Origin of the sequence: Sinisalibacter lacisalsi (assembly GCF_014640115.1) — a bacterium.
GTDB lineage: Bacteria > Pseudomonadota > Alphaproteobacteria > Rhodobacterales > Rhodobacteraceae > Sinisalibacter > Sinisalibacter lacisalsi.
Genome location: NZ_BMGI01000001.1, coordinates 78,660 through 132,929 on the forward strand (window position 1 = coordinate 78,660; position 54,270 = coordinate 132,929).

Sequence of the window (54,270 nt, forward strand, 5' to 3'; positions counted from 1 at the left end):
CGGCCAGAACACGCGTTCGGGTGGCCTCGCTCACGTCGCCCCGGTTGCGCAAAACCCGGCTCACGGTCATCTCCGACACGCCGGAGGCTTCGGAAACATCACGCAAGGTCAGGGGGCGTTTGGGCGCGGCAGGCTTGTCGTCGGTCACGGCGGTCATCCATCAGTTCACGCGTTTGATTTCAGCGATGTTAGCGGCAATACCCGGTCATGTCCAAGCATTGAAACACGCGCGGATACCGCTAACGACACCGTCTTGCCCGGCCCATCAGGCAAGCCGCGAGGCGATCTCTTCCTGCAGCCCCGGTCCGGCCGCGATGACGCCGTCGACTTGAGGCATCGGCGCGTTGAAACGTGGCTGCGCGCCCTGCCTGTCGGTCACGCGGCCCCCCGCCTCGGTCACGATCAGCGCGCCGGCGGCCACGTCCCATTCCCATGTCGGGCGCAGGGTGAGCATGGCATCGAAGCGGCCTTCGGCGACAAGGCTCATGCGGTAGGCGAGCGAGGAGCGGAACTGGCGGTTCACCCGGGGCACTTCCGCCCCGCGCCAGAACCACGGCTCCAGGTTGGAGCGCGTCACCAGCACGGTGGCGCCGTCCAGCGTATCGCCCGTCGCGACGGTGATGCGCGCGCCGTTCAGCGTGGCGCCATGGCCTTTCGCGGCGGCATAGAGCTTGTCCGCCATCGGCAGGTAGACCACCGCCGCCACCGCCTCGCCGTTGTCGACCACCGCGAGCGAATGCGCCCAGTTGTGATCGCCCTCGATGAAGGCGCGGGTGCCATCGAGCGGGTCGATCACGAAGGCGCGGGCGGCATCGAGCCGCTCGGGCGTGTCGGGCGTTTCTTCCGAGAGCCAGCCATAGCCGGGGCGCGCGCCACGCAACCGCTCGGCCAGCATGTCGTTCACGGCGATATCCGCCTCGGTCACCGGCCCGGCCCCGGGCTTGTCCCATATGCGCGGGCCTTGCCGGAAATACCGCCGCGCGATCTCACCCGCCGCCTGCGCGGCCTCGATGAGCAGCGCGAGGTCGTCATGCGCCGGCAAGGGTCAGCCCTTCTACCAGCAGCGACGGCACCATGCGCGATTTGTGCGGCTCGGCATCGTTCGCCGGGATCAGTTTGAGCAGCATGTCGATCAGGTTGCCGGCGATGGTGCATTCGTTGACGGGATAGGTGATCACGCCGTTCTCCACCCAGAACCCTGATGCGCCGCGCGAGTAATCGCCGGTGTTGGGGTTGACCGTCGAGCCGATCAGCGAGGTGACGAGAAGCCCCGTGCCCATGTCGCGCAGAAGATCGTCGCGGCTCGCGGTGCCTTGCGTGAGCGCCACGTTGGAGACGCTGGGCGAGGGCGGCGCAGAGGTGCCGCGCGCCGCGTTGGCCGTGCTCTCCATCCCCAGCTTGCGCGCGGTGGCAAGATCAAGCGTCCAGCCGGTGAGAATGCCGTTTTCCACGATCGCGCGGCGGGAGGTGGGCAGGCCCTCGCCGTCGAAGGGGCGCGAGCCCGAGATGCGGGGGCGGTGCGGGTCTTCGATCAGCGAAAGCGCCTCGGGCAGCACCTGCTTGCCGAGGCGGTCGCGCAGGAAGGATGAGCCGCGCACGATGGAGGAGCCATTGATCGCCACCAGCAGGTGGCCGATCAGCGAGGCGGAAACCCGCTCGTCGAACAGCACCGGGAAGCTGCCGGAGGGCGGTTTTTTCGCCCCCGCCCGCGCCGCCGCGCGCTCGCCGGCGATGCGGCCGATCTTTTCCGGGCTGGGCAGATCGGCCTGAAACAGGCGGCTCTCGCCGTTGTAATCGCGCTCCATGTCAGGGCCGGTGCCGGAGATCGCGGCGAGCGACAGCGCGCGGTCGGTGCGGCCGTAGCCTCCCGAAAAGCCGTTGCTGGCAGCGAGGTGGATCTGCCGCCGCCCGTAACCGGCGGACGTGGACTGCACCTGGCTCACCCCGGTCACGGCCAGGGCCGCCGCCTCGGCGCGGCGGGCGTGGTCTTCAAGTTCGGCCGGGGCGGGCTCGGGCGACGGGTCTTCAAGCTGCAGCGCCGCCACGTCCCAATCGCGGGCGAGCTGCGAGGGATCGGCGAGCCCCGCCGTCGGATCTTCCGGCGCCTCGCGGGCCATGGCCACGGCGCGCTCGGCCATCGTGGCGATGGTGGCCGCGGAAGTATCGGACGCCGAAACACTGGCCTGCCGCCGCCCGATCAGCACCCGCAGCCCGATATCGACGCCCTCGGAGCGTTCGGCATGTTCGAGCTTGCCCTTGAGCACGTCGATGGAGAGCGACGTACCGGAAACGGCGATGGCATCGGCGGCATCGGCGCCGGCTTTTTTCGCGGCGTCGAGCAGGTGCTGGGTGAGGCGTTCGAGCGAGTTCGTCATGCGGCATCCTTTGCGTATTCAGGTGGAGGTAAACGCCCCGGGGCCATCCCGCAAGTCACCGGCACTGGAATGGCCCCGCGCCTTGCGGTAGCCATGGGCAAAAGCGGAGGGTTCGCAATGGACATGACAGGCAAGACGGTGGTGATCACGGGCGCGAGCCGCGGGATCGGGGAAGCGGCGGCGCGCGCCTTCGCCGAAGCGGGCGCGAACGTGGTGCTGCTCGCCCGGAGCGGTGACGCGATCGGGCGGATCGCCCGCGAGATCGGCGACAACGCGCTCGCCATCACCTGCGACGTGAAGTCTTGGAGCCAGGTCAAATCCGCGATCGAGCAGGCCGCGTGGCGCTTTGGCGGGATCGACGTGCTGATCAACAACGCGGGCGTGATCGAACCGATCGCGATGCTGCGCGCCTCCGATCCGGCGGCCTGGTCGAAGGCCTTCGATATCAATCTTAAGGGCGTCTACCACGGCATGCGCGCGGTGGTGCCGATGATGCGCGAGAAGGGCGGCGGCTCGGTGCTCACGGTCAGTTCCGGCGCGGCCCACAATGCGCTCGAAGGTTGGAGCCATTACTGCGCCTCCAAGGCCGCGGCGCACATGATGACGATGGCTCTGCACAAGGAAGAGGCGCGCGCCGGCATCCGCGCCATCGGGCTTTCGCCCGGCACCGTGGCCACCGAGATGCAGCGCGAGATCAAGGCCTCTGGCGTCGGCCCGGTGGCGGCGCTCGACTGGTCCGACCACATCCCGCCGGAATGGCCCGCGCAGGCACTGTTGTGGATGTGCACCGCGGATGCCGACGAGTTCCTCGGCGGTGAGATTTCGTTGCGCGATCCGGACATCCGCAAGCGCATGGGGCTGGGCGGATGATCCGCCTCGAGCGGGGCGACGGGCTCTGGACCGCGACGATTGCCCGGCCCGACAAGGCCAATTCGCTCACCGCCGGAATGCTGGAAACGCTTGCGGACTTCGCCGAGCAGGCGGCGCGGGAAGCGCGGGCGCTGGTGATTACCGGCGAGGGCAAGGTGTTTTCCGCCGGGGCCGACCTTGACGAAGCCCGCGCGGGGCTCGCCACCAGCCCGCTGTGGGAGCGGCTTTCGGGCACGATCACCTCCGCCCCCTGCCTCAACATTGCCGCGCTCAACGGCACGCTCGCGGGCGGTGCTTTCGGCATGGCGCTCGCCTGCGATCTGCGCATCGCCGTGCCGGAGGCGAAGTTTTTCTACCCGGTGATGAAGCTCGGCTTCCTGCCGCAACCCTCCGATCCGGGCCGCCTCACGGCGCTGGTTGGTCCGGCACGGGCGAAGATGATCCTGATGGCCGGCCAGAAGATCAGCGCCGAAGAGGCCCTGGCCTGGGGGCTGGTGGATCGCGTGGTGCCGGGGGAGGGCCTGCGCGAGGCGGTATCGGACCTCTGCGCCGACGCTTTGGGCGCACGTCCGGAGCACGTGGCCGGGATCAAGGCGATGATCCGCTAACGCCCGCGCCGGTTGCCCTTGGCGCGCGAGATGAAGTCCGGCGGGCGCTTCGCCACCCAGCGGATGAAGCGCGCAAGCCGGGGATGGGTGCGCAGCGCGGCGATGGTGTTGTAGCTCTGCGCAAGGTCCGCCTCGCTGAGACTGGCGTGAATTTCCTTGTGGCAGATGTGATGCAACAGAACCGTTTCGCCGCTCTTGCCGCCCTTCAGCCGGGGCACGAGGTGATGGCGGCTTTGCGGCACCCCAAGCGGGATCGGGCGGCCGCAAAGCGGGCAGATCGGATCGCCGTCGGCCATGCCTTCCCCTTGCCTAACCTGTGCTTCGGTGCCACAGGGTAGGCGAGTTGAGATCGGGTTCAAGGTTCGGCGAGGGCAACATGACCAATCTGGCAGACACCGCGCGCCGCTGGGCTTTGCAGGGCCGGGAGAGCACGCAAGCCCGGCTCACCTCGCCCGCCGCATGAGCCGCGCGCTGGTCATCGGGGCGGGTCCGGCAGGGCTGATGGCCGCGGGCGCGCTCGCCCGTGCCGGGCTGCCGGTGGTCGTAGCCGAGGCCAAGCCCTCGGTCGGGCGCAAGTTCCTGATGGCGGGAAAGTCCGGCCTCAATCTTACCAAGGATGAACCGATCGAGCAATTCGCCGCGGCCTACACCGGCAGCACGGCGGGCCTTTTGCGCAGCGCGGTGCGGCGCTTCGGCCCGGATGCGGTGGCAGACTGGGCGCGCGGGCTGGGGCAGGAAGTGTTTACCGGCTCGTCGGGCCGGATGTTTCCTCGCTCGATGAAGGCTTCACCGCTGTTGCGGGCATGGCTGGCGGAGCTTGCGGGCCTCGGCGTCGAGTTCCGCACCCGCTGGCGCTGGACGGGGTTCGATGGCGCGGGATTGGCTTTCGACACCCCGGAGGGGCGGCAGGTTCTGCACCCATCGGTGACCGTGCTCGCGCTGGGCGGCGCAAGCTGGCCCAGGCTTGGGTCCGATGCGGCCTGGGTGACCTGGCTCGCGGAAAAGGGTGTTGCCATCACGCCGCTGCGCCCGGCCAACGCCGGGCTTGCGGTGGATTGGACCCCGCACATGGGCAAGCATTACGGCACCCCGGTCAAGGCGGTGCGGCTCACGGCCGGCGGAGCTTCCCTGCGCGGAGAATTCGTTATCTCGGAACGGGGGCTTGAGGGCAGCGCGATCTATGCCGTGACTAAGGCGGTGCGTGAAGGCGCGCCGCTCACGCTGGATCTTTGCCCCGACTGGTCGGTGGGCGAGGTCGCCGAGCGGCTTTCGCGCCCACGCGGCAAGGCCACCGTTGCCGCACACCTGCGCAAGACGCTGCGCCTCGATCCGGCCCGGCTCGCGCTTCTGATGGAATTCGGCCGCCCGCTGCCGGAAGGGGCGCCGCTGGCCGCGCTCGTCAAGGCCCTGCCGGTGCGCCACGCCGGGCTCCGCCCGATCGCCGAGGCGATCTCGACAGCCGGGGGCATCGCCGACGAGTCGCTCGATGGTTACGAAATCAAGGCGCTGCCCAGCGTCTTCGCCGCGGGGGAAATGCTGGACTGGGAGGCACCCACGGGGGGCTACCTGCTCACCGGCTGCTTTGCCACCGGGCGCGAGGCCGGCGAGGCGGCCGCCGCGCGGGCCAAGCGCAGCGCACAATAGCCGGGCCGGGCGGAAAGCGCCTTCAGAGGCCCAGCACGTCCATCATATCGTAGCTGCCCGGCTTGCGCCCGATGCCCCAGAGCGCGGCCTTGAGCGCGCCCCGGGCAAAGATCGCGCGGTCGGTGGCGACATGACGCAGGATCACCCGTTCGCCGGTGCCGGCAAAGATCACGTCATGCTCGCCGACGACATCGCCGCCGCGAATCGCGGAAAAGCCGATATGGCCCTCCGTGCGCGCGCCGGTGATGCCGTCGCGGCCACGGTCGGCGACGCGATCAAGCTCAACCCCGCGCCCCTCGGCGGCCGCCTCACCCAGCATGAGCGCGGTTCCCGAGGGGGCATCGACCTTGTGCTTGTGGTGTGTTTCGACGATCTCGATATCGAAGGCCTCGTCGAGCGCCTCGGCCACTTTCCGGGTGAGTTGCACCAGCAGGTTCACGCCAAGGCTCATGTTGCCCGCGCGGATGATCGTGGCATGCCGGGCCGCGGCCGCCAGCCGGGTGATGTCATCATCGGTCAGCCCCGTGGTGCCGATCACATGCACCGCGCGCGCCTGCGCGGCGAGATCGGCAAGGGCCACGGTGGCGGCCGGCGCGGTGAAATCAATGACCGCCTGCGCCTTGGCCATGGCTTCGAGCGGATCGTCCGACACCGGCACACCGAGCGCGGCCCCGCCCATCGCCTCGCCGACATCCTGCCCGACCCAGTCGTGCCCGGGCCGCTCCAGCGCGCCAACAAGCCGCGCCGCCGGGCTTTCGCTCACCAGCTTGACGAGCATCCGGCCCATCCGGCCCGATGCCCCGTTCACCACGATCCCCGGAAGTTCACTCATCATCGCCTCCTGTTTGCCCCGTCCTAAGCCCTGTTGCGCGGGCAATCAATCAGGCATACATGGGCGCTCATGGCAAAGAACCGCTCTCATACAGGCGACGGCCCGTCGCAACGCCAGCTTCGCGTCGGCGAGTTGATCCGTCGCAGGCTGTCGGACGTGCTCATGCATGGCGACGTGCATGATCCCGATCTCAACCGCCTTTCGATCACCGTGGGCGAAGTGCGCACTTCGCCCGATCTCCGCATCGCCACGGTCTACGTGATGCCGCTTGGCGGCGAACATCGTGAAGAAGCGATCGCCGCGCTCGCGCGCAACAAGGGCGAGCTCAAGCACCAGATCGCCAAGGCGACGAAGCTCAAGTTCACCCCCGATCTGCGCTTCGTGATCGACGAAACCTTCGACCAGATGGACGAAACACGCCGGCTGTTCTCCGACGAGACGGTGCGGCGTGACGTGGAACACGACGAGGACGACTGATGGCGCGCAGGAAGACAGGGCGCGACGTCCACGGCTGGCTGGTCGTGGACAAGCCAGCCGGCATCACCTCGAACGCCGTGGTCAACAAGGTGCGCTGGGCCTTCGGCGCGAAGAAGGCGGGCCACGCCGGCACGCTCGACCCGGAAGCCACCGGCGTGCTCGCCGTGGCGCTGGGCGAAGCCACCAAGACGGTTCCCTACATCACCGATGCCCTCAAGGCCTACCGCTTCACCGTGAAGCTGGGCGAGGCGACCAACACCGACGACGCCGAGGGCGAGGTGATCGCCACCTCCGATGCCCGCCCCACGGACACCGAGATTGCCGAGGCGCTACACGCGTTCACCGGCGAGATCATGCAGGTGCCGCCGAAGTTTTCCGCCGTGAAGATCGACGGCGAGCGCGCCTACAAGCTCGCCCGCGACGATGAGGATTTCGAGATCGCCGCCCGGCCGCTCTGGGTGGACAGCCTGGAGATGGTGGCACGGCCCGACGCCGACCACGTCACGCTCGAGATGGTCTGTGGCAAGGGCGGCTACGTGCGCGCGATCGCCCGCGATCTGGGCGAGGCGCTGGGCTGCCTTGGTCACGTGATCGAGTTGCGCCGCACATGGTCGGGGCCCTTCGATGCCGAGGACGGGGTGAGCATGGATCTCGTCGAGGAACTGGCGAAATCCCCGGACCTTGACGACTACCTGCGCCCGCTCGAAGACGGGCTGGACGATCTTCCCGAACTGAAGGCCACCGCCGAGGGCGCAACCCGGCTGCGCCACGGCAACCCGGGGATGGTGATCGCCTCCGATGTCGACTACGGCGACGAGGCATGGGCCAGCTTCGAGGGCAAGGCCGTGGCCGTGGGCACCTACAGGGCGGGCGAGTTGCACCCGAGCCGGGTGTTCAACCAGTAGCGCCGGGCCAAGGGTTTTCGAAACACCTTGGGAAGATCCATTGAAGGATCTTTGCCGCGCTCAGTCGATGATCTTCAGAACCGGCGTTGGCACATCCGGGGCTTGCCCGATCCGGTAGGCCGCGAGAACCTGCCGCTCTGCGTCAACTGCCTGCGCCTCGCTGTCGGCATGGATGCGGCAGAGCGGGGAGCCGCGTTCAACCTGTTCGCCGAGATCCACGAGCCCGGTCAGCCCCACCGCGGGGTTGATCGCATCATCGGCCCGCCGCCGCCCGCCGCCGAGTTCCACCACCGCAAGGCCGATCGCGCGGGTGTCGATCGCGGCGACGTGGCCGGACTCCGGCGCTGCAACCTCGCGCACGAGTTTTGCCGCGGCGAGGTGTTTGCCCGGCCTGTCCACGAAATCCGCGGGCCCGCCCAGCGCAGAAACCATGCGCCCGAACACCTCGGCCGCCTTGCCGCTGTCGAGCGCCGCGCGGGCCTTGGCCTCGCCCGCGCCTCGATTTTCGGCAAGCCCGGTCAGCGCAAGCATTTCGCCGGCGAGGGCGAGCGTCACCGCTTCGAGACGGGCATCGCGATGCGCGCCGGTGAGGAAATCGACGGCATTGGCCACTTCGAGCGCGTTGCCTGCGGCGGAGGCAAGCGGCTGGTTCATATCGGTGATCAGCGCGTGGCAGGGCAGGCCCGCCTCGCGCGCCACGCCGGTGATGCTCTGGGCGAGCTCCAGCGCGCCCTCGTAACTGCTCATGAAGGCGCCGTTGCCGGATTTGACGTCCATCACCAGCCCGCCGAGCCCGGCGGCCAGCTTTTTCGACAGGATCGAGGCGGTGATCAGCGGCACGCTCTCCACCGTCGCGGTCACGTCGCGGGTGGCATAGAAGCGCTTGTCGGCGGGGGCGAGGGCCGAGGTCTGGCCGATGATCGCGCAGCCGACCTCGCTCACCACCCGGCGCAGGAGCGCGTTGTCGGGCTGGCTGGTGTAGCCGGGAATGGCATCCATCTTGTCGAGCGTGCCACCGGTGTGGCCGAGGCCGCGGCCCGAGATCATCGGGACGTAACCACCACAGGCGGCGACGATCGGCGCGAGCATGAGCGAGACGTTGTCGCCCACCCCGCCGGTGGAGTGCTTGTCGACCACGGGACCGGGCAGATCCCAATCAAATACCTCGCCCGAATCGCGCATCGCCAGCGTGAGGGCCGCCGCTTCGGCATGGGTCATCCCCTGGAAGAAAACCGCCATGGCGAAGGCCGCCACCTGCCCCTCGCTCGCCTCGCCAGACGCGATCCCCGCCACCATCGCGGCGATTTCTTCGGCAGCGAGTTCCGCGCCGTCGCGCTTGTGGCGGATGATTTCCTGAAACAGCATGTTCGGCCTCCTGTTGCCGGCAGTTTGACCCTTCGGACAATTTTCGCAAGGGGGCGCGCGCTTGCCATCTGCGCCGCGACCGGCCACAAACCGCCCATGATCACCCGCGAGCATATCAAGGCCGATGCGCCCTCCGTCGCCGTCTATTCCGACTGCGAACGCTACCGCTACCAGCTCACCCGCACATGGGAGCCGCGCGGCCGCAAGGCTTTGTTCGTGATGCTCAACCCCTCCACCGCCACCGAGGTGCAGAACGATCCCACCGTCGAGCGTTGCGAGCGACGGGCGCGGGCGCTGGGCTTCGGCGCGTTCCGGGTGACCAATATCTTCGCCTGGCGCGACACCGATCCGCGCAAGATGCGCGCCGCCATCGACCCGGTTGGCCCGGAGAATGACGAAGCCATCCGCGAAAGCGCGGCCTGGGCCGACCGGATCATCTGCGCCTGGGGCACCCATGGCGACCACCTCGCGCGCGGCCCGGCCGTCGAGGCGATGCTGAGGCAAACCGGCTTGCCGCTGTTTCACCTCGGGTTGACCAAGGCGGGGCATCCCAAGCACCCGCTTTACATCGCCTATGAGAAGCAGCCCGAACCCTGGGTTTGATCGTCAGGGCACGAAGATGTTGTCAACCACCTCGACGTAGACATCCGCCGGGCTCGCCCCCGGTGTGCCCTGAAGAATCGCCACCGTCTCGCCGTTCACCCGCACGACACCGTCGAGCCCATCGTCGGAGGGGCTCACGTCGAGTGCCATGTCGCCATGGTCGATCATCGGGTTGAGCGTGACCCGAAGGAAATCCTGGCCGATGGCGAAGTCGGTGATCTGCGCCGCACCCGCGCCCGAAGCTCCGTCGAAGTAGACCCAGAACACGTCCGACCCAGCCCCGCCGGTTGCGGTATCGGCCCGATCCATGATCAGCGTGTCGTGGCCGTCGCCGCCATCGAGCGTGTCGGCATCGTTGTCGATGTGCCACGAGAAATCATGCCTCTCCCAGTGAATCTCCTCCTCAAGCCGCCCGAGGTGGTTGATCACGTCGTCGCCAACACCGCCGTTGAGCGTGTCGGCACCGTATCCGCCGGCGATCCGGTCGTCGCCCGCGCCGCCGTCGATCACATCGTCGTCGCGCACCCCTGCCCCATTGGCGTTATGCACACCGCCAAAGAGCGTGTCATCCGCTGCGCCGCCGGTGATGGTATCACTGCCCTCGCCACCATCGGCCCAGAGGCCGAGGCCGGTCTCATGGCCCTCGATCACGTCGCCCCCGTCCCCGCCGAACAGCGCGGCCATGCCCTCGCCGGCCCTCAGCGTATCGTCGCCCTCGCCGCCGAAGGCGTAGCCCGCATCGTCGCCAAGGGCGATCTCGTCGTTGCCCGCCCCACCGTCGATCACCGCGATGGGCGCATCGTCGGACAGGATCGGGGTGCCGTCCCAATCGGAAAGCCCTCCTCCACCCGTGCCGGGCGCGCCATCATCCCGGGCGGCAAAGAGATTATCGTCCGGGCCGAGCACCGTTTCACCGGTTTCGCCGACACGGTCGCCGAGCATGTCGACACCGGCTGAAAAGTCGGTCTCGCCGGCCATCAGGTCCTGCAGGGCCGAACCGCCGCCAGCATAGGCCTCGCCGGGTTCATCGACCGGCGACAGCACGTCATCGGGATCAATTTCCGCGCCCTCGAAGGGATCTTCATCCTCTTCCACGGGAGCAAGAACCTCGTCGGGATCGACCTCGTCCCCCTCGAACGGTTCATCGTCATCCGAGTTCGGCGGGAGCGGGTCCAGCGGGTCCGCACCTGAGCCTAGCCCCGCAAGCTCGAAAAACGATGCGCCGGCGTCTTCGCCCGCGGCGATGAAATCGCCGTTTGGGCCACCGCTGGCCTGCCCGGCATTTCCGGCCCGGGGGGACTCGTCGCCATCGGCGTCGGACCCGCCATCAGACTCCGTGAACCAATCAAACATAAACATGACGGGCAGAAGCCCGATCAGAACAAGTGCGAAAGTCATGGTACCACCCCTGATACAGGCCTTCTGATACCACGCGGGTCCGGCCACCGGAAAAGAATAGTCCGGAAAATTGGACATAATCCGAGGCGGTTGGCCGTCGTCTCTTCGCATTTTCGTGCCTGCGCGCTAGTCTGCCCGAAGCCAGGCAGGAGGACGGCATGCAGCACAGCGGAGAACCCGACGAGCCCCTCGTGGAAGAAGTGCGCGCCGTGCGCGCCGAGGTGCGTCGGCTGAACGAAAAACGCTTCTTCCGCATCGAAAGCTCGCTCTGGCGGGTGGCGGTCTGGAGCCTCGTGCGCGGGCTAGCCTTTGGCCTCGGCTCGGTGCTCGGCGCAACGATCCTGCTCTCGGTGCTGATCACGGTCCTCACCTCGATCGACTTCATCCCGGTTCTGGGCGACCTCGCGCAACGGCTGATCGAGGAAATCCAGACCACCGCCCCGCCAGAATAGGCTTTCCTTCGCAGCGCGAATCCCTTATCAGCGCGCATCCGCATGGAAGCGGATTTCTCCAAGGGCCTTGCTGGACGACATCCCGGCCTGCGCCATAACCCTCAACCGAAGGAGACCCCGATGTCGATCACTGCTGAAGAAAAACAGCGCCTGATGAAGGAATTCGCCACCAAGGAAGGCGACACCGGCTCGCCGGAAGTCCAGGTGGCCATACTCACCTCGCGCATCACCACGCTGACCGAGCACTTCAAGACCCACAAGAAGGACAACCACTCGCGCCGTGGCCTTCTGATGATGGTGGCCCAACGCCGCAAGCTGCTCGACTACCTCCGGGGCAAGGAAGAGGCCCGTTACCAGGACCTCATCAAGCGGCTGGGCATCCGCCGCTAAGGCTTGCTCTCAGGTCTGGAATTCTGGAACGCCCGTGCAAGAAATGCGCGGGCGTTTCGCTGTTCCCCCGCCCGGGGCGCGAACGCAGGCCGAGCAGCCCCCCGGTCTGGCCTTCCCCGGCAAGATCGACCTGCCCGCGCTCGTCATGACCCGGACGCCGCGATCAACTGGAGCACGATCGCGCCAACATAGATCACGAGAAGCGCCAGGCTTTCGGCGCCAATGCCCGCCGGCCCCTTGCGTTGACGCAGGATCAATCCGCCGAGCAGGATTCCGGTCATCAGGATGGCCGTGAGGTTCCAGAACTGATCGCCCGCCCCGGCAGCGTGATAGAGGGAGCCATCGCGGTAGGACGCATCTGCGGCGGCCAGGAACAACGTATCGAAGGTGTTGCCACCGATGATTCCGCCCACGGCCAGTTGCAGCGCGCCGCGGCGCACCGCGGCAATCGTGGTGACGAGCTCGGGCAATGACGTTGCAACGGCCGTCGCCAAAGCCCCCACGAGTGATTCCGAAAGCCCCGTGCGGCCGGTGATCTCCCCGGCCGTCTTGGCGATCACCCAGCCGGCCCCCCCCATGATGAGCATCAGCAGCAGGAAGTTCACGAACAGGCGCAGCGTGCTTGTCTGGCGCGTGGTTTCGCTCTCCTGCTCGGGCGCGTCGTTGCGGGTATCGCTGGTGGACACCGGGCGCCACATCGGCGCTTCCCGCAAGGCGCGGGTGGTGGCCAATGCGCTGACATAGACAACCGGGATCACCAGCGATACGGGATGGATAGCGAAGAGGGTGACCTCCGGCTGGTTGGCGGCGAGCAACGGCAGCGTCAGCAGCACCATCAGGATGACGGCCTGAAAGATGTTGGCCAGATCGGCCGCCGCATGTTCCAGATTGGCCTTGCGATAGACAAGATCGGCGATCGCAAGGAAGGCCGTTTGCGCCGCGATCCCACCGACGCCGTTGGAATAGGCCAATGATGCGAAACCGTCGCGGGCGACGGTGATCGACACGATCGTTCCGCTGAGCGACGTTGCCACGCCGAGCAGAACAGCGCCTGCGATTGCCTCGCCGATCCCTGTCCGGTCCGCCAGCTTGTCGACCAGGCTGGTGATCCGAAAACCCGTCAACAGCACCGCGCCCGCAGCCAGCGCGAACGCCACCAGCAATTCCGGAATCGACCAACTCGCGAGCATGGCTGGGGCCCTTCCCATTCCTGACACCCCCGCAAGGCATGCCGGTCCACAACTGGAAACAAGACGTGATTGCCGGAGGAGTATTCACCATTCATCGGCCCTGAAACAACCGTATCGAACGCCGGCACAACCGGCTGATCGCGCGAAGGGCGGATTTCGCGATCAAGACGAAGACCAGGGCGGGCTCCGTCCCGCAGCGGCCGTCCGCGTCTGGCGAACGCGCGCTCCCGGTGCAAACCCGACCGCGCCGCGCGATCGCTCCGGCCAAACCACCCCCTTCCCTCACGCCCGCTTTTCCTGTATGGCCCCTTCATCTGAGACGTAGCGCCTCGACCCCGGCGCTCGAAAAGGATGATAGGGGTCGGCGGCAATGGGGCCGCCATTTCAATGGGAGACCCGCAGGGGCGGGAGTGCTCCCTTACAGGATACGCTACATGTTCAATATCACTAAGAAATCCATGCAATGGGGTGAGGAAACGCTTACCCTCGAGACGGGCAAGGTTGCCCGCCAGGCCGACGGTTCGGTGATCGCCACGCTGGGCGAAACCTCCGTCATGGCCAACGTGACCTACGCCAAGCAGCCCAAGCCGGGAATGGACTTCTTCCCGCTCACGGTTCACTATCAGGAAAAATACTACGCTGCGGGCAAGGTGCCCGGCGGCTTCTTTAAGCGCGAGGCACGGCCGACCGAGAAGGAAACGCTGACCGCCCGCCTGATCGACCGTCCGATCCGCCCGCTGTTCGTTCCCGGCTTCAAGAACGAAACCCTCGTCATGTGCACCGTGCTGTCGCATGACCTCGTCAACGACCCCGACATGGTGGCGATGATCGCGGCCTCCGCCGCGCTGACCATCTCCGGCGCGCCCTTCATGGGCCCGATCGCCGGCTGCCGTGTGGGTTACGAGGATGGCGACTACGTTCTCAACCCGACCATCGACGACATGCACCAGCTGCGCAACAACGCCGAGCAGCGCCTTGATCTCGTGGTTGCCGGCACCAAGGACGCGGTGATGATGGTGGAATCGGAAGCCTACGAGCTGTCCGAGGCCGAGATGCTGGGCGCGGTCAACTTCGCGCACGAGCAGATCCAGCCGGTGATCGACCTGATCATCGAACTGGCCGAGGAAGCGGCGAAGGAACCCTTCGACTTCACCCCGCCGGATTACGCCGATCTCTACGCCGCGGTGAAGGCCGCGGGCGAGGAGAAAGTGCGCGCGGCCTACGCGATCCGCGACAAGCAGGAGCGCACCACCGCCGTCGCCGCCGCGAAGGAAGCGATCATCGAGGCGCTCACCGAGGAGCAGCGCGAAGACGCCAACCTCGGCTCGGCGCTGAAGAAGCTCGAATCCACCGTGCTGCGCGGGGACGTTGTGAAAAACGGCACCCGGATCGACGGTCGCGCCCTCGACGAGGTCCGCGACATCGTCTCGGAAGTCGGCCTGCTGCCGCGCACCCACGGCTCGGCGCTGTTCACCCGCGGCGAAACCCAGGCGCTGGTGGTGACCACGCTGGGCACCGGCGACGACGAGCAGATGATCGACGCGCTCACCGGCACCTACAAGTCGCCGTTCCTGCTGCACTACAACTTCCCGCCCTACTCGGTCGGTGAAGCGGGCCGCGTTGGCCCTCCGGGACGGCGTGAAATCGGCCACGGCAAGCTCGCATGGCGCGCCCTTCAGGCGGTGCTTCCGGCCGCAACCGACTTCCCCTACACCATCCGTCTCGTCTCCGAGATCACCGAGTCCAACGGCTCGTCGTCGATGGCGACGGTCTGCGGTTCGTCGCTGGCGATGATGGATGCGGGCGTGCCGCTGAAGGCGCCGGTCGCGGGCGTGGCCATGGGCCTGGTGCTGGAAGATGACGGCGCCTATGCCGTGCTCACCGACATTCTCGGCGATGAGGATCACCTCGGCGACATGGACTTCAAGGTCGCCGGCACCGAGAACGGCATCACCTCGCTTCAGATGGACATCAAGGTGGCCGGGATCACCCCGGAAATCATGGAGAAGGCGCTGGCCCAGGCGAAGGCCGGCCGGCTGCACATCCTCGGCGAGATGTCGAAGGCGCTGACCGAAGGCCGCACCGAGTTTTCCGAACATGCCCCGCGCATCGAGACGATGACCGTGCCGACCGACAAGATCCGTGAAGTGATCGGCTCGGGCGGAAAGGTGATCCGCGAGATCGTCGAAGTGTCCGGCGCCAAGGTCGACATCAACGACGACGGCGTGATCAAGATCGCCTCGCCGAATGCCGAGGCCATCAAGAAGGCGCATGACATGATCTACGCGATCGTGGCCGAGCCGGAAGAAGGCGCGATCTACAAGGGCACCGTCGTCAAGATCGTCGATTTCGGCGCCTTCGTGAACTTCTTCGGCAAGCGCGACGGCCTCGTGCACGTCAGCCAGATCGAGAATCGCCGCCTCAACCATCCTTCGGACGTGCTGAAGGAAGGCCAGGAGGTCTGGGTCAAGCTTCTGGGCTTCGACGACCGTGGCAAGGTCCGCCTCGCCATGAAGATGGTCGACCAGGAAACCGGCGAGGAACTGCCGGAAGAGCCGCGCAAGAAAAAGGGCGACGACGACGAGTGATCGTCTGACTCCCCGAACCTTCAGAAGCCCCGGCGGAAACGCCGGGGCTTTTTCGTTCCACCTGGCTGACTGGCGGACCGCGTCCCCTTCACGTCGCCGGCTCGTCCGGCTTCACCGCCACCCGCCCCTTATCGGTCAGCGCCCAAACGTCGCGCCCCTCGATCACCACCGGCACCAGCTGCCGGCCGTGACCCGCGCCGGTGTCGATCCCGAGGCGGTTGCCGTGATGCTCCACCTCCTCCGAAGGGGTGTGACCATGCACGACGAGCCAGCCGTGATCGGCTTTCGACGACAGGAAGGGTTCGCGGATCCAGACGAGGTCTTCCTCGGCCTGGTCGGCGAGCGGAATGCCCGGGCGAATACCGGCATGAACGAAGAGCAACTCGCCCAGCGAAAAGGAACTCGGCAGGCTGCGGATGAACGCGCGGTGCGCCTCGGGCACCGCCGCGCGCACCCGGGCGTGAAGGTGATTCAACCGTTCGTTATGCTCGATACTGATCCCGTAAGACGCCAGCGTCGTCTCGCCGCCCATGCGCGGGTGAAACCAGTGCAGCCCGACCGGCAGGTGAGGATCGAGCCACGACGGATCTTCGAGAAACCGCGCCATCAACCGGTCGTGGTTGCCCATCAGGGTGATCCAGTTCTCGCCTCGCTCCAGCCCGCCCAGCAGGAAGCCGATCACCCCCCGCGTGTCTGGTCCGCGGTCGCAGAGATCGCCGATATGGATCACCGGTGCGGCGGCATCGCCGCTCCGCGCCCGGTCTTCGGCGATCAGCGCATGGGCGCGTTCCAGCTCGCCCTGGTAGCCGTGAACGTCTCCGATAGCATAAACGCGCATGTGATCTCCTTTTTCGGCACAGCATAGGACAAAGCCGCCGGGTTGCCACCGGGGGTTTCGCCGACCGCGGGCAAAGAGCCCCAACGGGCCGATCTTATTGATGTTCAATAACAATCCCGCATGGGGTCGGCCCGCAAACCCGGCCGGCAAAGCAAACGCCCACCGGACATCCCGGTGGGCGCTCCACTCTTCCCCGACCCTGCAGCTCTCGCCTTCAGGGTCGGGGATATCATGCCTTCGGTGCGGGCCTTACTTGTTGGGGTCCGCGGTGGTGCGCAGGTAGGAGAAGGTTTCCTTCACCTCGCCGAACTTCTCTTTCGCCTCGTCAGTCGTGAGGCTCAGCGCAACGATCACGTCCTCGCCCGGGGTCCAGTTCGCCGGCGTGGCGATCGGCACACCATCGGTGGCCATCACGGCATCGAGCGCGCGCAGAACTTCGGCAAAGTTCCGGCCCACCGACATCGGGTAGGTCATCGAGAGGCGCAGTTTCTTGTCGGGCCCGATGATGAACACCACACGGACCGAAGCGGAATCGGCGGCGGTGCGACCGTCGGGCAGGTAGGCCTCGGCGGGCAGCATGTCGAGCGCCTTCGACACGGAAAGATCATCGTCGGCGATGATCGGGAAGTTCGCTTTCGCGCCCGAGAAGGTCTCGATGTCGGATTTCCACTTCACGTGTTCGTCGACCGTATCGACCGAAAGGCCAATGACCTTCACGCCGCGCTTTTCCCACTCGTCGGCGAGCTGGGCGACGGCGCCGAACTCGGTTGTGCAGACCGGGGTGAAGTCTTTCGGGTGCGAGAACAGGATGGTGTAGCTGTCACCGATGAAGTCGTGAAAATCGATCTCGCCCTGGTCGGTTTTTGCGTGAAAATTCGGAACGGTATCGTTGATGCGCAGTCCCATGGAGGCCTCCTGTCAATCGAGTGTCTGTTGAGGGTTTAGATAAATTCTAATCCGGCGATGTGAACCCCTTGAATGGCCCGCAAACGCCCAATAGACGCGGGCGCGACGGCGTGTCGCAGCCCGGCTTGTTCTTCCCGAGCGGCGGTGACACAGTGGCGCCAAATCCGAAACAGGAGAGAGACATGATCGAGAAACGCGAGTTCTATATCAATGGCGCATGGGTCGCCCCCGAGGTGTCGAACGACCACGAGGTGATCGACCCCTCAACCGAGGAAGCCGTGGCGGTGATCTCGATGGGATCGGCGGCCGATGTAGACAAGGCCGTCGCCGCCGCCAAGGCTGCCTTCCCGGCCTGGATGGAAACTCCGCCCGCCGAACGCATCGCTCTGGTGGAAAAACTGCTCGACGTCTACCTCGCCCGCTCCGAGGAGATGGCGCAGGCGATGACGCTCGCCATGGGCGCGCCGATCGACATGAGCCGTAACAACCAGGTTGGCGCCGGCACCTTCCACATCAAGGAATTCATCGCCGCCGCGAAGCAATTCGAGTTCATCCGCCCGCTTTCCGACCGCGCCCCGAACGACCGCATCGTCTACGAGCCGGTCGGCGTTTGCGGCCTGATCACGCCCTGGAACTGGCCGATGAACCAGATCACGCTCAAGGTCGTCGCCGCCGCGGTCGCCGGCTGCACCATGGTGCTCAAACCCTCCGAGGAGAGTCCGCTCGACGCGATGCTGTTTGCCGAGTTCATGCACGAGGCGGGCTTCCCGCCGGGCGTGTTCAACCTCGTGAATGGCGACGGCATGGGCGCGGGCACTGCGCTCACCGGCCACGCGGATGTCGACATGGTGTCGTTCACCGGCTCCACCCGGGCCGGCATCGCGATCTCGAAGAATGCCGCCGACACGCTCAAGCGCGTCCACCTCGAACTCGGCGGCAAGGGCGCCAACATCATCTTCGCCGACGCCGATGAAAAGGCGGTCAAGCGCGGCGTGATCGACATGATGCAGAACACCGGGCAGAGCTGCAACGCGCCGAGCCGGATGCTGGTGCAGCGAGACATCTATGACCAGGCGGTCGAGCAAGCGGCTGCGATGGCCAACAAGATCGCCGTCGGCGACCCGCACGAGGAAGGCCGCCACATCGGCCCGGTCGTGAACAAGACGCAATGGCAGAAGATCCAGGACCTGATCCAGAAAGGCATCGACGAGGGCGCACGGCTGGTGGCCGGCGGCACCGGCCTGCCGGAGGGCTTCAACCGCGGCTACTACGTCAAGCCCACCGTCTTCGCCGACGTGAACAACGACATGACCATCGCGCGCGAGGAAATCTTCGGCCCGGTGCTCTCGATCATCCCCTTCGAAAGCGAGGAAGAAGCGATCGCGATCACCAACGATACCGTCTATGGCCTGACCAACTACATCCAGACCCAGGACGGCGCGCGCGCCAACCGGGTGGCGCTCAAGGTGCGCTCCGGGATGGTGGAGATGAACGGCCAGTCGCGCAGCTTCGGCTCGCCCTTCGGCGGCATGAAGCAATCGGGCAACGGCCGCGAGGGCGGGGTTTACGGGATCGAGGATTTCCTCGAGATCAAGGCCATCGGCGGCTGGGCGAACGAGTAGGTTTCGCCGGCTGACGCGGGCGATCCGCCGGGGGGCGCTGCCCCCCGGACCCCCCGAGGTATTTGGGCCAGGATGAAGGAGGGGGAAAGCCGGGAAGTGAGCAGTGTAATCACGCTCAAAACGGGCATTTCGCCGAGAAGCTCATCCCCTTGCCGCCGTCGGGATGGCGCAGCCGCAGGTTCTCGGCATGCAGCATCAGGCGGGGGAAATCACGCGCCGGGCCATCCGCGTAGAATGGGTCACCGAGGATCGGGTGGCCGATTTCCTTCATGTGCACCCTCAACTGGTGGCTGCGCCCGGTTTGCGGGTAGAGCCGCACGCGGGTGGTGCCGTCCTCGTGTCGCTGCACGCGCCAATCGGTCACCGCGGGCTTGCCGCGCTCGAAATCGACGTGTTGCAGCGGCCGGTTCGGCCAATCGACGATGAGCGGCAGGTCGATCCGCCCGATCTTCTCGGCCACATGCCCCCAGACCCTTGCGACGTAGGTCTTTTTCACTTGCCGCTTCTCGAATTGCAGGCCGAGCGCGCGCTGCGCGTGGGGCGTCATCGCAAAGACCATCACGCCGGACGTGTCACGATCCAGCCGGTGGACGAGCAGCGCTTCGGGGAAGGCCGCCTGCACCCGCGCCAGCAGGCAATCGGCAAGGTGGTCGCCCTTGCCGGGCACGCTCAAGAGGCCCGCGGGCTTGTTCACCAGCAGGATTTCGTGATCCTGGTGGAGGATCTCGAGGGGCGTGTCGGGCGGGGTGTAATCAGCGCTCATCCCGGCCCTGTCGCAGAGCCTGCGCCTGATCGCAAGCCCCGCGCCTACTCCACGACGAGCCGCAGCGCGAGAAGCCCGAAGATAACCGCCGCGACCTTGCCCATCCATCCCGTCGCCTGCCCCAGCGCCTTGCCCGCCACCCCGGCGAGGGCGCCGTAACCGGCGGTTACGAAGAACCCGGTGGTGGAAAACAGAAGCCCGAGCACGAGGATCTGCTGCCAGACCGGCCCGGTGGCGGGATCGGTGAGCTGGGGCAGGAAGGCGAGCACGAAGAGTGCCACCTTCGGGTTAAGCGCATTGGTGACGAAACCGCGGCGGATCGCGCGGCCCAGCCCGGCCGTGCCCGCGACGCCCTGCGCCGGACCGGCCCGCCAGTATTTCACGGCGAGGAAAAGGAGGTAGCCCGCCCCGAGCCAGCGCACCGCGTCGAAGGCCAGGGGAGAGGCGACGAGCAGCGCCGCCAGCCCCGCCGCCGCGAGCGCGGTGTGCAGCAGGCCGCCCAGCGCAACGCCGAGGGCCGCCGCGATGCCCGCACGCGGGCCGCCCGCGAGGCCCGAGGCAGAGGCGAACATCACGTCCGACCCGGGCGTGAGGTTCAGCAGCAGGCCCGCACCGAGGAACGCGGCGACGTTCACCGGATCGAGTCCGGCGATCACCCTTCGCCCTCCTGTTGCGGCTCGCTTTGCGCTATGTCGTAGTAGTCGCCCTTGTCTTCGGTGAAAATATGCCGGCCAAGGTGCATCCCCGTCGGCCCGTCGACGGCACCGAGGGCGAAATCCATGTTGCCCGAGCCGTGTTCCTGCCAGAACAGTGACGATCCGCAGCGCGGGCAGAAGCCCCGGCGCGCCCGGGGGCTGGCCGCAAACCAGCGCACCTCGCCCTCGATCTCGATCCCGTCTTCGGCGACGATGGCGGCAGCCCAGACATGGCCCGACATCTTGCGGCATTGCGAGCAATGGCAGGCGGCCGGATCGAAGGCCTGCCCCGTGACGGTGAAGCGCACGTCGCCGCAGAGGCAGGACCCTTTCAGCATGGCGCGAAGACCTCTGCGAGTATGGCCGCGAGCGCCTCGGCGTCTTCCTCGGTGAAGGCCGCGGGCTTGTCGCTGTCGATATCGAACACGGCAATGAGGTCGCCTGCACCGTTCCATACCGGCAGCACCAGTTCGGAGCGGGTCGAGGCGGCGCAGGCGATGTGACCGGCAAAGGCCTCGACATCATCGACCAGTTGAACTGATCCGCTGCGGGCCGCCGCGCCGCAGACACCGCGCTCGAACGGGATGGTGAGGCAGCCATGCCCGCCCTGGTAGGGGCCGACCTTTAGAAGACCGGGTGCAACGACGCGGTAAAAGCCCGTCCAGTCGAAGCGGTCATCGAATTGATGCACCTCGCAGGCGAGCGTGGCCATCAGCGCAACGGGGTCGGTCTCGCCCGCGCAGAGCGCCGCGATGCGCTTGTGCAGCTCGTCGTAGCCCATCACACCCGCTCCACCGCCATCGCCGTGGCCTCGCCGCCGCCGATGCAGATTGCCGCGACCCCGCGCCGCGCACCCTGCCGCTCCATCGCGTGGAGCAGGGTGACCATGATCCGCGCGCCGGAGGCGCCCACCGGGTGGCCGAGCGCGCAGGCACCGCCGTGAATGTTGAGCCGGTCGTGGGAGACGCCAAGCGCGCGCATGAACAGCAGCGGCACGATCGCGAAGGCCTCGTTGACCTCCCAGAGATCGACCTGTGCCGCCGTCCAGCCGGCCCGGTCCAGCAGCTTGTGCGCCGCCCCGATCGGTGCGGTGAGAAACTCCGCCGGGGCCTGGGCGTGGCTTGCATGGGCCACCACCCGGGCGCGGATGTTGAGCCCGAGCGCCCTTGCGGTTTCTTGCGAACACATCACCAGCGCCGCCGCGCCGTCGGAGATCGACGACGAGTTTGCCGCCGTCACCGTGCCGCCCTCGCGAAAAGCCGGGCGGAGATTGGCGATCTTGTCAGGATTGGCGCGGCCGGGCTGTTCGTCGGCGCTCACGATATGCTCGCCGCCGCGCGTGGGCACGGTGACCGGGGCGATCTCGGCATCGAAGGCCCCGGCGGCCTGCGCTGCGCGGGCGCGCTCCAGCGATGTCCGGGCGTAATCATCCTGGGTCTCGCGGCTCAGCCCCTCGGCGGCGGCGCAGTCTTCTGCGAAGCTACCCATCAGCCGACCTTCCTCGTAGGCGTCTTCGAGCCCGTCGGTGAACATGTGATCGAGCACCGCGCCGTGGCCGATACGCTGACCCGCCCGCATCCGGGGCAAAAGATAGGGCGCCTGCGTCATGCTCTCCATCCCGCCCGCAACGATCACGCCGTCGGCCCCCAGCGCCAGCGCATCATGCGCCATCATCGCCGTCTTCATCCCCGAGCCGCACATCTTGTTGACGGTGGTCGCGGGCACATCGGCGCCCAGCCCGGCCCCGAAACCCGCCTGCCGGGCCGGGGCCTGGCCCTGGCCTGCCATCAGCACGTTGCCCATGATGAGGTCACGCACATCGCCGGGCCGCGCGCCGGCGTCCTGCAAAGCCGCCCGAATCGCCCGCGCGCCGAGCTCCGACGCACTCATCCCGGTGAGGCCGCCCTGAAAGCTGCCCATCGGGGTGCGGGCGCTCCCCGCGATCACGATTTCGCCCCTGGCCATTGGATCTCCGTTCTCGCATCGCGCTTACCGAATGGTAACGCTCGCGCCTTACCCTCCTTCAAAACACAACACGGGCAAAGGAGAAAGGGCATGGATCTCGTCTGTCATGACAGCGAAGATATCAGGATCGTCGAAGTGGCCGAAGACCGGATTGATGCCGCAGTCGCGATCCAGTTCAAGGACAGGATGCGCGAGTTGTCGGACAATGGGCCGATGCGCGTCATCCTCGATCTGTCGCGCGTCACCTTTCTCGACAGTTCCGGACTCGGCGCCGTGGTGGCGGCGCTGAAGCAGATGGCGGACGGGCGGCGGCTCGAACTCTCCGGTCTCACACCCAAGGTGGCCAAGGTGTTCCGCCTCACACGGATGGACACGGTGTTCACCATTCACCCGGATATCTCCGCGATCGGCGTCGGCCTCAAGAATGCTGGCTAGGTCGTTCGGTTTCATGGGGTCAGCCCGCGATCATTCTGTTGGCAAGCCAACCCCGAACGGGCGTTTTCGCCTCGTCTTCCCGGGCGATTCGCTCTCGGTGCGCGGCGCGCTCAGGGCCGCGATGCGCGCGTTTCACGAGATGGGCGTTGCCGAGGGGCATGTCGGCGTGGTCGAGATCGTGCTGGCCGAAGTTCTCAACAACGTGGTCGAACATGCCTATGCCGATCACGGCCGGGGCGTGATCGAGCTCGACGTTTCGCACCGGGGAATCGCGCTGGCCTTCGTGATCCGTGACGACGGCCGCCCGATGCCCGGCGGCAGCGCTCCCGGCGGCAGGCCGCATGATCTTGACGTTACCGCCGATGATCTGCCCGAGGGCGGGTTTGGCTGGCATCTGATCCGCGAACTGACAGACGATCTCGAGTATCACCGCTCGGGCAATCGCAACGAGCTCCGGTTCTGCATCCAGCTTGATGCCTCCTTGCATAATTGAGGCGGATTTCGCCACGGTCGGCGGCGCCGGTCACGACCCAATTGCCGCGGAATTGCCCGATTGGTTCCCAATCATGGACAGATTGCAGAGCCAATCTTCGGGTGTAGCTGCATAGGCTTCCCTCGGTGCCGCGTCTAACAGCCCCCACCCAGCGCGCGGCACCGAGGTTCATTTCTTCCCGCATCGTTGGATATGCATCCGTGCAGTCGGCGTGAACCGACTGCCAACGGCGCCCGCGCCGCTGCCGTGACCCGCACGAATCGCCCGTCACAGCGCACACACGCTCACGACCGGTCGCGGCTGGCATCACTCGACCGGCAAGGCGACGGGGCGGGCAAGCGGCCGCGCATCGCCTTCGCCGGACAATGGCGCGGAACCGGCCGGTCGCTCAGTTCAACTGGAAATACAGCGGGTAGTGCCCGTCTTCAAACTCACCGAAAAGCTCGGGCACATCGGGGTGATCCACCGGCTCGCCGGAATAGTCGGCAACGAGGTTCTGCTCGGAAACATAGGCCACGTAGTAGCTCTGATCGTTCTCGGCGAGCAGGTGATAGAAGGGCTGATCCTTCGAGGGCCGACTGTCTTCGGGAATGGCCTCATACCATTCCTCGGTATTGCTGAAGGCGGCGTCGACGTCAAAGATCACACCCCGGAAGGGATGCTTCCGGTGACGGACGACCTGTCCAAGATGATATTTTGCCCGCGTTTTAAGCATAGTCCAACAACCCCCGCGCAATTACTAATGCTTCGCACCCGGGCTTGTCCATGCAACCGGGCCGATTTTGTGGGAAACAGACTGTGAACCTCGTCCTGACAGTGCCCGAAATCATCCACCCGTTTTCCCGCCGGTGCCGATCGGCGTCCTCGTGCCAGGCCGCGGCCTCGAAAAACCGAATCGCTTCTCCGCCTCCCGGGCGGTGACACAGCCGCCACCGTCGCCTTCACGCCTGTGACCGTTGCCACGATACCGCCCACGCGCGCCTTTGTGATCCAGCCCCATTTCCTCATCGGCCGGTTTGGGCTATGCTATCTGAAAAAATAAAAGTGTTGCGAGGGGCAGATGAGCAGACTTCTTCGCACGATCATACTTCTTGTGCTTGTCGCGTCATGCGGCAGCAAGGATTTCCAGGCGCCGCGCAACCTCGACGACGCCTGCTCGATCGTGCAACAACGACCGGAATACTTGCGCGCGATGAAACAGGCGGAGCGCAAGTGGAACGTGCCCGTGCCGGTGCTGATGGCCATGATCTACCAGGAATCGAAGTTCATCGGGAACAACCGCACGCCGATGAAATACGCGCTGGGCGTCATCCCCCTCGGCCGCCAGAGTTCGGCCTATGGCTACGCCCAGGCGCTCGATGGCACCTGGGAGGAGTACAGGCGCACCGATGGCGGACGCTTCGCCAAGCGCGACGACATCAAGGACGCGACCGATTTCATGGGCTGGTACATGAACCTCACCCTGCTTGAAACCGGCGTGCCCCTGAACGACACGCGCAACCAGTATCTCGCCTACCACGACGGGCGCACGGGCTATCTGCGCGGCAGCTACAAGAGCAAGACATGGCTCCTCAGGATCGCCGACGAGGTCAACGACCGCGCGCTGATGTATGACCAGCAGTTGAGGCTCTGCGCCAAACGCTGACCCTCAGATCTGCCGCCCCTGCAACAGCTTCGGCAGATCACCCGTCAGGCCCGCCGCCTCGCGGATGAAGCCCCGGCGCAGGCTTGGCATGGCGTTGACGGCGCCCAGCCCGATATCGCGCACGGTGCGAAGAATCGGGTTGTCATTCGAGAACAGCCGGTTCACCGTTTCGGTCGCGGTGACCATGCTGGTCACATCGAAGCGGCGCCATTGCTGGTAGCGTTCGAGAACGTCGATCCGGCCGTAATCCTCGCCCCGCCGTTTCGCCAGGGTGAGCACCTCGGCGAGCGCGCCCACATCCTTCAGGCCCGCATTCAGCCCCTGCCCCGCGATCGGGTGCATCCCGTGCGCCGCGTCGCCCACCAGCGCCACGCGGTCGGCCACGAAGGCATCGGCGACCGTGAGGTTGAGCGGATAGGTGAAGCGCCGTCCGGCAAGGCGGATCTCGCCGAGAAAGTCGCCGAAACGCGGGCGCAATTCTTCGAGATAGCCGGCGTCGTCGAGCGCATGGATGCGCGCTGCCTCGGCATGGCTTTCCGTCCAGACGATGGAGCATTGGTTGCCGGGCAGCGGCAGGATGGCGAGCGGCCCCGGCGGCATGAAGAACTGGTGCGCAACGCCGTGGTGCGGCTTTTCATGCTCGATGGCGCAAACCAGAGCGGTCTGGCCGTAATCGTGACCGTGCCGCCCGATCCCGGCGCGCTCCGCCACGCCCGACCGCCGCCCGTCGCAGCCCACCACCATGCGGCCGGCAAGCGTCTTGCCGCTGTCGAGCGTGAGGGTAACGCTGGCCGGGCCAACCTCCTGCGCCGTCACCAAAGCACCGTCGATCAGGGTGACCTTCGGGTGCGCGGTCATCGCTTCGAGGAGGGCGCGGGCGAGGAAGCGGTCTTCGACCATGTAGCCCATCGGGCCCTCGTCAAGCTCGCCGTTGTCGAACTCCAGAACGAAAGGCCCGGGGCCGGAGCCCGGCTTGCCGTCGGAAATGCGGATCTCGAGCAGCGGCGTGACGTTGTCGCCCACCCTGTCCCAGACGCCGATGGCCTTGAGCAGCCGCTGCGAGGCGAGCGCGAGGGCATAGCCGCGCCCGTCGAATTCGTCTTCGCCGCGCGTGCCGGCCTTCAACGCGTCGATCACCGTCACGTCGAAGCCCGCATCGCCCAGCGCCAAAGCGAGCGCCGGACCATTGAGCCCGCCGCCTACGATCAGGATGTCACTGTCGAGTTTCATGGCCTCATCTTTGGCGCGGGAAATCGGGATTGTCCATGCGCCCGCGCGCCGCTACCGTCGCGTCAAATTGGAGGGATGCGGATGGCGGATGACTGGCTTTTTATGAGCGCGGGCGATCTCGGGCGCGCGATCGGCGCGGGGCGGATCGACCCGGTGGATCTGGCCGGTGCCTTCTTCGATGCGATCAAGGCCCATCCGCTGCAAACCCGAATCTATGCCCGCCTCACCGAGGCGCGCGCCATGGCCGAGGCCGAGGCGGCGGCGATGCGCGCGAAGGCCGGAACCCGGCGCGGGCCGCTCGATGGCGTGCCGGTGAGCTGGAAAGATCTTTACGACACTGCCGGCGTGACCACAGAAGCCGGGTCGGCGCTGCTGGCGGGACGGGTGCCCGAACAAGACGCTGAAGTGTTGCAGAATGCCACCGCCATGGGCCTCGTGGGCCTCGGCAAAACCCATATGTCGGAACTGGCCTTCTCCGGTCTGGGGCTCAACCCGGTGACCGAAACGCCGCCTTGCGTGCACGACCCCGAGGCGGTGTCGGGCGGCTCGTCCTCCGGTGCGGCCACCTCCGTGGCTTTCGGCCTCGCACCCGGCGCAATCGGCTCGGACACGGGCGGCTCGGTGCGCATCCCGGCGGCGTGGAACGATCTGGTCGGGTTGAAGACCACCTCGGGGCGGCTTTCGCTCAAGGGCGTGGTGCCGCTGGCGGCGAGCTTCGACACGGTCGGCCCGCTCTGCCGCAACGTGGAGGATTGCGCGCTGTTTCTCGCCGCGCTCGAAGGCCGGGCGCGCGCCGCCGACCTGGAGGGCATCACGCTGCGGGGCCGGCGCTTCCTGATCCTCGAAAACGGGTTGCGCGACGTGCGCGAAGGGCCGATGGCCGGGTTCGAACGCGCGGTGGCGCGGCTGACCGACGCGGGCGCCGAGATCGACCGCGCGCATCTCGAACAGGTGGACGAGGCGATGGCGATGTCGGCGATCCTCTACACCACCGAGGCCTATGCGACCTGGCGCGAGGAGATCGAGGCGCGGCCGCACCTGATGTTTGACCAGATCCTCGAACGCTTCCGCGCCGGCGGCACGTTCAGCGGTGCAGATTTCGTTGCCGCATGGCAGAAGCTGGAGCGGCTGCGCGGCGAATACCGCCGCCTCACCGCCGGGTTCGACGCCGTGATCCTGCCGGCTGCCGCCAACCTGCCGCCAAAGGCCGACCGGCTGCTCTCCGATCACGATTACTACGTGACGGAGAACCTGCTGACGCTCAACAACACCCGCATCGGCAACCTCATGGGGGGCGCCGGGATCACCCTGCCAACGGGCGTGCCCTCCGCCGGGATCATGTTTCTCGGCACGCCGATGGGCGAGGAGCGCCTGCTCCGAATCGCCGCGGCCGCCGAAGCGGCCTTGACCTAAAAGCCACATATCTCCACCCCAAGCAGCGGGATTTTCAGCCTTTTTCTGGACCGCGCCACGCGGAACGGCTATTCTGGACCAAATCGGGGCGCGAATGACCCCGAAACCAGAGGCAGATACAGGCGATGACGTTTCCCGAGCGGTTTTCCGGCTTGCCAGAATATGCGTTCCCGCGTTTGCGGAGACTGCTCGACGCCCATGCGCCGGGCGGCGACGTGGTGCATATGACCATCGGCGAGCCGCAACATGCGATGCCCGATTTCGTCGGCTCGGTGATCGCGGACAACCTCGCGGGCTTCGGAAAATACCCGCCCAACGAGGGCACGCCGGAACTGCGCGCCGCGATCTCGGCCTGGATCGAGCGGCGTTATCGCGTGGCGGTTGATGCCGAGACCCAGGTTATGGCGCTCAACGGCACCCGCGAGGGGCTTTTCAACGCCGCCGTGGCGCTCTGCCCCGAAGAGGTGCGCGGGCAACGGCCGGTGGTGCTCATCCCCAACCCGTTCTACCAGGTGTATGCCGTTGCCGCGCAGGCGGTGGGAGCCGAACCCGTGTTCGTGCCCGCCACGGAAGAGACCGGCTTCCTGCCCGATTACACCGCCTTGCCCAAGGAGATCCTGAACCGCACCGCGATCGCCTTTCTCTGCTCGCCCTCCAACCCGCAGGGTGCGGTGGCCAGCCGCGAAGACTGGGCGTCGCTGATCGCGCTGGCGGAAAAGCACGATTTCCAGATCTTCGCCGACGAGTGCTATTCGGAGGTCTACCGCGACACGCCGCCGCCGGGCGCGCTGGAAGTGGCCACCGAGGGCGGGGCCGACCCCGAGCGCGTGGTGATCTTCCATTCGCTCTCGAAACGGTCGAACCTGCCGGGCCTGCGCGCGGGCTTCGCCGCGGGCGGCCCCGAGAGCATCGCGCGGATGAAACAGCTTCGCGCCTATGCCGGCGCGCCATTGCCGCTGCCGCTGCAGCGCGTGGCCGAGCGCGCCTGGGCCGACGAGGCGCATGTGACCGCCTCGCGCGCGCTCTACCGGAAAAAATACGCGGTGGCCGACGCGGTGCTTGGCGACGTGCCCGGCTATCATCCGCCGCAAGCGGGCTTTTTCCTGTGGCTACCGGTCGACGATGGCGAGGCGGCGGCGCTGAAGCTCTGGACCGAAACGGGCGTTCGGGTGCTGCCCGGCGCCTACCTCGCCCGCGAGGTGAACGGAACGAACCCCGGACGGGGCTATATCCGGGTTGCCCTAGTGGCCCCGAAAGACGAGACGCAGCAGGCCCTCGAACGGGTCAAACGCTGCCTCTACGCATAAGAACGAGGTGAGGAATGGCATATCAGGCGAAAGGGCGTGACCCGATCTTCGACAGCACCACACAGGCGCTGATCGAGCAAAGGGGCAAGGAACTTCTCGGCCTTGGGTTGCTCGCGCTGGCCCTGACGCTCGGCCTCATCCTCGGTTCCTACTCGCCCGACGATCCGGGCTGGCTCGCCGCCACCGACGGCCCGGCGCAGAACATGCTCGGCCTTGTCGGCGCAAGGATCGCATCGCCGCTGGCCGTGATCATCGGCATGGGCGCCTGGGGCATCGTCGCCGCGCTCGCGGCCTGGGGTGTGCGCTTCGTGCTACACCAGGGCGAGGAGCGCGCGCTCGGGCGGGCGATCTTCGTGCCGATCGCCGTGGCGCTGGCCTCGATCTACGCCTCGACCCTCGTGCCCGGCCCTGGCTGGAGCCACACTTTCGGCCTCGGCGGGCTATTCGGCGACACGATGCTGGGCGCCGTGCTTGGCGTCCTGCCCGTCGATCCTGCCGTCGGGCTCAAGACGCTTTCGCTCGTTGCCGGGCTCGCGATGCTGTCGATCGGCGCCTTTGCGCTGGGCTTCAACCACGGCGAGCTGCGGCGCTTCGGGGTGTTCCTCGTTGCCGGCGTGGTGATGACCTACGCGGGCCTGCTCAAGCTGACCCAATTCGGCCTGCGCGGCGCGGTTTTCGGGGCTTCCGGCGCGGTCCGCGGCGCGGCGGCCTTGAGGGAGCGCCGGGCCACGCGCCGGGCCGAACAGCCTGCCTGGGAAGACGCCCACGGCTACGAAGACCATGACGCCGACTTCTCGGCCCCGCCACCGCTGCACGCCAACCGCGTGGCGCGTGCCGAACCGCCCGTGGCGCGTGGCCGTGCCATGTTTCGGCCCCCGACCCACGAAGAGGCCCCGCGCGCCGCCGTCGCCCCCGAGACGCAGCCTGCCCAACCGCAGCGGCAAGGGCTTCTGGCGCGCGTGCAAGGGCTGGCAAAGCGCACGCCCGAGCCACAGATCGAACCCGAACTCGTGGAGCAGCCGCCCTATCTCGGCGCGCTTCCCGAAGGCATGGGATCGTCCGACCGGATCAGCGCCAAGATCGCAAACGCGCTGAAGGCGCGTCGCTCCGAGGGCCCGATCGCCCCGGAAGCCGTGACGCCGGAGGGCGAAGCGATGTCGCCTATGTCTGCCGCGATCGCCTCGGCGGCGGCCCGGGCCCGGGCCCGCAAGGAGGCCATGGCGGCCAACCTGCGCGCTGAGCCCCCGGTGAAGCGCAGCAACGCCTCCGAGCCGGAATTGCCGCGCGAACCCGCCCTTGAACAGGCCAATATCTTTGCCGGCGCAACCCTCGCACCGGACCCGGCGTATGCCGACATCGACGTGGAAGACGACAGCTTGTGGGACGACGATTTCGACGCCGACCCGGTGCCGGACGACGAAGCGCGCTGGGCGGCCGCCGCCTCGGCGCCGCAAGTCACTCCGCAGCCCATGGCCCGCAAGGTGGTTCAGCACAGCAGCCACAAGACGGCCCCCTCCAGCCGCGCCCGCGCCGAGGCGCAACCTTCGCTGAACTTCGGCGGCGCCGAGGCGGCCTATGAACTTCCTCCGCTGGGCCTGCTCACCGACCCGGCCTCGATCGAGCGCCATCATCTCTCCGACGAGGCGCTGGAAGAGAACGCGCGGATGCTCGAAACCGTGCTCGACGATTACGGCGTGAAGGGCGAGATCGTGAGCGTGCGCCCCGGCCCGGTTGTCACCATGTACGAGCTGGAACCCGCGCCGGGCCTCAAGGCTTCCCGCGTGATCGGGCTGGCCGATGATATCGCGCGATCGATGTCGGCGCTGTCGGCGCGCGTGTCGACCGTGCCCGGCCGCTCGGTGATCGGGATCGAACTGCCCAACGAATACCGCGAAAAGGTCGTGCTGCGCGAAATCCTGTCATCCAAGGATTTCGGCGACACCAACATGCGCCTGCCCCTGGCGCTGGGCAAGGATATCGGGGGCCGCGCGATCGTGGCCAACCTCGCCAAGATGCCGCACCTCCTGATCGCCGGCACCACCGGTTCGGGCAAGTCGGTGGCGATCAACACGATGATCCTGAGCCTGCTCTACCGGCTCCCGCCCGAAGACTGCCGCCTGATCATGATCGACCCCAAGATGCTGGAACTCTCGGTCTACGACGGCATTCCGCACCTGCTGAGCCCGGTGGTGACCGACCCGAAGAAGGCCGTCGTGGCGCTCAAGTGGGTCGTGGGCGAGATGGAAGAACGTTATCGCAAGATGTCGAAAATGGGCGTGCGCAACATCGAGGGCTTCAACGGCCGGGTGAAGGATGCGCTCGACAAGGGTGAGATGTTCTCGCGCACCGTTCAGACCGGGTTCGACGAGGATACCGGCGAGCCGATCTTCGAATCGGAGGAATTCGCTCCCGAAAAGCTGCCCTATATCGTCGTCGTGGTCGACGAGATGGCCGACCTGATGATGGTGGCCGGCAAGGAGATCGAAGCGGCGATCCAGCGGCTTGCACAGATGGCGCGGGCAAGCGGCATTCACCTCATCATGGCCACGCAGCGCCCTTCGGTCGACGTGATCACCGGCACGATCAAGGCCAACTTCCCCACCCGGATCAGCTTCCAGGTGACCTCGAAGATCGACAGCCGCACGATCCTCGGCGAACAGGGCGCCGAGCAGCTTCTGGGCATGGGCGACATGCTCTACATGGCCGGCGGCGCGCGGATCACCCGGGTGCACGGCCCCTTCGTCAGCGACGAAGAGGTGGAGGAGATCGTGAACCATCTCAAGAGCTTCGGCTCCCCCGATTACGTCTCGGGCGTGGTGGAAGGGCCGGACGAGGACAAGGCCGCCGATATTGACGCGGTGCTCGGCCTCAACACCGGCGGCAACACCAACGGCGACGATGCGCTCTACGACCAGGCCGTGGCGATCGTGATCAAGGACCGCAAGTGCTCGACCTCCTACATCCAGCGCAAGCTCGGCATCGGCTACAACAAGGCCGCGCGGCTCGTGGAGCAGATGGAGGACGAGGGGCTGGTGAGCGCCTCGAACCACGTCGGCAAGCGCGAGATCCTCGTTCCGGAACAGCATTAGCGGCGTGATATCGCCTATCAATCCGTTTTGCGGCAGCTTCAGGTGCGGGCGTTCTGGAATCGCCCGCGCTTATGACTAGGTAGGTGATATGAAATTTTCTCGCTTCCTCCTCGCGCCCATGCTCGTGGCGCTGACCGCCCTGCCGGCGATGGCCGAAAAGCTCTCGCTCACCGAGCTTTCGGGCTACATCAACGGGCTGACCACGCTCGAGGCGCAGTTCACCCAGATCAATGACGACGAGACGATCTCGACCGGCAAGATCCTGATCAGCCGGCCGGGCCGTGCGCGCTTCGAATACGATCCGCCGGAGCAGACGCTGGTGATCGCGGGCGGCCAGCAGCTTGCGGTGTTCGACGGCAAATCCAACACCGGCCCGGAGCAATACCCGCTCAAGGAAACGCCGCTGAACCTGATCCTCGCGCGCGATGTCGATCTTGCCCGCTCCGGCATGGTCGTGGCGCATGATTACGACGGCACCGCCACGGTGGTGACGGCGCAGGATCCGGAAAACCCGCAATACGGCAATATCCAGCTGATGTTCACCGCCGACCCGGTGGAGTTGCGCCAATGGGTGATCACCGATGGCTCGGGGGCCCAGACCACGGTGATCCTCGGCGCGCTGAAAACGGGCATGCAGTTCAATACCGCGACGTTTTCGATCACCGCCGAGATCGACAAGCGCAACCGCTGATCGGGCCGCACGCGATTGCGAAATCGCGTGCCCGCCTCACTTCTCCAGCTTGCGCGCCTCGTCCACCAGCATGATCGGGATTCCGTCACGCACCGGAAAAGCCAGCCCGGCGGCTTCGGAAATCAGTTCCTGCCGTTCGGCATCGTAGCGCAGGCGGGTCTGGGTCAGCGGGCAGACCAGCGCCTCGAGCATGCGGCGATCCTGCGCGGGTTGATCGGTCATTGCAGGTTGTCCTCGGTGCCGCCCGCAAGGGCGTATTCCATAAGCGCTGCGAGGGTCTCGCGCCGGGTGCTGAGCGAGGGCGCTTCGAGCAGCGCCTGCTTGTCTTCGGTAGCGAACGGCAGGAGGATCGCGAGCGAATTGATCATCAGTTCGTCGTCGGCCTCTTCGAGGCTCTCCCAATCGGTACGAAGGTCCGACACGTCGAAATACCGCGCCAACAGGTCGAGGAAAGGCACACGGTCGAAGCCCGGGTCTTTCTCGGCCGCGCCGAGATCGCGTTCGAACCCCTCCCAGCTTACCTTGGCGGTCAGGTAGGGGCGAAACCCGTCCTCGACCTTGCCAAGCCGGAACCGGCTCACGCCCGAGAGCGTGATCATGTAACGGTGGTCGTCGGTCTCGTTGAATTGGGTCACCCGCCCGGCGCAGCCGATCGTGTGCAGCCGCTCGCCCGCGTCGTCGGCAGGCTGGATCATCCCGATCAGCCGCTCGGGCGTTTTCAGCACGTCTTCGAGCATGGCGAGGTAGCGGGGCTCGAAGATGTGCAGAGGCAGCCGGGCGCGCGGCAAGAGCAGCGCCCCCGGCAGGGGAAAGAGCGGGATGCTCTCTGGCAAGTCGGCGCGCGAGAACATGTCAGGCGAACATGATCGACGAAAGCTTGCGCCGACCCGCCAGAGACACGGGATCGTTCGCCGGAAGCGCCTCGAAAATGGTAAAGAGCTGGGCCTTCGCCGCGCCGTCGTTCCACTCCCTGTCGCGCCGGAAGATCTCGAGAAGCTCGTCGACCGCACCCTGAACATCGCCGCTGGCGTGCAGCGCCTTGGCGAGGTCGAACCGCGCCTGATGATCGGCGGGATCGGCTGCCACCTTGGCGCGCAGGTCGTCCACCGGCCCGGCCTCGGCGGCCTGGCGGGCAAGCGCGATCTTGGCATGGGCGCCGTCGATCTCCGGCGAATGGCTGATCTCGGCGGGTGCACCGTTGAGAACCGCCTCGGCGTCTTCCAGATTTCCTTCGGCGATCTTCACGCGCGCAAGCCCGGCATAGGCCGCCGCCGCGTTCGGGTCTTCCTCGATGATCGCGGCGAAGGTTTGCGCAGCGTCGTCCAGCGCCCCTGCTTCGAGCATTTCCTCGGCGCTGGCGATCGCCGCGGCAAGCGGCCCCTCGGTGGCGAGCGCCGCCATCTTCTCGACGAACTGGTTCACCTGGCTTTGCGGCAGCGCGCCCTGAAACCCGTCGACCGGCTGGCCATCGTGAAAGGCATAGACCGTCGGGATCGACTGGACCCGCAACTGGCCCGCGACCTGCTGGTTTTCGTCGACGTTGATCTTGACCATCTTGACCTTGCCGCCAGCGGCGTTCACCGCCGCCTCCAGCGCCGGGCCGAGGGTGCGGCAGGGCCCGCACCACGGCGCCCAGAAATCGACGATCACGGGCACCTCTTTCGACGCCTCGATCACATCCTCCATGAAGGTCGCTTCGCTGATTTCCTTCACCAGCGCGCCGTCATTCGCGGGCGCGGCGCCAGTTTGTCCCATCTCAAGCATCTCGTGCTCCTTAAGTCATGTGTTGGCCCCAATATGGGACCGGGCGGCGCTCACTCCAACCCTCTTGGCTGGCGGAGTCGCTTTACCTTGGCTGGTTTGCTCACTAGCATCCCCTCAAACCTGAAAGATAGATCCACCGATGCGGAAATCCCTCCTCGTTTTTGGCGATTCGAACAGCCACGGCACGCCGCCCATCGTCACCCCCGGTGAATACCGACGCTATGAATCCGAGGCGCGTTGGCCTTCGGTCGCGGCTCAAAGGCTTGGCGCCGCGTGGGAGGTGAGTGTGCAGGCCCTGCCGGGACGGACCACCGGGATCGAAGACCCCGTGATGGGCGCGCACATGAACGGGCAGATCGGCCTGCGGATCGCGCTTGGAAGCCATGGGCCGATCGACCTGCTCGCAATCATGCTCGGCACCAACGACATGAAGGCGCGGTTTGCTCCGACGCCGGAAAAGATCGCCGCAGGGATCGCCGGGCTGGTCGATCTCGCGCTTTCGGCGGAATACCAAACCCGCCACGGCGGCTTCGAGGTTCTGGTGATCTGCCCACCAAGGGTGCTCGAACAAGGCCCCATTGCCGGAGAATTCATCGGCGCGACAGCGGTGAGCGAGGCTCTGCCGCATGTTCTCAAGGCCCATTGCGCGGCACGCGGGGTGCACTTCTTCGACGCGGGCAAGGTGATATCGCCCAGCGAACAGGACGGCGTTCATTTCGATCCCGACACCCACCGCGCCCTCGGCGAAAACATCGCCGAGTTCATCGCCGCGCTATAGATCGAAACTGGCAAACACCGGCGCGTGATCGGACGGCTGCGGCCAGCCACGCACCTCGCGGCGGATACGGCTGGAATGGGCCGCGTTGGAAATATCGGGCGTGGCCCAGATGTGATCGAGCCGGCGGCCCTTGTCGGCGGCGTCCCAGTCCGGTGCGCGGTAGGACCACCAGGAATAGAGGTTGCCCTCGGGAATATCCTGTCTCGTGATATCCACCCACCTGCCCGCCTCCTGCGTCTGCGCAAGGTGCTCCACCTCGACGGGCGTGTGGCTCACCACCTTCAGGAGCTGCTTGTGGTTCCACACGTCGTCTTCACGCGGCGCGATGTTGAGGTCGCCCACGAGGATCGACCTTTCGAACCGCTCGTAATGGAACCAGTCACGCATCTCGGTGAGGTAGTCGAGCTTCTGGCCGAACTTCACGTTGATTTCCCGGTCGGGCTTGTCGCCGCCTGCGGGGACGTAGAAATTGTGGATCACCACGCCGTTCTCCAGCCGCGCGGCCACATGACGGGCATGGCCGAGCGCGGCGAAATCCATCTCGCCCATGTCCTCCAGCGGCAGTTTCGACAGGATCGCCACGCCGTTGTAGCCCTTCTGCCCACGCGCCACCATGTGATGGTAGCCCAGCGCGTGGAACCCCTCGGTCGGGATCTTCTCGACCGGGCTCTTGCATTCCTGCAGGCAGAGAACATCTGGCGCGTCCTCTTCCATGAGCCGTTTCACGAGCCCCTCGCGCAGTCGCACGGAATTGATGTTCCAGGTTGCCAATGTGAAGCTCATGAGGCCCTCCGAGGTGCAGCGCGGCCCACCCTATAGCCATTCAAAACCCGGGGAAACCGCTCCCCCGGGGCCTTGGCGAAAAATGTGGATGGTCAGGGCAGGCGGTCCGCAGACACGCCCGGCCGACAGCGTTTCAGCGAATGGCCGGATCGGGAAAGTCACCGCGCTTGTAGGGCTCCCAATCGGTGATTTCCGGGTAGTGATCCTTGCGCCACTTGCGCACCCGCGGGTTCATCACCCGGCGCCAAAGCGGCGGCACCATCGCGGCGAGCGCCATCAGCGGATAGCCCAGCGGCAGTTGCGGCGCCTTGTCTTCGGGGTAGGTCTGCAACAGCGGGTAGCGGCGGGCCGGCTTGTAGTGATGATCGGAATGACGCTGGAGATTGATGAACTGCCAGCTCGTCGCCTTGTGATCGGCGTTCCAGCTGTGATGCGGGCGCACCGGCTCGTATTTGCCGTTGCCGAGATATTTGCGCGTCAGCCCGTAGTGCTCGACGTAATTCGTCAGCTCCAACTGCCAGATCGCCACGAAGGCCTGGAAAGCGAAGAGCCCGAGCCCCTCCCATCCGCCCACAAGAAGCGCAAGGATAAGGGCGCCCATCTGAAGCGCGGCGTAACGCCAGAACGGGTTGGCCCCGTCGAAGGGCGCAAGACCGCGCCGGGCCAGCATCGCCTTTTCTGCCCGCCAGGCCGAGGCCAGACCGCTCACCAGCACCCGCAGGAAGTAGCGGTGAAACCCCTCGCTATAGCGCGCCGTCACCGCGTCGCGCCGGGTGCCGACCCAGGGGTGATGCACCAGGAGATGCTCGGTGCGGAAATGGCTGTAGAGCACGGTGGCGAGCAGGAGATCGCCCAGCCAGCGCTCGAACCGATCGGACTGGTGCAGAAGCTCATGGGCATAGACGATGCCGATCGACCCGGTCAGCACGCCCACGCCGAAGAACACGCCGAGCTTTTCCCAGCCGGTGAGGTGGGTGGAGCCGGTCACATACCAGATCGTGCCGTAGATCAGCACAACCTGGATCGGCAGCCAGATCCAGGTGATGAACTTGTACCAGAACAGGTAGCTGTCTGGGGTTTCGGGATCGGGGTTCTCGGTATTGCGCCCGAGCACCGTGTCAAGCCCGGCATAGAGCCACCACGCGCCGAGCGGCGGCAAGAGCATCGCCCATCCGCCGTAGCGCGCCGAGAGGATCACCAGCGGCAGGAGCAGGAGCGAAACCCAGAACGGCAGGGCGGATGAGAACCGGGCGATCATGGGAGCGGGGATCATGGCACAACCTTTCGGAACCCTCGGGCAAGCATAGGCCGGGTCGCCGGCCGGCTCAACGGGTGCGGTGCAATCACTCAGGCGGGATCGAGCGCGGTGCGGGCAAGATCGAAGGCCTTGCGCATCACCGTTGGCAGATCCGACGGCCGCAGCGCGGCCACGAACTCGCCGCGCACCGGCGCGCAATCGGCGGGAAGTTCGGCCACGCGCAGCGCGAGCCGCAGGTGAAAATGCGTGAATGTATGGCGCACCTCCGCCCCGGGATCGCGCCAATCGGCATCGGCGGGGGGAGACTGGACGCCCGAGCCATCCCAGCCACCACCGGGCCAGCCGAGCATCCCCCCCAGAAGCCCACCATCGGGCCGCCGTTCAAGAAGCCATGCGCCGTCTTGCCGCCGCCCGACAAAGGCCACGCCATGGCGCACGGGCTTGGGCTTTTTCGCTTCACGCGCGGGCAGGTCGGCCGCAACACCGCCGGCCCGGGCGCGGCAGTCGTCCCGCCAGGGGCAGATCCCGCAGGCGGGGCGCTTGGGGGTGCAGATCGTTGCGCCGAGGTCCATCACCGCCTGGGCATAGTCGCCCGGGCGCCTGTGCGGGGTCATCTCCGCTGCCCGTTCGCGCAACTCGGGCTTGGCGCCGGGCAATGGCGTTTCCACCCGGAAGAGCCGCGCCATCACCCGCTCGACGTTGCCATCCACCACCGTCTCGGGCCGATCGAAGGCAATCGCGGCGATCGCCGCTGCGGTGTAGGGGCCGATCCCGGGAAGAGCGCGCAGCGCCTCGGCGGAATCGGGAAAAACGCCCCCGTGTTCGCCCGCCACGATGCGGGCGCACTTGAGCAAGTTGCGCGCGCGGGCGTAATAACCAAGCCCCGCCCATTCACCCATGACCTGTCCGTCATCCGCCGCCGCGAGCGCCTCGACGGTGGGCCAGAGTTCGAGAAACCGGGTGAAATACGCTTTCACCGCCGCCACCGTCGTTTGCTGGAGCATGATTTCGGAAAGCCAGACGGCGTAAGGGTCGGCCCGCTGCCCCGCGCTGCCGGCGCCGGGGGCCACGCGCCACGGCAATTCGCGGGCGTGGCGGTCATACCAGCCAAGGAGTTCTGCCGCCATTATCGCCGCGTCACGCATGTTTTATTCGCCTCCGCCGGTTTGAAGTGGCACAGCCGCGCCATGGGCCCTAGTATCCTGACCTCGAAAGGGTAAGCCAGTGACCACACGGAAAAATGAGCCGGACCGTCGCATGCGGGGCTTCGAGCGCACCTCGAGCCTGCTAGGTCCGCGCATCCGCAAGGCTGGCGAAACCCGTGGCTTCGCCGTCACCCGGCTGCTCACCCATTGGGACGAGATAGCCGGGCCGGACGTGGCGCGCATCGCCCGGCCGGTCGAGATTCACTATGGGCGCGAGAAGGGCTTCGGGGCCACGCTCGTCCTGCTCACCACCGGGGCAAACGCGCCGATGCTGGAAATGCAGAAGGAAAAGATCCGCGAGAAGGTGAACGCCACCTATGGTTACGCCGCGATCTCGCGTATCCGCATCACCCAGACAGCCCCCACCGGTTTTGCCGAAGGCCAGGCCCAGTTCACCCGGCCAAGCCGCGAGGCGCCCGCCAAGCCCGACCCCGAGATCGCCGCGCGCGCGCACATGACCGCCGAGGGCGTCCATGACGAAAGCCTGCGCGCCGCGCTTGAAACACTGGCGCAAAACGTCCTATCCCGCCGGAAAGACCCGGCCGACTGAGAGGAACTCAATGACCCGCATTCTTCCCGTTATCGCCCTTGTGCTCGCGGCCGTCGCCGGCGGCGCATGGTATCTGACCCAGCCCGCCGGAAGCGGCGTGGTGACACCCGCCGAGGCGCAGACAACCGCCGAAACCCCCGACGCCGACATGATCCTGCCCGACCGGGTGCTCGGCAGCGAAGACGCGCCGGTGACCGTGGTGGTCTATTCCTCCTACACCTGCCCGCATTGCGCCAACTTCCATGCCGACCAGTTCAAGAACCTGAAGGCCGAGTACATCGACACCGGCAAGGTGCGCTACGTGCACCGCGAGGTCTATTTCGATCGCTACGCGCTGTGGGGCGGGATGATCGCCAATTGCGGCGGCGACATGCGGTATTTTGGTATCGCCGACATGCTCTACGAACAGCAGAAAGACTGGATCGGCTCCGGCGATGGCGACGAGATTCTCGGCAACCTGCGCCGGATGGGCAAAACCGCCGGTCTGTCGGACGACGAGGTCGACGCCTGTTTCGCCGATCAGGAGATGGCCACCAAGCTTGTCGCCACCTACCAGTCCACCGCCGAGGCCGATGGCATCAACGCCACGCCGACGCTCGTGATCGACGGCGAGAAGCATTCCAACATGAGCTACGACGCGCTCAAGGACATCATCGAAGAGCGGCTGGCGGCTCAGTAAGCGCCCGGCAGGCGCGCATCCAGCGCCGCCCAGTCGTCGAGTTCGAGGCGCACGGGCAGGCTGAGCACCTTCTGGCGAAAGGCGCGGGGCAGTCGCACCGCGTCTTTTTCCGTTGTGACGAGCTGCGCCCCCCGCAGCCGCGCCTCGGCATCAAGCCGGGCCATCAGCGCAGGCGTGAGTTCCTGGTGATCGGTGAGCGCCTGCGCCCGCAACAGGTTGGCGCCAAGCCCCCGCAGCGTGGTGAAGAACCGCTCCGGCGCGCCGATGCCCGCGAAGGCCACCACGTCGAGCCCTTGCCAGTCCATCCCGGTGGTCAGCGGCTCCAGCCGTGCCGTGAGATGCGGACAGGGCAGCGCGCCGCCCCAATCCTCGCAAAACCGCGTCTGCGCCGCATCGGGCCCGACGGTGACGAGAAGATCGGCCGCGGCGAGCCCCGGCCCGAGCCGGCGTTTCAGCGGCCCGAGCGGCCAGGCATAGCCATTGCCGAACCCGCGCGCCGCGTTCTCCACGAGGATCCGCAGATCCGCGGCCACCGGGCCTTCGGGCACGCCGCCGTCGAGCACCACGATCTGCGCGCCTGCAGACATCGCCGCGCGCACGCCCTCACCCGGCTCCGCCGCCACCCAAGTGGGCGCGAAAGCGGCGATGAGAAGCGGCTCATCGCCCACCTCCGCCACCGAATGGCGGCGCTCGTCGACCCGAAGCGGCACCCCCTCCCCGGCGGTGACAACGTGAACCGCGCGCCCCTTCATCGCCAGCCGCTGCGCCAGCGCGATGACCATGGGCGTCTTGCCGCTGCCCTCCGGCGTCAGGCTGCCCACCGCCACGACCGGAACCGGCAGCCGCCGGGGTGCGGCCCGGCGCGCGGTGCGTCCGGGCGCGATGGGGCCGATCAGGCGCAGGAGCGCGCCGGGCGGGCGATACCAGAACCGCGGCGCCATGGTCAGAGTCCCCGCGCGTCGAGCGCATCGAGCACCAGCGTCACCACCCGGTCGGTCGCTTCCGCGCCGGAGGTCGTCACTTCCCAGGCCGCGGCCGCCATTTCGGCAACGTGATCGGGTGCGAGCAAGTGTTCCACCGCGCGCGCCAGGCTCTCCGTATCGGTCACCGCGCGCGCCGCGCCGGCCTCGCGCAGCCGCGTGTAGCTTTCGCGCCAGAGCCCGAGGTGCGGGCCGAACAGAACCGCCGAGCCCAGCGCGGCCGCTTCGTAGGGATTGCGCACGCCAAAGCCGGACGCGCCCAGCAAGGTGCCCCCCATCAGCGAAACCGGCGACAGCCGATACCACAGCCCGAGTTCATCCGGCAGATCGGCGACGAATATCTCCAGTTCCGGTTCCGGTTCATCCTCCTGCGATCGCAGGCCAACGACCCATCCCCCCGCCTCCAGGTCCTTGGCAAGCTCGGCGCCGCTTTCAAGAGGGTCCGGCACGAGGAGCAAGAGCAGCCGGTGCGCGCGCCGCATCGCCTGCTGGTGTGCCGCCACGATCATCGGCACTTCGCCCGGTGTGGCGCCGGCGGCAAGCCAGACCGGCCGCGCGGCCAGAAGTTCGGCAAGCGTATCGCGCTCCGCCTGGCTGCAGGGCAGCGGCGCGCCGCCCTCCTGCAGGAAGCCCAGCGCCTCGATCCGGTCGGCGGGCACGCCAAGGGCGCGCAATCCCTCCGCCGAGCGCGTATCGCCGGCGAGAACATGCGAGAAGCGCGCCAGAAGCGCGCGCCGCAACCCCGGCAACCAGCGCCAGCCGGGCCGGTCCGGAACCCGGGCATCTATGAGAAACATCGGCACCCCGGCGCCATGCGCGGCCTCGATCAGCGAGGGCTCCAGGTGGTTGTCGGCCCAGATTGCCACGTCGGGCCGCCAATGCGCGACAAACCATTCAGCCCCCGGTCCAACCCCATACGGCGCCGATTGCAGAACAACATCGCGCGGCAGCCGTGCCACGAGCAGTTCGTCGGGCCCATGGCGGGCGGTGGTGATGAGAACCCCCAGATCGTCACGCTCCTCGCGCAGACGGTCAATCAGCTCGGGCACGCCCAGCGCCTCGGCCTCGCTGCCGACATGAAGCCAGACGAGCGGCCCCTCGGGGCGCGCAAGATCCGACGCGCCGAGTCTTTCCGCGCCCCGGGACGCATCTTCGCGCCCGGCTTTCATTTCCTGCCGCAAGAGCTTTTCCGCCCGCGCCCGCCCGCGCGCTTTGCGCGCCGCGAGGTAGAGCGCGAGGGCGAGGGCCGGTCCCCTGGCCACGGCGGCTTAAGGTCTCAGGCCTGTGCGGGGGGCTCGGCCACCGCGCAAGGGAGTAAGCTCAAGGGTCATCGCGCCTCCGCATCGTTCCGATCGCGGCGACCGTAGATCACCGGCGCGGAAGCGAAAAGCCCTTACCCGAGCGCGTTGGCCTCGAAGCCCGCGGTCTTGATCGCGGCGATGATCTCGCTTTCGTCGAGCACGGCATCGACCTCGACCTCGCGCGCCTCCATGTCGAAGGACACGTCTGCGCCGGGATCGGCGTCAAGCAAGGCCCCCTCGATCGACGCCTTGCAATGGCCGCAGCTCATTTCGGGAACGGAAAATCGGCTCATGGTCACCTCCAATCTACCCTTGAGGTAAGTGCGCGGTGCGGAGCCGGTCAACGGTCAAAACGCGCGCGGGGCTTGACCTTCCAGTCACAGGAACCACTAAGTGTTGCCTCAAAGCAATCATGGGTAGCAGATGACCGATCTCACACTTCAAGTCGAAGGCATGACCTGCGCCACCTGCGTGGGCAAGGTGGAGCGCACGCTCGACGATCTCGCATTCGTGCGCGGCGCCAGCGTCAACCTGGCAGGCGAAAGCGCCCAGATGTCGGTCGAAGACCCTTCCGACCTCGCCCGCGCCGTCGAGGCGCTGGCCCACGCCGGCTATCCGGTGGTGACAGACCGGCTGGAGATCGCGATCGAGGGCCTGACCGACGCGGCGGCGGTTTCCAAGGTCGAACGCGCGCTCGTCGGCCTGCCCGGCGTGGTCGAGGCCCATGTGAACCTCGCGACCGAAACCGCAAACGTCACCATCGCCTCCGGCGCGGTGAAGCCTTCGGACGTGGCCGCCACGATCACGGCCACCGGCTATCCGGCGCGGGTGCGCACCGCCTCGGGGCAAGACATGGCCCGTCGCAAGGCGCAAGAGATCTCCCGCCTGGGTTGGCTCACCCTTCTCGCGGCCGCCTTGACGCTGCCCGTTTTCATCGTCGAAATGGGGGGGCACCTCGTTCCGGCGTTCCACAGCTGGGTTCATGACACGATCGGGATGCAAACCTCCCGCGTGCTGCAATTCCTGCTCACCGGGGCGGTGCTGGTCGGCCCCGGTCAGCGGTTCTACACGAAGGGCATCCCGCAGCTTCTGCAAGGCTCGCCCGACATGAACTCGCTGGTGGCCATGGGCACCGGCGCGGCATTTCTCTACTCCACCCTCGCCACCTTCGCGCCCGGGCTTTTCCCCGCCGGCACGGCGAACGTCTACTTCGAGAGCGCGGCGGTGATCGTGGTGCTCATCCTGTTCGGCCGCTGGATGGAGGCCCGCGCCAAGGGCCGCACCGGCGAGGCGATCCGCGCACTGATGCAGCTTCAGCCCAAGACCGCCCGCGTCGAGCGCGACGGCGCGACGGTGGAAATCGCCGCCGAAGAGATCGCGCCGGGCGATATCATCCTCGTTCGTCCGGGCGAGTCCGTCGCCACCGATGGCAAAGTGATATCCGGCGAGAGCTACGTCGACGAAAGCATGATCACCGGCGAACCGGTGCCGGTGGAAAAAACGGAAGGCGCGAAGGTGACCGGCGGCACGGTCAACACCACCGGCGCGCTGCGGGTGGAGGCCACTCGTGTGGGGGCCGACACCACGCTCGCCCAGATCATCCGCATGGTCGAGCAGGCGCAGGGCGCCAAGCTGCCGATCCAGTCGCTCGTCGACCGCGTCACGCGCTGGTTCGTGCCGGTGGTGATGGGAATCGCGGTGGTCTCGATCCTCGCCTGGCTTGCCTTCGGCCCTGATCCGGCGCTGAGCTTCGCGCTGGTGGCGGGGGTTTCGGTTCTGGTCATTGCCTGCCCCTGTGCCATGGGTCTCGCCACGCCCACCTCAATCATGGTGGGCACCGGGCGCGGCGCCGAGCTTGGCGTTCTGTTTCGCAAGGGCGACGCGCTGCAGGTGATGGAAGGGGTGAAGGTGGTGGCGCTCGACAAGACCGGCACCCTCACCGAGGGCCGGCCGGAATTGTCCGACATCGTGACCGCCGACGGGATGAGCGAGGCGGACGTGCTGCGCCTCGTCGCCGCCGCCGAGGCGCAATCGGAGCACCCGATCGCCTCCGCGATCCTGCGGGCCGCCGAGGAGCGGGGCATTGCCTTGCCCAAGGTGGACAAGTTTCGCGCCCTGCCGGGATACGGCATCAAGGCCGAGATCGAGGGCAAGACGGTGCTCGTCGGCGCCGACCGGCTGATGGAGCGCGAGAAGATCGCGCTCGGCGCGCTCACCGACACCGCCGCCAGCCTCGCCCGCGACGGCAAGACGCCGCTCTACGCCGCGATCGACGGCGCCCCCGCGGCGGTGCTCGCGGTGGAAGACCCGATCAAGCCAAGCACGCCCGCCGCCATCGAGGCGCTGCACCGGATGGGGCTGGAAGTGGCGATGATCACCGGCGACAACAGCGCCACGGCGGAGGCCATCGCGCAGCGTCTCGGTATCGACCACGTTACCGCCGAGGTGCTGCCGCGCGGCAAGGTGAAGGCGATCGAAGACCTGCGCGCGGCGCATGGCATCACCGCTTTCGTGGGCGACGGGATCAACGATGCCCCCGCGCTTGCCGCCGCCGATATCGGCCTTGCCATCGGCACCGGCACCGACGTGGCCATCGGCGCGGCCGACGTGGTGCTGGTTTCGGGCGAACTGCCCGGCGTCGCCACGGCGATCCACCTGTCGCGCCGCACAATGCGCAACATTCGCCAGAACCTGTTCTGGGCCTTCGGCTACAACGTGCTGCTGATCCCGGTCGCCGCCGGGCTGATCTACCCGGCCACCGGCCTTCTGCTCTCGCCGATGCTCGCCGCCTTCGCGATGGCGATGTCTTCGGTCTTCGTCCTTTCCAATGCGCTCCGGTTGCGCTTCGTGGAGGTGCCGTCATGAACATCGGCCAGGCCGCCGAGGCCGCGGGCCTTCCCGCCAAGACGATCCGTTATTACGAGGAGATCGGGCTGATCAAGCCGGGCCGCAACGCCAACGGCTACCGCGCCTTCACCGCGAAGGACATCCACAACCTCGCCTTTCTCGCCCGCGCCCGCGCGCTGGGCTTTTCCATCGAGGATTGCCGCGCGCTGCTGGCGCTCTACGAGGATACCTCGCGCGCCAGCGCCGACGTCAAGCGGATCGCCCAGCGCCACCTCGACGAGATCGAGGCCAAGATCCTCCAGTTGCGCGAGATGCGCGACACGCTCGCCAACCTGGTCGACGCCTGCCGCGGGAACCATCGGCCCGATTGCCCGATCCTGGCCAGCATGAGCGGCGGGAGAACCGATACCTAGACCGACGAGAAACAGCCGATGGCATTGCCGTGCACGTTGATGTCGACGGGGCCGAACCGGCTCTCGACCGCCAGAGAAAACTGATCGAGCCAGGGCAGCCAGAGCACGCGGTAGGCGCCGTTGGTGCGCGTCACCGCCCAGGCCCAATCGGTCAAACCGCCGGCGAGATTGACCTCGATGAACTGGGGTTCGATCAGCGAGGCTTCGAAATCCGCGAGGATCGCCCGATTCCACGAGCCGATGCCGTGGCCGTGGCTGTCGGGATCGAACCCGTCGATCTCGGCGGCGAGGCGCGCCTTGATGTGTTCAATCTCGCGCATTTCGGATCTTTTCCCGTCTTTTCAAACCGAAGCTAGGCAGCGCCAAGGTCCCGGTCAAGTCGCGCACCATGGCGTGGCCCCTTCCTGAAGGCGCCGAATATGTATACATTGCCGTGTATACATCGGGAGGAAACATGCCGGAAACCAAGGGCAGCACCCACACCAAGCGCGCCACCTACGAGCTGCGCCACCGCATCATCGAAGGCAAGATCGCGGGCGGAACCCGGCTGTTCGAGGTGGCGCTTGCCGAAGAGCTGGCGATCTCGCGCACGCCGGTGCGCGAAGCGATGTCGCGGCTCGCCGAGGAAGGGCTTCTGGAGCGCGCGTCCGGCGGCGGGTTCATGGTGCGCTCGTTCACCTACCAGGACGTGATCGACGCCATCGAACTGCGCGGTGTGCTCGAAGGCACCGCCGCCCGGCTTGCCGCCGAACAGGGCGCCGATCCCGATGATTTGCGTCATATCAACATGATCGTCGACGAGATCGACCATTGTTTCGGCGCGATCGACACCCCCGCCGACTTCGACCGCTACAGCGAACTGAACGCTGCCTTCCACGATGCCCTGGCGCGGCTCTGCGGCAGCGCGATCATCCTGCGTGAGCTGGAACGGGTGAAATCGCTTCCCTTCGCCTCGCCCTCCGCCTTCGTGCTCGGACGCTCTCAGAACGCCGCAGCGCATCGCGGCCTCGTCATCGCCCAGATGCAGCACCGGGCACTGGTGGAGGCAATCAGGCAGCGCGAGGGAAGCCGCGCCGAAGCGGTGGCACGCGAACATGCGCGAATCGCCCGGGAGAACCTCGAAACCAGCCAGCGCGAGGAAAAAACCGTGTCCAACTTGCCGGGAATGTCGCTCGTGATCGACTGATACCCGACTCTGCATACATTTTTTGGGCTTTTTTCGGCGGTCTTTCATTTCTGCTTGAAAATATCGCGGCAAATCTGGATGATTGTATACATTCGCACCCATGGGAGGAAAACATGGCATCCAGCCTCGAAGACATGATCCAGAGCTCCGGCAACATTGTAGACGTTCTTCGCAACTCGAAGATCGGGATGTATGTCTACCCCGTCGTCGCACCGGAATTCACCAACTGGCGCTCCGAACAGGCCGCCTGGCGCAATTCGGTGGTGCTCTATGACCAGACCCACCACATGGACGAGGTGACTGTTGAAGGCCCCGACGCGGAAGCCTTCCTCGCCCATGTCGGGATCAACGATTTCTCGAACTTCTCGCTCAACCGCGCCAAGCACTTCGTGCCGGTGACGCCTGCCGGCCACGTGATCGGCGACCACATCATCTTCCGCCTCGCGCAAGACAAGTTTCTCACCGTGGGCCGCGCGCCGACGTCGAACTGGATCATGTTCCAGGCCGCGATCGGCAAGTGGAACGTCAAGGTCAGCCACGATCCGCGCTCCGACTCGCGCCCCGATGGCAAGGCGATCTATCGCACCCATTACCGCTTCCAGATCCAGGGCCCCGATGCCGACAAGATCTTCGAAAAGATCAACGGCGGCCCGGTTCCGGACGTGAAGTTCTTCCACGTCGACACCATCAACATCGGCACCCGCCGCGTGCAGGCGCTGCGCCACGGCATGGCCGGTGCCCCCGGCCTCGAGATCTGGGGCCCCTACGCCGACAAGAGCTACATCCAGTCGACCATCGAGCAGGCCGCCCGCGACGTTGGCGTCGATCTGCACAAGGTGGGCGCACGCGCCTATTCGACGAACACCGTCGAGTCCGGCTGGATTCCCTCGCCGCTGCCTGGCATCTACACCGGTGACGGCATGATGAAAGACTACCGCCAGTGGCTGAAGGAAGACAGCTACGAGGCGGCCGGGTCGATCGGCGGCAGCTTCGTTTCGGACAATGTGGAAGATTACTACACCAACCCGTTCGAGCTGGGTTACGGCTTCTACATCGGCTGGAAGAAAGACGACTTCATCGGCAAGGACGCCCTCACCAAGATGAAGGGCGGCAAGAACCGCAAGAAGGTCACCTTCGAGTGGAACGCCGACGACGTGATGAAGGTGATCGAAAGCTCCTTCCGCCCCGGCGAAGAGAACTACAAGTGGATCGACTTCCCGCAGCCGAACTATGCCTCGTCCACCGCCGACATGGTGATGCAGGGCGACAAGATGGTCGGCATGTCGATGTTCAACGGCTACTCCTTCAACGAGCGCTGCATGCTCTCGCTCGGCGTGGTCGATGACAGCGTCGAAGAGGGCGACGTGCTCGAGATGGTCTGGGGCGAGCCCGATGGCGGTTCGGCCAAGACCAGCGTGGAGCCGCACAAGCAAACCACGATCCGCGTGCGCGTCTCGCCGACGCCCTATTCGACCGAAGCACGCACCAACTACGCCGACAGCTGGCGCACCAAGGGCAGCTGACGAAACAAAACCGAATGCGGCGGAGTGAGACATTCCGCCGCATTCGCAGAAATCCAACGGCTTAGGGCACTGGTTCGAAGCGCCGCTGGTGCCTGGCTTCCATAGCCTCAGCTTATCCAACAAGGCGCGAATGTGATTTGACCGGTTCGGACCGCGCAATAGGGTCAAACCCTGTCTTGCGCGGCTCAGAATGAGCCGATGCGATCCAGAAATGGGAGGAATACCAATGATTCATGCACGCTTCCTGCGCACGGCCGCAACCGCCGTCGCACTTGCTTCCGCCGCTGCACTTCCGGCCGGGGCGGAAACCCTCAAATTCGCGCACTGGGTGCCGCCCGCGCATACGCTCACCAAGTCGACGATCGAACCGCTGCAGGCGGCCGTCGCCGACGCCGGGATCGAGATCGAAGTCTACCCGGGCGGCGAGCTTGGCGCCGGTCCGCTGGAGCAATATGTCCGCGTCGTTCAGGGCGTGGCCGACATCGTCTGGGGCCTGCAGGGCTACACCTCGTCGCAGTTCCAGAAAACCATGGTCTCGGAGCTTCCCGGCGCGCTGCCCGAAGGCATGACCGGCTATGACGCGATCTGGAACGCCTACGACGCGGGCCTGCTTTCCGACGAGTTCCCCGGCACCAAGCCGCTCGCGCTGTGGCTCTCCGAGCCGAACGTCTTCATCATGAAGGACATCGACGTTCGCAAACCCGAAGACCTCCAGGGGCTGAAGATCCGCGTGTCCGGGTCGGCCGCCGCCGCTGCCGTCGAGTCGCTCGGCGCCACCCCGGTGCAGATGCCCGCGGGCGAGATCTACAACTCGCTGCAGACCGGCCTGATCGACGGTGTGATCACCGGCGCCTCGGCCATCGGCGACTTCAAGCTCGACGAAGTGGCCAACAGCTACACGCTGAACGCGCCGCTCGGACACATCTCGTTCTACGTCGCGATGAACCGGGCGAAATACGAAAGCCTCACCGAAGAGCAGCGCGCCGCGATCGACGCCATTGCCGGTCGGCCGCTTTCGAAGTCGGCAGAAGAAGGCTGGAACGCCCGTGCCCTGCAAGTGATCGAGGAAATCAGCGCCGATGACGGCAACACCGTCTACACGCTGACCGACGATGAGCGCGACGCTTTCGCCGAACTCACCTACCCGGTCATGGAGCAGGTCGTCGCGGACGGTGGCCACGAGAATGTGCTTGCCGTGATGCAGGGCCAGTAAGCCTTGCTTCGGTGGCTGAACAAGGGGGCAGACGGGCTCATCAGCCTGTCTGCCCTTGTCGGCACCCTCGGCCTTCTGGCCGAGGTTGTCGTGATTCTGACCGATGTGGTCGGGCGCTACTTCGGCGTGCCGCTTACCGGCGCGCAGGACCTCAGCCAGATGGCCATGGTGATCGTCGTATTCGGCGGCATGGCGCTTTGCGACAAGGTCGGCGGCCATATCTCGGTCGATCTCTTCGAGTCTTCCATGCCGACCTGGGCGAACCGCCTGGGCGACATCCTGTCCACCCTTCTCGGTGCGCTGATCTTCCTCGGCATCGCCTGGACGACCTATGCCTCCATCGCGCAGATGCGCGGCTATGGCATCATCTTGAAAACGAACATCATCGCGCTGCCGTTTGACTGGTTCAAAGGCGCGATCATCGTCATGTCGCTGATCACCGCGCTGGGCATGATCCTGCGCGCGATCGGGCTTGTCTTCACGCCCCGTCCCCGGAGGGAGGCCGCATGAGCCCCGAAACAATCGGCCTGCTCGGCATGGCCATCCTCTTCGTGCTGCTTGGCCTGCGCGTGCCGGTGGCCTTCGCCATGTTCGGCGTCGGCTTCGTCGGCAACTGGATTCTGAACAGCCCGCAGGCGGCGATGAGCCAGCTTGCCTCCGACGCCTTCTCGCTCTCCTCGAGCGCCGAGCTCGTGGTGGTGCCCCTGTTCATCCTGATGGGCAACGTGGCGACCGAAACCGGCATGAGCCGCAAGCTCTACGATGCCGCCTATGCCACCATCGGCTCGATCCGGGGCGGGCTTGCCTCGGCCACCGTCGTGGCCTGCGGCGGCTTCGCCGCACTCTCGGGCTCCTCCGTGGCCTCGGCGCTCACCATCGGCCGTGTGTCGCTCTCCGAGATGGACCGGTTCAAGTATGACAACCGCCTGTCCACCGGTGTTGTCGCCGCCGGCGGCACGCTGGGCATCCTGATCCCGCCCTCGACCGGCTTCGTGATCTACGCCCTGCTTACGCAGGAAAGCATCGGGCGGCTATTTCTCGCCGGCGTCCTGCCCGGCCTTCTGCTCCTGAGCATGTTCATCGCCACGATCATGCTGCTGACGTGGTTCAAGCCCGCCTATGGCCCCGCCGGGCCGAAAACCTCCGGCGGCGAAAAACTCCGCGCCATGGGGGGTGCTGCGCCGATCCTCGTGGTCATCCTGCTGACCATCGGCGGGATCTACGGCGGCTTCTTCTCGCCCGTCGAGGCCGCCGCCGTGGGTGCGGGGCTGGTGATCCTTTTCGGCGCGGTCTCGCGCAAGCTCAGCTTCGCCAAGCTCTGGAAGGCGGCGAAGGATTCGGTTGTCACCACCGCCACGGTGATGCTGATCCTGATCGCGGCCTACATGATCAAGACCTTCCTCGCGCTCAGCCACATCCCGCAGATGCTTGGCACCTACCTCGAAGGCCTCGCCATTCCCGTGCTCGGCGTTCTGGCAATCATGCTGGCTATGTATCTCATCCTCGGGCTGTTCCTCGAAGGCTTCGCGATGATGGTGCTGTCGATGCCGATCTTCTTCCCGGTGGTGCAGCAACTCGGGATCGACCCGATCTGGTTCGGTGTGCTCGTGGTGCTCACGCTCGAAATGGGCCTGATCTCGCCACCCGTCGGACTGAACGTGTTCATCGTCAAATCGGTGGCGCCAAAGGTTCCGCTGGCGCGGATCTTCTGGGGCGTGGTGCCGTTCTGGATCGCCATGCTGATCACGCTGATCATCATCGTGCTGTTCCCGCAGATCGCGCTCTTCCTGCCAAATACGATGATCGGGTGACACCATGACCGTTTTGCTGATTCCCGGCCTGCTTTGCGACGCCTACACTTGGGAGCCCGTGCTCGACCGGATCGAGGCCGAGGTGGCCGATCTTTCCACCGAGGACAGCATCGGCCAGATGGCGCGCGATTGCCTCGGCCGTCACCCCGGCAAGCTGCGCGTCGCCGGCCACTCGATGGGTGCGCGCGTTGCGATGGAAATGGCCCGCATCGCACCGGAGCGGATCGACCGGCTGGCGCTGCTCGATACCGGCATTCACCCGTTGAAGGAGGGCGAACGCGAGAAGCGCGACGAGATCGTGCGCTTTGCCTACGAGAACGGCATGGAGGCGCTCGCCGCCCGCTGGCTGCCGCCGATGGTGCACGAGCCGAACCAGACCCCGGAACTGATGAAGGGCCTCACCGACATGGTGCTGCGCCGCGATGCCGATCTGCACGCCCGCCAGATCAAGGCGCTGGTGGATCGGCCCGATGCGGCAAGTTACCTCACAGGGATCACCTGCCCCACGCTCCTCGTCGTCGGGCGGCAAGACCAGTGGAGCCCGGTGGCCCAGCACGAGGAAATGCTTGCGCTCCTGCCCGACGCGCGGCTCGAGATCGTCGAGGACGCGGGCCATTTCGCCCCGGTGGAGCAGCCCGAAGCGGTCGCCCGGCTCGTGGCCGAGTTCTTCGAGGGTTAGGCAATGTTCTTCCTCATGGAATGCCGCCACCACCCCGGGAAGGACGCCGAGCGCGACCGCCTGCGGCCTTCGCACCGCGATTGGGTGGGCACGGGCGGAAACGGTCTCGCCTCGGTGCTGATCGGCTCGGCACTCTGGGACGAAGCCGGGCAGGCCATCGGCCATTGGGGTGTGCTCGAAGCGGCCACCGAGGCCAACGCCCGCGCCTTCGCCGAGGGCGACCCCTTCGCGGCCGAAGGCGTGGTGGCTGAAACCCGGCTCACCCGGCTCGCCGACACATTCCAGGCCGACCGCATCGCCGAACGCATGACGCAAGGCTGACCGCGCCACGTTTCGACCATCAGGGAGGACCACATGAACAGCCTAGAAGGCCGTATCCAGGCATCCGGCAACCCGGCGAAAATGCTCTATCACAGCCAGATGGGGCGCTATGCCTTTCCGATCCCTTCGGAGTTCACCCACTGGATGGAGGAAATGCGGGCCTGGCGCGAGTCCGCGGCGCTGATGGACCAATCGTTCCACATGACGGACCTTTACGTGAAGGGCCCTGACGCGATCAAACTGCTCACCGATCTCGCGGTGAACAGCTTTGCCGGGTTCGGGCGCGACAAGGCCAAACAGCTCGTCTGCGTGAGCCACGAGGGCTACGTGATCGGCGATGCCATCGTGTTCGGGCTTGAAGACGACGAGGTGAATATCGTCGGCCGCCCGATCCTGCCCAACTGGGTGCAGTTCTTCGCCGAAACCGGCGGCTATGACGTGGAGGTGGTGCGCGATCAGCGCCGTCTCGACGATCCCGACAAACCCCGGCTCACTTATCGCTACGAGGTGCAGGGGCCGAAGGCACTCGACATCCTGAACAAGGTGAACGAGGGCGGGCCGCTCACCACGAAGTTCTTCAACATGGGGCGCATCACCATCGCCGGGTGCGAGGCGCGCACGCTCAGCCACGGCATGGGCGGCCAGCAGGGGCTGGAGATCTGGGGGCCGGTGGAAGACGGGCCAAAGGTCAAGGCCGCGCTGATCGAGGCCGGAGCCGAGTTCGGTATGCGGCAGGTCGGCGCGCGGGCCTATGCGGCAGCGGCGGCGGAATCGGGCTGGGTGCCCTCGCCCCTGCCCGCGATCTACACCGGCGAGATGATGAAGCCCTACCGTGAATGGCTGGGGGCCAATTCCTTCGAGGCCCAGGCCTCGCTCGGCGGCAGCTTCGTGTCGGACAACATCGAGGATTATTACCTCACGCCATGGGATCTCGATTATGGCCGTGTGGTGAAGTTCGATCACGATTTCATCGGCCGCGACGCGCTGGAGAAAATGGCCGCCGGGCCGCACCGCCAAAAGGTCACGCTGGTGTGGAACGCCGAAGACGTGGCGGCGGCCTATGCCGGGCTGATGGATCACGACGGGCTTGCCCCGAAGCACATGGAAATGCCCGCCGCGCATTATGCCGCCCACCCTTACGACAAGGTGACGAAGGATGGCCGCTTCGTCGGCCTCTCCATCGCCCCAGCCTATTCGCCCGGCGAACGGGCCTGGATCAGCCTCGCGATCCTTGAACCCGAAGTGGCGGAAACCGGCACAGAAGTGACGGTTACGTGGGGCGAGCCGGATGGCGGAAGCGATAAACCAACCGTCGAACGCCACCGTCAGGTGGAGATGCGGGCCGAGGTTCATCCCTGGCCGATCCACGAGGCCTCGCGCCTCGGCTACCGAAGCCAGACCTGAGGAGGAGAAAATGGCCGTGGTGAACATTCTCAACGCACAAAGCCCGCTGAAAGCCTTCCTCGAAGGTGTTTCGCTGGAAGTCATGCCGCGCACGGCGTCGAAGATCGCCGATTTCAAGCCGCTCCTGGCCCCCGGCAGCCGCGTTTACGTCGCCCATATCGAGGGCACCCCGATCGAAGACATGGTGGCAACCGCCAAGCGCCTCGCCGCCGACGGCTTCGCCGTGATGCCGCACTTCCCGGCCCGGATCATCGCCGACGAGAAAGTGCTCGAAGACTGGATCAAGCGCTATGCCGGTGAGGCGAACGTGCGCGAGGCGCTGGTGCTGGCCGGTGGCGTCGCGCGGCCCGTCGGCAAGTTCGACAGTTCCATGCAACTGCTCGACACCGGGCTTTTCGAGAAGCACGGGGTCAAGCGGCTGCACGTGGCCGGCCACCCCGAGGGCAATGCCGACATCGACCCCGACGGCTCGACGACCAACGTCGACCTCGCGGTGCAATGGAAGCAGTCCTACGCCGAGAAGACCGGCACAGAGATGGCGCTCGCGACCCAGTTCGTGTTCGACGCCAAGCCGATGATCGCCTGGGCCGACAGGTTGGCCGCGCGCGGGGTGACCCTGCCGATCCATGCCGGCGTCGCCGGCCCGGCCAAGCTGCAAACCCTGATCAAATACGCCATCGCCTGCGGCGTGGGCCCTTCGCTCTCCGTGCTCCAGCGGCGCGCGAAAGACCTCACCAAGCTGCTCAAGCCCTTCGAGCCCATCGAGGTGCTCACCGCGCTCGCCGA

Annotated in this window: 58 protein-coding genes (2 of these 58 running past the window's edge); 31 read left to right on the forward strand and 27 right to left on the reverse strand. The window is 66.5% G+C overall.

Features of this window, described 5'->3' with window-relative positions:
• The 3 genes from IEW01_RS00370 to IEW01_RS00380 form a co-directional block, all read right to left on the reverse strand.
• On the reverse strand, positions 1-148 hold the beginning of the coding sequence (locus tag IEW01_RS00370; protein ID WP_268236793.1) for a LacI family DNA-binding transcriptional regulator. It extends 926 nt beyond the left edge of the window; 148 of the gene's 1,074 nt are visible here — the first part of the coding sequence; the start codon lies at positions 146-148; the stop codon falls past the left edge of the window.
• 117 nt (positions 149-265) lie between these two features.
• Positions 266-1,042 (reverse strand): inositol monophosphatase family protein, encoded by a 777-nt coding sequence (locus IEW01_RS00375; RefSeq protein WP_188525624.1) that lies wholly within the window; start codon positions 1,040-1,042, stop codon positions 266-268.
• Positions 1,029-2,375 (reverse strand): TldD/PmbA family protein, encoded by a 1,347-nt coding sequence (locus IEW01_RS00380; protein ID WP_188525625.1) that lies wholly within the window; start codon positions 2,373-2,375, stop codon positions 1,029-1,031. Before IEW01_RS00380 ends, IEW01_RS00375 begins: the two co-directional genes overlap by 14 nt.
• Positions 2,376-2,492: 117 nt before the next feature.
• Here IEW01_RS00380 and IEW01_RS00385 point away from each other — a divergent pair, with 117 nt between their 5' ends.
• Positions 2,493-3,245: an SDR family oxidoreductase gene (locus IEW01_RS00385; protein ID WP_188525626.1), complete on the forward strand. Its 753-nt coding sequence runs from the start codon at positions 2,493-2,495 to the stop codon at positions 3,243-3,245.
• Positions 3,242-3,853 (forward strand): enoyl-CoA hydratase/isomerase family protein, encoded by a 612-nt coding sequence (locus tag IEW01_RS00390; protein WP_188525627.1) that lies wholly within the window; start codon positions 3,242-3,244, stop codon positions 3,851-3,853. Before IEW01_RS00385 ends, IEW01_RS00390 begins: the two co-directional genes overlap by 4 nt.
• Here the strand turns inward: IEW01_RS00390 and IEW01_RS00395 are convergent.
• Complete coding sequence (locus IEW01_RS00395; protein ID WP_188525628.1) at positions 3,850-4,149, reverse strand: HNH endonuclease family protein; 300 nt, start codon at positions 4,147-4,149, stop codon at positions 3,850-3,852. The genes IEW01_RS00390 and IEW01_RS00395 overlap by 4 nt on opposite strands.
• Positions 4,150-4,312: 163 nt before the next feature.
• On the opposite strand from IEW01_RS00395, the gene IEW01_RS00400 reads away from it, so the two are divergent.
• Complete coding sequence (locus IEW01_RS00400) at positions 4,313-5,497, forward strand: TIGR03862 family flavoprotein (RefSeq protein WP_188525629.1); 1,185 nt, start codon at positions 4,313-4,315, stop codon at positions 5,495-5,497.
• A gap of 22 nt (positions 5,498-5,519) precedes the next feature.
• Here IEW01_RS00400 and dapB read toward each other — a convergent pair whose 3' ends face one another.
• Complete coding sequence (dapB, locus tag IEW01_RS00405; protein ID WP_188525630.1) at positions 5,520-6,329, reverse strand: 4-hydroxy-tetrahydrodipicolinate reductase; 810 nt, start codon at positions 6,327-6,329, stop codon at positions 5,520-5,522.
• A gap of 69 nt (positions 6,330-6,398) precedes the next feature.
• On the opposite strand from dapB, the gene rbfA reads away from it, so the two are divergent.
• Positions 6,399-6,806 (forward strand): 30S ribosome-binding factor RbfA, encoded by a 408-nt coding sequence (gene rbfA, locus IEW01_RS00410; RefSeq protein ID WP_188525631.1) that lies wholly within the window; start codon positions 6,399-6,401, stop codon positions 6,804-6,806.
• Positions 6,806-7,711 carry a tRNA pseudouridine(55) synthase TruB gene (gene truB, locus IEW01_RS00415; protein WP_188525632.1) on the forward strand — a complete coding sequence of 302 codons (906 nt, stop codon included), beginning with the start codon at positions 6,806-6,808 and terminating at the stop codon, positions 7,709-7,711. The genes rbfA and truB overlap by 1 nt, the downstream gene beginning before the upstream one ends.
• A 60-nt stretch (positions 7,712-7,771) precedes the next feature.
• Here the strand turns inward: truB and deoA are convergent, their stop codons facing one another.
• Complete coding sequence (gene deoA, locus IEW01_RS00420; RefSeq protein WP_188525633.1) at positions 7,772-9,076, reverse strand: thymidine phosphorylase; 1,305 nt, start codon at positions 9,074-9,076, stop codon at positions 7,772-7,774.
• Positions 9,077-9,172: 96 nt separating this feature from the next.
• On the opposite strand from deoA, the gene IEW01_RS00425 reads away from it, so the two are divergent.
• Positions 9,173-9,679: a DUF1643 domain-containing protein gene (locus tag IEW01_RS00425; RefSeq protein WP_188525634.1), complete on the forward strand. Its 507-nt coding sequence runs from the start codon at positions 9,173-9,175 to the stop codon at positions 9,677-9,679.
• 3 nt (positions 9,680-9,682) lie between these two features.
• On the opposite strand, the gene IEW01_RS00430 is transcribed toward IEW01_RS00425, so the two are convergent.
• The gene (locus IEW01_RS00430; RefSeq protein WP_188525635.1) at positions 9,683-11,038 is read right to left on the reverse strand and encodes a hypothetical protein; all 1,356 of its coding nucleotides are present in this window, start codon (positions 11,036-11,038) and stop codon (positions 9,683-9,685) included.
• A 197-nt stretch (positions 11,039-11,235) separates the two neighbouring features.
• On the opposite strand from IEW01_RS00430, the gene IEW01_RS00435 reads away from it, so the two are divergent.
• Positions 11,236-11,529: a DUF5665 domain-containing protein gene (locus tag IEW01_RS00435; RefSeq protein WP_188525636.1), complete on the forward strand. Its 294-nt coding sequence runs from the start codon at positions 11,236-11,238 to the stop codon at positions 11,527-11,529.
• Between the two features lie 120 nt (positions 11,530-11,649).
• On the forward strand, positions 11,650-11,919 hold the full coding sequence (gene rpsO / locus IEW01_RS00440) for a 30S ribosomal protein S15 (protein ID WP_188525637.1): 270 nt from the start codon (positions 11,650-11,652) through the stop codon (positions 11,917-11,919).
• Positions 11,920-12,062: 143 nt separating this feature from the next.
• Here the strand turns inward: rpsO and IEW01_RS00445 are convergent, their stop codons facing one another.
• Positions 12,063-13,109, reverse strand: coding sequence for a sodium:calcium antiporter (locus IEW01_RS00445; protein WP_188525638.1), 1,047 nt, complete (start codon positions 13,107-13,109; stop codon positions 12,063-12,065).
• 434 nt (positions 13,110-13,543) lie between these two features.
• Between IEW01_RS00445 and pnp the strand changes: the two genes are divergently transcribed.
• A complete protein-coding gene (gene pnp, locus IEW01_RS00450; RefSeq protein WP_188525639.1) occupies positions 13,544-15,697 on the forward strand; it encodes a polyribonucleotide nucleotidyltransferase in 2,154 nt (717 codons plus the stop codon).
• 88 nt (positions 15,698-15,785) lie between these two features.
• On the opposite strand, the gene IEW01_RS00455 is transcribed toward pnp, so the two are convergent.
• Entirely contained in the window at positions 15,786-16,535 is a 750-nt protein-coding gene (locus IEW01_RS00455) for a metallophosphoesterase (RefSeq protein ID WP_188525640.1), read from the reverse strand.
• A 249-nt stretch (positions 16,536-16,784) separates the two neighbouring features.
• The gene (locus IEW01_RS00460; RefSeq protein ID WP_188525641.1) at positions 16,785-17,441 is read right to left on the reverse strand and encodes a peroxiredoxin; all 657 of its coding nucleotides are present in this window, start codon (positions 17,439-17,441) and stop codon (positions 16,785-16,787) included.
• Between the two features lie 182 nt (positions 17,442-17,623).
• Between IEW01_RS00460 and IEW01_RS00465 the strand changes: the two genes are divergently transcribed.
• Positions 17,624-19,063: an aldehyde dehydrogenase family protein gene (locus IEW01_RS00465; protein WP_188525642.1), complete on the forward strand. Its 1,440-nt coding sequence runs from the start codon at positions 17,624-17,626 to the stop codon at positions 19,061-19,063.
• Between the two features lie 115 nt (positions 19,064-19,178).
• On the opposite strand, the gene IEW01_RS00470 is transcribed toward IEW01_RS00465, so the two are convergent.
• Genes IEW01_RS00470 through IEW01_RS00490 form a run of 5 tightly spaced genes read right to left on the reverse strand, consistent with a single transcriptional unit; the run spans position 19,179 to position 22,486 of the window.
• On the reverse strand, positions 19,179-19,826 hold the full coding sequence (locus IEW01_RS00470; RefSeq protein ID WP_188525643.1) for an RluA family pseudouridine synthase: 648 nt from the start codon (positions 19,824-19,826) through the stop codon (positions 19,179-19,181).
• 44 nt (positions 19,827-19,870) lie between these two features.
• Positions 19,871-20,482, reverse strand: a complete 612-nt coding sequence (locus IEW01_RS00475; RefSeq protein ID WP_188525644.1) for a LysE family translocator — start codon at positions 20,480-20,482, stop codon at positions 19,871-19,873.
• Positions 20,479-20,859 (reverse strand): GFA family protein, encoded by a 381-nt coding sequence (locus IEW01_RS00480; RefSeq protein WP_188525645.1) that lies wholly within the window; start codon positions 20,857-20,859, stop codon positions 20,479-20,481. The genes IEW01_RS00475 and IEW01_RS00480 overlap by 4 nt, the downstream gene beginning before the upstream one ends.
• Positions 20,853-21,302 carry a free L-methionine (R)-S-oxide reductase MsrC gene (locus tag IEW01_RS00485; protein WP_188525646.1) on the reverse strand — a complete coding sequence of 150 codons (450 nt, stop codon included), beginning with the start codon at positions 21,300-21,302 and terminating at the stop codon, positions 20,853-20,855. Before IEW01_RS00485 ends, IEW01_RS00480 begins: the two co-directional genes overlap by 7 nt.
• Positions 21,302-22,486, reverse strand: coding sequence for an acetyl-CoA C-acyltransferase (locus IEW01_RS00490; RefSeq protein ID WP_188525647.1), 1,185 nt, complete (start codon positions 22,484-22,486; stop codon positions 21,302-21,304). The genes IEW01_RS00485 and IEW01_RS00490 overlap by 1 nt, the downstream gene beginning before the upstream one ends.
• 90 nt (positions 22,487-22,576) lie before the next feature.
• Between IEW01_RS00490 and IEW01_RS00495 the strand changes: the two genes are divergently transcribed.
• Entirely contained in the window at positions 22,577-22,921 is a 345-nt protein-coding gene (locus tag IEW01_RS00495) for an STAS domain-containing protein (protein ID WP_188525648.1), read from the forward strand.
• Between the two features lie 13 nt (positions 22,922-22,934).
• Positions 22,935-23,414 carry an ATP-binding protein gene (locus IEW01_RS00500; protein ID WP_188525649.1) on the forward strand — a complete coding sequence of 160 codons (480 nt, stop codon included), beginning with the start codon at positions 22,935-22,937 and terminating at the stop codon, positions 23,412-23,414.
• 388 nt (positions 23,415-23,802) lie between these two features.
• Here the strand turns inward: IEW01_RS00500 and hspQ are convergent, their stop codons facing one another.
• On the reverse strand, positions 23,803-24,129 hold the full coding sequence (gene hspQ / locus IEW01_RS00505) for a heat shock protein HspQ (RefSeq protein WP_188525650.1): 327 nt from the start codon (positions 24,127-24,129) through the stop codon (positions 23,803-23,805).
• A 345-nt stretch (positions 24,130-24,474) separates the two neighbouring features.
• Here hspQ and IEW01_RS00510 point away from each other — a divergent pair, with 345 nt between their 5' ends.
• Positions 24,475-25,059: a transglycosylase SLT domain-containing protein gene (locus IEW01_RS00510; protein WP_188525651.1), complete on the forward strand. Its 585-nt coding sequence runs from the start codon at positions 24,475-24,477 to the stop codon at positions 25,057-25,059.
• 3 nt (positions 25,060-25,062) lie between these two features.
• On the opposite strand, the gene IEW01_RS00515 is transcribed toward IEW01_RS00510, so the two are convergent.
• Positions 25,063-26,289: an FAD-dependent monooxygenase gene (locus IEW01_RS00515; protein WP_188525652.1), complete on the reverse strand. Its 1,227-nt coding sequence runs from the start codon at positions 26,287-26,289 to the stop codon at positions 25,063-25,065.
• Positions 26,290-26,370: 81 nt separating this feature from the next.
• Between IEW01_RS00515 and IEW01_RS00520 the strand changes: the two genes are divergently transcribed.
• The 4 genes from IEW01_RS00520 (at position 26,371) to IEW01_RS00535 (ending at position 32,789) form a co-directional block, all read left to right on the forward strand.
• On the forward strand, positions 26,371-27,702 hold the full coding sequence (locus IEW01_RS00520) for an amidase (RefSeq protein WP_188525653.1): 1,332 nt from the start codon (positions 26,371-26,373) through the stop codon (positions 27,700-27,702).
• Between the two features lie 125 nt (positions 27,703-27,827).
• Positions 27,828-29,009 carry an aminotransferase class I/II-fold pyridoxal phosphate-dependent enzyme gene (locus tag IEW01_RS00525; RefSeq protein ID WP_188525654.1) on the forward strand — a complete coding sequence of 394 codons (1,182 nt, stop codon included), beginning with the start codon at positions 27,828-27,830 and terminating at the stop codon, positions 29,007-29,009.
• A gap of 14 nt (positions 29,010-29,023) precedes the next feature.
• A complete protein-coding gene (locus IEW01_RS00530) occupies positions 29,024-32,098 on the forward strand; it encodes a DNA translocase FtsK (protein ID WP_188525655.1) in 3,075 nt (1,024 codons plus the stop codon).
• 88 nt (positions 32,099-32,186) lie between these two features.
• On the forward strand, positions 32,187-32,789 hold the full coding sequence (locus IEW01_RS00535; RefSeq protein WP_188525656.1) for a LolA family protein: 603 nt from the start codon (positions 32,187-32,189) through the stop codon (positions 32,787-32,789).
• A 36-nt stretch (positions 32,790-32,825) separates the two neighbouring features.
• Here IEW01_RS00535 and IEW01_RS00540 read toward each other — a convergent pair whose 3' ends face one another.
• Genes IEW01_RS00540 through trxA form a run of 3 tightly spaced genes read right to left on the reverse strand, consistent with a single transcriptional unit; the run spans position 32,826 to position 34,553 of the window.
• Positions 32,826-33,011 carry a Trm112 family protein gene (locus IEW01_RS00540; RefSeq protein ID WP_188525657.1) on the reverse strand — a complete coding sequence of 62 codons (186 nt, stop codon included), beginning with the start codon at positions 33,009-33,011 and terminating at the stop codon, positions 32,826-32,828.
• Positions 33,008-33,640 carry an LON peptidase substrate-binding domain-containing protein gene (locus tag IEW01_RS00545; RefSeq protein WP_188525658.1) on the reverse strand — a complete coding sequence of 211 codons (633 nt, stop codon included), beginning with the start codon at positions 33,638-33,640 and terminating at the stop codon, positions 33,008-33,010. The genes IEW01_RS00540 and IEW01_RS00545 overlap by 4 nt, the downstream gene beginning before the upstream one ends.
• Position 33,641: 1 nt before the next feature.
• Positions 33,642-34,553, reverse strand: a complete 912-nt coding sequence (gene trxA / locus IEW01_RS00550) for a thioredoxin (protein ID WP_188525659.1) — start codon at positions 34,551-34,553, stop codon at positions 33,642-33,644.
• 139 nt (positions 34,554-34,692) lie between these two features.
• Here trxA and IEW01_RS00555 point away from each other — a divergent pair, with 139 nt between their 5' ends.
• Positions 34,693-35,331 carry an SGNH/GDSL hydrolase family protein gene (locus tag IEW01_RS00555; RefSeq protein WP_188525660.1) on the forward strand — a complete coding sequence of 213 codons (639 nt, stop codon included), beginning with the start codon at positions 34,693-34,695 and terminating at the stop codon, positions 35,329-35,331.
• Here the strand turns inward: IEW01_RS00555 and IEW01_RS00560 are convergent.
• From IEW01_RS00560 to mutY, 3 genes are all read right to left on the reverse strand, one after another.
• Entirely contained in the window at positions 35,326-36,114 is a 789-nt protein-coding gene (locus tag IEW01_RS00560) for an exodeoxyribonuclease III (RefSeq protein ID WP_188525661.1), read from the reverse strand. The genes IEW01_RS00555 and IEW01_RS00560 overlap by 6 nt on opposite strands.
• 133 nt (positions 36,115-36,247) lie before the next feature.
• On the reverse strand, positions 36,248-37,387 hold the full coding sequence (locus tag IEW01_RS00565) for an alkane 1-monooxygenase (protein ID WP_188525662.1): 1,140 nt from the start codon (positions 37,385-37,387) through the stop codon (positions 36,248-36,250).
• A 74-nt stretch (positions 37,388-37,461) separates the two neighbouring features.
• Positions 37,462-38,517, reverse strand: coding sequence for an A/G-specific adenine glycosylase (gene mutY, locus IEW01_RS00570; protein WP_188525663.1), 1,056 nt, complete (start codon positions 38,515-38,517; stop codon positions 37,462-37,464).
• A 112-nt stretch (positions 38,518-38,629) separates the two neighbouring features.
• Here mutY and IEW01_RS00575 point away from each other — a divergent pair, with 112 nt between their 5' ends.
• On the forward strand, positions 38,630-39,127 hold the full coding sequence (locus IEW01_RS00575) for a DUF721 domain-containing protein (protein ID WP_188526629.1): 498 nt from the start codon (positions 38,630-38,632) through the stop codon (positions 39,125-39,127).
• Positions 39,128-39,137: 10 nt separating this feature from the next.
• The gene (locus IEW01_RS00580; protein WP_188525664.1) at positions 39,138-39,806 is read left to right on the forward strand and encodes a DsbA family protein; all 669 of its coding nucleotides are present in this window, start codon (positions 39,138-39,140) and stop codon (positions 39,804-39,806) included.
• On the opposite strand, the gene lpxK is transcribed toward IEW01_RS00580, so the two are convergent.
• The 3 genes from lpxK to IEW01_RS00595 form a co-directional block, all read right to left on the reverse strand.
• Positions 39,800-40,747, reverse strand: coding sequence for a tetraacyldisaccharide 4'-kinase (gene lpxK / locus IEW01_RS00585; RefSeq protein ID WP_188525665.1), 948 nt, complete (start codon positions 40,745-40,747; stop codon positions 39,800-39,802). The genes IEW01_RS00580 and lpxK overlap by 7 nt on opposite strands.
• A gap of 2 nt (positions 40,748-40,749) precedes the next feature.
• Positions 40,750-42,048 (reverse strand): 3-deoxy-D-manno-octulosonic acid transferase, encoded by a 1,299-nt coding sequence (locus tag IEW01_RS00590; RefSeq protein ID WP_188525666.1) that lies wholly within the window; start codon positions 42,046-42,048, stop codon positions 40,750-40,752.
• Positions 42,049-42,179: 131 nt separating this feature from the next.
• Positions 42,180-42,380 carry a heavy-metal-associated domain-containing protein gene (locus IEW01_RS00595; RefSeq protein ID WP_188525667.1) on the reverse strand — a complete coding sequence of 67 codons (201 nt, stop codon included), beginning with the start codon at positions 42,378-42,380 and terminating at the stop codon, positions 42,180-42,182.
• A gap of 130 nt (positions 42,381-42,510) precedes the next feature.
• Here IEW01_RS00595 and IEW01_RS00600 point away from each other — a divergent pair, with 130 nt between their 5' ends.
• Positions 42,511-44,952: a heavy metal translocating P-type ATPase gene (locus IEW01_RS00600; protein WP_188525668.1), complete on the forward strand. Its 2,442-nt coding sequence runs from the start codon at positions 42,511-42,513 to the stop codon at positions 44,950-44,952.
• Positions 44,949-45,347, forward strand: a complete 399-nt coding sequence (gene cueR, locus IEW01_RS00605; protein ID WP_188525669.1) for a Cu(I)-responsive transcriptional regulator — start codon at positions 44,949-44,951, stop codon at positions 45,345-45,347. Before IEW01_RS00600 ends, cueR begins: the two co-directional genes overlap by 4 nt.
• Here the strand turns inward: cueR and IEW01_RS00610 are convergent.
• On the reverse strand, positions 45,344-45,667 hold the full coding sequence (locus tag IEW01_RS00610) for a hypothetical protein (RefSeq protein WP_188525670.1): 324 nt from the start codon (positions 45,665-45,667) through the stop codon (positions 45,344-45,346). The genes cueR and IEW01_RS00610 overlap by 4 nt on opposite strands.
• Positions 45,668-45,801: 134 nt before the next feature.
• Here IEW01_RS00610 and IEW01_RS00615 point away from each other — a divergent pair, with 134 nt between their 5' ends.
• The 9 genes from IEW01_RS00615 to IEW01_RS00655 all read left to right on the forward strand — a co-directional run.
• Positions 45,802-46,533 (forward strand): GntR family transcriptional regulator, encoded by a 732-nt coding sequence (locus tag IEW01_RS00615; protein ID WP_188525671.1) that lies wholly within the window; start codon positions 45,802-45,804, stop codon positions 46,531-46,533.
• Between the two features lie 113 nt (positions 46,534-46,646).
• Entirely contained in the window at positions 46,647-48,056 is a 1,410-nt protein-coding gene (gene ligM / locus IEW01_RS00620) for a vanillate/3-O-methylgallate O-demethylase (protein ID WP_188525672.1), read from the forward strand.
• 226 nt (positions 48,057-48,282) lie between these two features.
• Entirely contained in the window at positions 48,283-49,269 is a 987-nt protein-coding gene (locus IEW01_RS00625) for a TRAP transporter substrate-binding protein (protein ID WP_188525673.1), read from the forward strand.
• A 3-nt stretch (positions 49,270-49,272) separates the two neighbouring features.
• The gene (locus IEW01_RS00630) at positions 49,273-49,779 is read left to right on the forward strand and encodes a TRAP transporter small permease (protein WP_188525674.1); all 507 of its coding nucleotides are present in this window, start codon (positions 49,273-49,275) and stop codon (positions 49,777-49,779) included.
• Positions 49,776-51,080: a TRAP transporter large permease gene (locus tag IEW01_RS00635; protein ID WP_188525675.1), complete on the forward strand. Its 1,305-nt coding sequence runs from the start codon at positions 49,776-49,778 to the stop codon at positions 51,078-51,080. Before IEW01_RS00630 ends, IEW01_RS00635 begins: the two co-directional genes overlap by 4 nt.
• A 4-nt stretch (positions 51,081-51,084) precedes the next feature.
• Positions 51,085-51,759 carry an alpha/beta fold hydrolase gene (locus tag IEW01_RS00640; RefSeq protein ID WP_188525676.1) on the forward strand — a complete coding sequence of 225 codons (675 nt, stop codon included), beginning with the start codon at positions 51,085-51,087 and terminating at the stop codon, positions 51,757-51,759.
• Between the two features lie 3 nt (positions 51,760-51,762).
• Positions 51,763-52,080 (forward strand): YciI family protein, encoded by a 318-nt coding sequence (locus IEW01_RS00645; RefSeq protein WP_188525677.1) that lies wholly within the window; start codon positions 51,763-51,765, stop codon positions 52,078-52,080.
• Positions 52,081-52,113: 33 nt separating this feature from the next.
• Complete coding sequence (locus IEW01_RS00650; protein ID WP_229737990.1) at positions 52,114-53,484, forward strand: aminomethyl transferase family protein; 1,371 nt, start codon at positions 52,114-52,116, stop codon at positions 53,482-53,484.
• Positions 53,485-53,494: 10 nt separating this feature from the next.
• Positions 53,495-54,270, forward strand: the 5' portion of a protein-coding gene (locus IEW01_RS00655) for a methylenetetrahydrofolate reductase (RefSeq protein ID WP_188525678.1). The gene runs 103 nt beyond the window's last position; the window shows 776 of its 879 coding nt (coding positions 1-776); the start codon lies at positions 53,495-53,497; the stop codon falls past the right edge of the window.

Bases quoted from the DNA above. Each gene is read 5' to 3' on its own strand.
- IEW01_RS00545 (WP_188525658.1), bottom strand. From the start codon at position 33,640: ATGTTCTCGCGCGCCGACTTGCCAGAGAGCATCCCGCTCTTTCCCCTG.
- IEW01_RS00565 (WP_188525662.1), bottom strand. From the start codon at position 37,387: ATGATCCCCGCTCCCATGATCGCCCGGTTCTCATCCGCCCTGCCGTTC.
- IEW01_RS00510 (WP_188525651.1), top strand. From the start codon at position 24,475: ATGAGCAGACTTCTTCGCACGATCATACTTCTTGTGCTTGTCGCGTCA.
- IEW01_RS00430 (WP_188525635.1), bottom strand. From the start codon at position 11,038: ATGTTTATGTTTGATTGGTTCACGGAGTCTGATGGCGGGTCCGACGCC.
- IEW01_RS00390 (WP_188525627.1), top strand. From the start codon at position 3,242: ATGATCCGCCTCGAGCGGGGCGACGGGCTCTGGACCGCGACGATTGCC.
- IEW01_RS00480 (WP_188525645.1), bottom strand. From the start codon at position 20,859: ATGCTGAAAGGGTCCTGCCTCTGCGGCGACGTGCGCTTCACCGTCACG.
- dapB (WP_188525630.1), bottom strand. From the start codon at position 6,329: ATGAGTGAACTTCCGGGGATCGTGGTGAACGGGGCATCGGGCCGGATG.
- IEW01_RS00645 (WP_188525677.1), top strand. From the start codon at position 51,763: ATGTTCTTCCTCATGGAATGCCGCCACCACCCCGGGAAGGACGCCGAG.
- IEW01_RS00575 (WP_188526629.1), top strand. From the start codon at position 38,630: ATGCGGGGCTTCGAGCGCACCTCGAGCCTGCTAGGTCCGCGCATCCGC.
- IEW01_RS00455 (WP_188525640.1), bottom strand. From the start codon at position 16,535: ATGCGCGTTTATGCTATCGGAGACGTTCACGGCTACCAGGGCGAGCTG.
- ligM (WP_188525672.1), top strand. From the start codon at position 46,647: ATGGCATCCAGCCTCGAAGACATGATCCAGAGCTCCGGCAACATTGTA.
- IEW01_RS00445 (WP_188525638.1), bottom strand. From the start codon at position 13,109: ATGCTCGCGAGTTGGTCGATTCCGGAATTGCTGGTGGCGTTCGCGCTG.
- IEW01_RS00470 (WP_188525643.1), bottom strand. From the start codon at position 19,826: ATGAGCGCTGATTACACCCCGCCCGACACGCCCCTCGAGATCCTCCAC.
- IEW01_RS00380 (WP_188525625.1), bottom strand. From the start codon at position 2,375: ATGACGAACTCGCTCGAACGCCTCACCCAGCACCTGCTCGACGCCGCG.
- deoA (WP_188525633.1), bottom strand. From the start codon at position 9,076: ATGCTGTTTCAGGAAATCATCCGCCACAAGCGCGACGGCGCGGAACTC.
- IEW01_RS00500 (WP_188525649.1), top strand. From the start codon at position 22,935: ATGGGGTCAGCCCGCGATCATTCTGTTGGCAAGCCAACCCCGAACGGG.
- truB (WP_188525632.1), top strand. From the start codon at position 6,806: ATGGCGCGCAGGAAGACAGGGCGCGACGTCCACGGCTGGCTGGTCGTG.
- IEW01_RS00595 (WP_188525667.1), bottom strand. From the start codon at position 42,380: ATGAGCCGATTTTCCGTTCCCGAAATGAGCTGCGGCCATTGCAAGGCG.
- IEW01_RS00495 (WP_188525648.1), top strand. From the start codon at position 22,577: ATGGATCTCGTCTGTCATGACAGCGAAGATATCAGGATCGTCGAAGTG.
- IEW01_RS00490 (WP_188525647.1), bottom strand. From the start codon at position 22,486: ATGGCCAGGGGCGAAATCGTGATCGCGGGGAGCGCCCGCACCCCGATG.
- IEW01_RS00395 (WP_188525628.1), bottom strand. From the start codon at position 4,149: ATGGCCGACGGCGATCCGATCTGCCCGCTTTGCGGCCGCCCGATCCCG.
- lpxK (WP_188525665.1), bottom strand. From the start codon at position 40,747: ATGGCGCCGCGGTTCTGGTATCGCCCGCCCGGCGCGCTCCTGCGCCTG.
- IEW01_RS00525 (WP_188525654.1), top strand. From the start codon at position 27,828: ATGACGTTTCCCGAGCGGTTTTCCGGCTTGCCAGAATATGCGTTCCCG.
- IEW01_RS00555 (WP_188525660.1), top strand. From the start codon at position 34,693: ATGCGGAAATCCCTCCTCGTTTTTGGCGATTCGAACAGCCACGGCACG.
- rpsO (WP_188525637.1), top strand. From the start codon at position 11,650: ATGTCGATCACTGCTGAAGAAAAACAGCGCCTGATGAAGGAATTCGCC.
- IEW01_RS00640 (WP_188525676.1), top strand. From the start codon at position 51,085: ATGACCGTTTTGCTGATTCCCGGCCTGCTTTGCGACGCCTACACTTGG.
- IEW01_RS00580 (WP_188525664.1), top strand. From the start codon at position 39,138: ATGACCCGCATTCTTCCCGTTATCGCCCTTGTGCTCGCGGCCGTCGCC.
- IEW01_RS00540 (WP_188525657.1), bottom strand. From the start codon at position 33,011: ATGACCGATCAACCCGCGCAGGATCGCCGCATGCTCGAGGCGCTGGTC.
- IEW01_RS00515 (WP_188525652.1), bottom strand. From the start codon at position 26,289: ATGAAACTCGACAGTGACATCCTGATCGTAGGCGGCGGGCTCAATGGT.
- IEW01_RS00485 (WP_188525646.1), bottom strand. From the start codon at position 21,302: ATGGGCTACGACGAGCTGCACAAGCGCATCGCGGCGCTCTGCGCGGGC.
- IEW01_RS00425 (WP_188525634.1), top strand. From the start codon at position 9,173: ATGATCACCCGCGAGCATATCAAGGCCGATGCGCCCTCCGTCGCCGTC.
- trxA (WP_188525659.1), bottom strand. From the start codon at position 34,553: ATGCTTGAGATGGGACAAACTGGCGCCGCGCCCGCGAATGACGGCGCG.
- IEW01_RS00535 (WP_188525656.1), top strand. From the start codon at position 32,187: ATGAAATTTTCTCGCTTCCTCCTCGCGCCCATGCTCGTGGCGCTGACC.
- IEW01_RS00610 (WP_188525670.1), bottom strand. From the start codon at position 45,667: ATGCGCGAGATTGAACACATCAAGGCGCGCCTCGCCGCCGAGATCGAC.
- IEW01_RS00460 (WP_188525641.1), bottom strand. From the start codon at position 17,441: ATGGGACTGCGCATCAACGATACCGTTCCGAATTTTCACGCAAAAACC.
- IEW01_RS00560 (WP_188525661.1), bottom strand. From the start codon at position 36,114: ATGAGCTTCACATTGGCAACCTGGAACATCAATTCCGTGCGACTGCGC.
- hspQ (WP_188525650.1), bottom strand. From the start codon at position 24,129: ATGCTTAAAACGCGGGCAAAATATCATCTTGGACAGGTCGTCCGTCAC.
- IEW01_RS00400 (WP_188525629.1), top strand. From the start codon at position 4,313: ATGAGCCGCGCGCTGGTCATCGGGGCGGGTCCGGCAGGGCTGATGGCC.
- mutY (WP_188525663.1), bottom strand. From the start codon at position 38,517: ATGCGTGACGCGGCGATAATGGCGGCAGAACTCCTTGGCTGGTATGAC.
- pnp (WP_188525639.1), top strand. From the start codon at position 13,544: ATGTTCAATATCACTAAGAAATCCATGCAATGGGGTGAGGAAACGCTT.
- rbfA (WP_188525631.1), top strand. From the start codon at position 6,399: ATGGCAAAGAACCGCTCTCATACAGGCGACGGCCCGTCGCAACGCCAG.
- IEW01_RS00635 (WP_188525675.1), top strand. From the start codon at position 49,776: ATGAGCCCCGAAACAATCGGCCTGCTCGGCATGGCCATCCTCTTCGTG.
- IEW01_RS00530 (WP_188525655.1), top strand. From the start codon at position 29,024: ATGGCATATCAGGCGAAAGGGCGTGACCCGATCTTCGACAGCACCACA.
- IEW01_RS00465 (WP_188525642.1), top strand. From the start codon at position 17,624: ATGATCGAGAAACGCGAGTTCTATATCAATGGCGCATGGGTCGCCCCC.
- IEW01_RS00600 (WP_188525668.1), top strand. From the start codon at position 42,511: ATGACCGATCTCACACTTCAAGTCGAAGGCATGACCTGCGCCACCTGC.
- IEW01_RS00615 (WP_188525671.1), top strand. From the start codon at position 45,802: ATGCCGGAAACCAAGGGCAGCACCCACACCAAGCGCGCCACCTACGAG.
- IEW01_RS00650 (WP_229737990.1), top strand. From the start codon at position 52,114: ATGAACAGCCTAGAAGGCCGTATCCAGGCATCCGGCAACCCGGCGAAA.
- cueR (WP_188525669.1), top strand. From the start codon at position 44,949: ATGAACATCGGCCAGGCCGCCGAGGCCGCGGGCCTTCCCGCCAAGACG.
- IEW01_RS00625 (WP_188525673.1), top strand. From the start codon at position 48,283: ATGATTCATGCACGCTTCCTGCGCACGGCCGCAACCGCCGTCGCACTT.
- IEW01_RS00385 (WP_188525626.1), top strand. From the start codon at position 2,493: ATGGACATGACAGGCAAGACGGTGGTGATCACGGGCGCGAGCCGCGGG.
- IEW01_RS00520 (WP_188525653.1), top strand. From the start codon at position 26,371: ATGGCGGATGACTGGCTTTTTATGAGCGCGGGCGATCTCGGGCGCGCG.
- IEW01_RS00435 (WP_188525636.1), top strand. From the start codon at position 11,236: ATGCAGCACAGCGGAGAACCCGACGAGCCCCTCGTGGAAGAAGTGCGC.